This is a genomic window from Amycolatopsis sp. NPDC114484 (assembly GCF_055633755.1).
On record NZ_JBVKDQ010000029.1, the window covers coordinates 29,129 to 85,576 of the forward strand.

The window sequence follows — 56,448 nt, forward strand, 5'->3', positions numbered from 1 at the left end:
GCTTCTCGCCGCCAGATCAGGACAAATGCGCAGCAATCGAGCGCAGTCGTCCGCGCCGAGACCGACGAGCGGCCCCGGTCACGACGTCCGAAACCGCGCCGTGCCGCCGAAATCTCCCCGCCGTTGCCGGACCGAGCGGCGAGTTTCGCTTCTCGCCGCCAGATCAGGACAAATGCGCAGCAATCGAGCGCAGTCGTCCGCGCCGAGACCGACGAGCGGCCCCGGTCACGACGTCCGAAACCACGCCGCGCCACCGAAACCACCCCGCCGCAGCCGGACCGAGCGGCGAGTTTCGCTTCTCGCCGCCAGATCAGGACGAATGCGCGGCGATCCAACGCAACGCGAGCGCGTAACCGTCCACTCCGAGACCGACGATCACCCCGGTCGCGATGTCCGAAAGCACGCTGTGGTGCCGGAATTCCTCGCGCTTGTGCACATTGCTGATGTGCAGCTCGATCAGCGGCGCGGTGAGCTGGGCGGCAGCGTCGCGGACGGCGATCGAGTAGTGCGTCCACGCCCCGGCGTTCAGCACGACCGGCGCGCCCGCGTCGGCGGCCTCGTGCAGCCAGCCGACCAGTTCGCCCTCGTGGTCGGTTTGCCGCACCTCAACGTCGAGACCCAGTTCCTGGCCGGTGGCCACGCACAGCTGCGCGAGGTCGTCGTACGTGGTGGAACCGTAGACAGCCGGTTCGCGTTTGCCCAGGCGGCCGAGGTTGGGGCCGTTGAAAACGAACGTCTTCACAGCAGCACGCTCCCGCCGGCTTCCGGGGCCTCGGCGGCGATCGCCGAGTACGCGGCGGCGAGCAGGGACGGGTCGGGGCCTTCCAGCCTGCCGGGTTTGCCGAGGCCGTCGAGGACGACGAACCGCAGTACGCCGGAGCGGGTTTTCTTGTCGCCCTTCATGGTTTCCATCAGCTGCCCCAGCGCGTCCGCGTCGTAGGTGGTGGGCAGGCCGATCAGCTTGAGCACGGAGGCGTGCCGGTCGGCGGTGGCGTCGTCGAGGCGTCCGGCCAGGCGCGCCAGTTCGGCGGCGAACACCAGGCCGACGCTGACCGCCGCGCCGTGGCGCCACCGGTAGCGCTCGCGGCGTTCGATGGCGTGGCCGAGGGTGTGGCCGTAGTTGAGGATTTCGCGCAGGTCGGACTCGCGCAGGTCGGCCGCGACGACGTCGGCCTTCACCTGGATCGAGCGGCGGACCAGCTCGGCGAGCACGTCGCCCGTCGGGTCGAGCGCCTGTGCCGGGTCGGCCTCGATCAGCTCGAGGATCCGCGGGTCGGCGATGAAGCCGGTCTTGACGATCTCGGCCATTCCGGCGACGAGTTCGTTGCGCGGCAAGGAATCCAGGGTCGCGAGGTCGACCAGGACGGCGGAGGGCTCGTGGAAGACGCCGACGAGGTTCTTGCCCGCTTCGGTGTTGATCCCGGTCTTCCCGCCGACCGCCGCGTCGACCATGCCGAGCAGCGTCGTCGGCACGTTCACCAGCCGGACGCCGCGCATCCAGGTGCCCGCGACGAATCCGGCGAGGTCGGTGACCGCCCCGCCGCCGAGCGCGACGACCACGCCGCGCCGGTCCAGCCCGATCCGGCCGAGGACTTCCCAGCAGAAACTGGCGACGGAGAACGCTTTGCCGTCCTCGGCGTCGGGAATCTCGACGCGGTGCGCGTCGAGCCCGGCCGCGGCCAGTTCGTCGCGGACGGCCTCGGCGGTGGCGGTGAGCGTCGGCGGGTGGATCAGCGCGACCTTCGACGCGTCGGCGAGCTGCTCGGTGAGTTCGCCGAGCAGGCCGCGCCCCACGAGCACGTCGTACGGCTGCGCGGTGGCGACCCGGATCCGGACGGGCTGGGTGGCGGACACGGTTCTCCTCACTGCTCCCGGACCCGGTGGTCCTGGGCTGGGTTGTGGCTCAGCGGTGCCAGCTGGTTCCGGCCGACGCGGATGGATCGGCTGGCGCTGACGGGGTCCTGGTTTCGCCCGCTGCGGCCGGGAGGTCTGACGGCGGGTTGCGGCTGGCGGAATTGTTCCCGGCCGGAGGCGGTCGATGGGCTGCCGGTCTCGCGGGGCCAGCCAACCTGGGGCAGTTCAGCAGACTGCCTACGGCTGGCGGCGGGCCGCCGAGCGGAGCCGTCGCAGCCTCGCTCGACAACTCCCGCCAGACCGGTCCGGTCCGGCCGACGGACTCGCTGCAGTTCCGCCGACCGCGTGCGACCCGGCCGAGCGGGGCCGTGCGGGCACCGCTGGCTGGTTCCGGGCCGGGTCACGGTTTGCGGACGTGTGCGACCCGGCAGGGCCAGCCAGGCAGGGCCGTGCGGGTGCAGCTGGCTGGTTCCGAGCCGGTCGCGGGTCACGGTTCGCGGACCCGGTCGGGTTCGAGGGCGGCGACGGCGGCCGCGACTACCTCTTCGGGCGTTCGCTTGTCGGTCTCGATCTCGACGGTCGCCACCTCGCGGTACACCGGCAGCCGCTGGTCGAGCAGGGCTTTGAAGGTCGCTCGCGGGTTGATGCCGGCGAGCAGCGGGCGCGCGCTGGACATCCCGGTGCGCTGGACGCCGGCGGCGAGCCCGACGTTCAGGAAAACCACCGTGTGGTCCTGAAGCCGCTCCCGGGTGCCCGGGGTGAGCGGGGCGCCGCCGCCGAGGGAGAGCACGCCGTCGTGTTCGGCGAGCGCGGTGGCTACGGCTTCCTCTTCGAGCGCGCGGAACGCGGGTTCGCCGTCGTCGGCGAAGATGTCCGAGATGGCGCGTCCGGCGCGGGCGACGATGTCGTCGTCGGTGTCGCGGAAGGTCACGCCGAGCGCGGCGGCCAGCAGCGGGCCGACCGTGCTCTTGCCGGAGCCCGGCGGTCCGATGACGACCGCGCGCGGACTCACCAGCGCTCCTCGAGCGCCTTCAGGTACGCCTGCGCGTTGCGCCGGGTCTCGGCCAGCGAGTCGCCGCCGAACTTCTCCAGCGCCGCGTCCGCGACGACCAGCGCCACGACCGACTCCAGCACCACGCCCGCGCGCGGCACCGCGCACACGTCGGAGCGCTGGTGGATCGCGACGGCGGGCTCGCCGGTCCGGACGTCCACTGTGGACAGTGCCTTGGGCACGGTCGAGATCGGCTTCATCGCGACGCGCACCCGCAGCGGTTCGCCGTTGGTGATGCCGCCTTCGAGCCCGCCCGCGCGGTTCGACCGGCGCGTGACGCCGACCGGTCCGGTGCCGCGGTCGATCTCGTCGTGCGCCTGGCTGCCCCAGCGGCGGGCGGTGGTGAAGCCGTCGCCGACCTCGACGCCCTTCATCGCCTGCACGCCCATCAGCGCGCCAGCGAGCCGCGCGTCCAGACGGCGGTCCCAGTGCACGTGCGAACCGAGGCCCGGCGGCAGGCCGTAGACGATCACCTCGATGACGCCGCCGACGGTGTCGCCGGCCTTCCGCACCGCGTCGACCTCGGCGACCATCGCTTCGGTCCCCTCGGCCGAGAACGCCCGCACCGGGCTCTCGTCGATCGCCGCGAAGTCACCTGGCTGCGGAAGCGGGCCGTCGGGCGCGTCGGCGCCGCCGATCGAGACGACGTGGCTCAGCACCTCGGCCCCGAGCAGCTGCCGCAGAAAATTCCGCGCGACAGTGCCGAGCGCGGTCCGCGAAGCCGTCTCGCGGGCGCTGGCGCGCTCCAGAACGGGACGGGCCTCGTCGAAGCCGTACTTCTGCATGCCGGGCAGGTCGGCGTGCCCCGGGCGGGGCCGGGTCAGCGGCTCGTTGCGGGCGAGCCCGGCGAGCTCGGCCTCGTCGACCGGGTCGGCCGCCATGACCTTCTCCCACTTGGGCCACTCGGCGTTCTCGATCTGGACGGCGATCGGGCCGCCCTGGCTGACCCCGTGCCGGACCCCGCCGAGGAACTGGACCTGGTCGGTCTCGAAGCCCATCCGCGGGCTGCGGCCGAACCCGAGCCGGCGCCGCGCGAGCTGCGCGGAGAGGTCCGAGGTCGTCACCTCCACCCCGGCAGGCAGCCCCTCGAGCACAGCGGCGAGGGCGGGTCCGTGCGATTCTCCAGCGGTGATCCAGCGCAGCACCGGACAATCCTGTCACGGCCGGTCCGGAGGCCTGGCAGAGCCCCTGGCCTCAGGTGATGCCCGTTCCAGCGGCTGGGAAGACCGCGCACGCCCAGGTGGCCAGAACCAGGCCGGGGCCGTAGGGGACGCGGATGGGGCCGGCGCGGATCCGGGAGTGCGCTGGGGCGGTCGGCGGCGCCGGGGCGGGGTCGGCTGACGCGGGAGCAGAGTCCGTCGACACGGGAGTCGGGCGGGTCGGCGGTGAAGGTGCGGGGGCAGGGTCGGGGTCGGTCGACGCGGGAGCTGAGCGGGTCGACAGTGAGGGTGCCGGGGCGGGGTCGGTCGACGCGGGGGCAACGGGCCTCGGCGCGGGAGCGAGGTCGGTCGGTGCAGGGGCAGCAGCAGTCGGCGCGGACGCGGGGTCGGTGGGCACCGGAGTAGCGGGGTCGGTTGGCGTGGAAGCAGCGGCCATCGGCATGGGAGCCGGGCCGGTCGGCGGTGCGGGGTCGATTGGCGCGGGGGCAGAGTCCGTCGACGCGGGAGCCGGGTCGGTTGGCAGGAGGGTGAAGTCGGTCGGCGCAGAGGCAGCGACTGTCGGCGTGGATGGCCAAACGGGACCAGTCGTCCGAAACGTGGAGTCGAGTTGGTTCGGGGTGGGTTCGTGGAGTTCTCCTAGGGATGGGTCGGCTACGAAGGCGAACGACTCCCGGCCGGATTGACGGGACGGCGGGCGGGCGGAAGCCCGAGACTCGCGGGATTGGCGGATGCGGCGCATCAGCCACATCGGCACCACGGCCGCCAAGCTCACCATCGCTGCCAGGACTGCCGCCACGGCAGGGGCCAGTCCGCCGACCGCGCCGAGTACGGCGCCGAAAGATCCGGCCAGTTTCACGTCTCCGGGGCCGAGACCGCCCGCCGACAATCGGTGGACGATCAGGTGTGTGCCGCCGAACAGCAGGCAGCCCAGGGCGGCTCCGGCGGCCAGTCGCCATCCTCCGCCGCTGAGGGCGGCGAGCGTGATTGTCAAGGCCACAGCGGGGTACGCGGGCAGGGTGAGGATGTCCGGCAGGCGGCGGTGTCGGGCGTCGGCTAGTGCGAGGGGTACGCCGAGTACCGAAACCAGCCACGGCACTGGCAGCCACCAAGCCGGGAGCACGCCCGCGTCGGCACGCGCCGCGGCCACTGCGGCTGCTGCGGCGGCGACCGTCAGGCCGATCACGGCCGATATCGGGACGTTGGCTTTCTTCATCATCACCAGCAGCACGGGGACCACCGCCCCGGCTGCGAGCACTGCTGTCAGGACCATGCGGCCAAGCCTGCCGCCAGGGCTTGGACCAGGGCAAACAGATCGGGGTGCGAGGGGACCCCTCGTGCGCGACACGCCGGAAGGTTCACTCGACAGAGGCGAAAACGGCGCGGTACTCGGGTCGTCGCCAACGCTTCGGCCCCCCGGATGACGGGCCCCTTCGGCACCCGGCTGAAGGGCTACAGCAGCAGAAGTCAGCGGCGGGAAGAAGCCAGAATCCCTTCCTCAGCAAGAAAAGCCCGGCGGTGCTCAGTCGGATTGACCCCGCGCACCCGCTTGAAAGCCGAACTGAATCCGAACGCGTCCGAGTACCCCACCACGCGGGCCACCTCCGTGATCGGCGTCGACGGCTGTTCCGTCAGGAGGTCCGCGGCGAGGGTCATCCGCCACCGGGTCAGGTACGTCATCGGCGGCTCCCCCACCAAATCCGCGAAGCGCTTGGCCAAAGTGGACCGCGAAACCCCGGTCCGGGCGGCCAGCGTGACGACCGTCCACGGGGCTGCCGGATCCTCGTGCAGCAACCGGAGAGCAGCGCCCACCACCGCGTCCCGTTGCGCCGCCCACCACCGCGGCGGCGAGCCGCCCGGACGGTCGAACCAGTCGCGCAGGATGCAAACCAGCATCCAGTCCAGCAGGCGGTCCAGGACGACCTGCTGACCCGGCGCGTCGACGGCGACCTCGGCTGCCAGATGGCGCAGCACCGGATCTTCCTCGGCAGAGGATGGCGGCCGGACGATCACCGGCAGCGCGTCCAGCAACGCAGCCATCCGGCCGCGGCTGCGCACGGGATACGCGCCGACGATCAGGTTGGTTTCGCCATGGAACGGATCGTTCCAGCCCAGGTGGTGCTGGGTACCGCCCTGGTCGGGAGTGGCGCAGAACTCGCCGCATTCGACGGGGGCGGCAGGGGTGTCCAGGCTGTCCACGAAGGAGAACGGCCCGCGCACCAGGATGGTCTCGCGGGCGCGCAACAGCTCCGGCGGGTGGTCTTCCGGCACGACCCAGCCCTCGCCGCTCAGCAGCGTGCACAGGGTCAGCGGGGGCCCCTCCACGAAGCGCAGCGACCACGGCGCCGACAGGGCCGTGCAGCCGAACAGCGAACCGTGCGCCCGGACCCCACGGATCAAATCGCTGAATGCGTCCACTCACCCGAGGTTAGACGAATAGACAGGCAATCCGGCTTCTCACCTATGGGATCGTCCAAGCGGGCCCGGTTAAATCCCAGCCATGAGCACCCTCACCGACCACGATCTCGAGTTCCTCCGCCGTCCCCTGCACGGCTTCCTGACCGTCGCCGCCGGGCCGCGGCCGCCGCAGCCTCGGCCGGTGTGGTTCGAGGCCACCGACGAACGCACGATCCAGCTGTTCACCGCCCCGGACTCGGCCAAGGTCCGCCGGTTGCGCGAGGATCCGCGCGCGTCGATCGTCGTCGCGGCGCCGGTCGGGGAAACCGAGCGCTGGGTGTCGGTCGGCGGGCACGTCACGATCGAGGCCGACGGCGGGCACGACCTGGCCCACCGGCTCGCCGACCGGTATTGGGACCTCAGCACCCCGGAGGGCGCGGCCGGGCTGAAGATCCTGCAGGAGCTCCCCCAGGTCCGGCTCGTGATCCACCCGGACAAGGTGCACCGCTACGCGTTCTGAACCGTCCGCCGCGCGCGGATCGCCTGCACCAGCAGCACCAGGCCGCAGATCACGCAGACCGCTTCGGTGAGCACGCCCCAGTACTCGTACTGGCTGTTGAACTGGTCGTGCACGCCGTAGAAGCCCACCGTCACCGACAGCAGGTAGGCCAGCAGCGTCACGCCGCCGAAGCCGAGCGTGAAGAACGCCGGCAGCCAGTGCCGCCAGGCGAGCAGCGCGACCGCGATCGCCAGACCGGCGATGCCGTTCACCAGAAAGAGCGGCCCGACCACCGGGATGCCCGCGTAGCCGCTGCCCCAGTACAGGTAGAAGTGGATCGCCGCCGAGCCGGCCAGGCCCGCCGCGCCCAGCACTCGCATCCAGGTGGTCAGCATGCGCGTCTCCTTCCGTGCGTAATGCCGGATACGGACTACACGCACGGGCGACCGCGACGGTTCACCGGCAACCCGGGCCGTCCCGACTCGTTGCACAGGGCATGACTGCCGAACTTCACTCCCGCCGCTCCGTACTCGCCTCCGGGGCGGCCGTCGCAGGGACCGCCGCCGTCGCTCTCACCGCTTGCGGGAGCGGCGGCAGCGGGTCCGTACAGGCCGCGCCGAAGGCGGACGGAAAGGTGCTCGCGCTGGCGGAAGTGCCGGTGGGCCAAGCGAAATCCGCAAAAACCCCGGACGGGCAAGAAGTGCTCGTGGCACAGCCGGAGAAGGGGACGGTCGCCTGTTTCAGCGCCGTCTGCACGCACCAGGGCTGCACGGTGGACCCGCCGCGGAACGGTCAGGCGAGCTGTCCGTGCCACGGATCGGTGTTCGACGCGCTGACCGGCGCGGTGAAGCAGGGACCGGCGAGCCGGCCGCTGTCCAAAGTGGCTGTGAAGATCGAGAACGGAAACATCGTCACGGCGTGACCGGGATCGCCCTTTGCGGACATTCACTGTCCACAAAGGGCACCGGTGATCAATCGTTCCAGGTGAACAACTCGTCGCCGGCGGCGACCGTACGGCCGCCTTCGAGACCGGCGAGCACGTCGGCGGACGCGTCGAGCCCGACGACCGGGACGATCGGCGAGTAGCCCTTGGCGGCGACCGCCTCCGGGTCCCAGCCCACGATCGGCTGGCCCGCCCGCACCTTCTCGCCCTTGACGACGTGCAGGGTGAACCCCTCGCCCTTTTCCTTGACCGTGTCGATGCCGAGGTGCACGAGCACCGCGCGGCCGTCCTCAGTGGCCACGACGTACGCGTGCGGATGCAGCGTCACCACGGTCCCGTCCACCGGCGCGACCGCGTCGGCGCGGCCGCCGGACGGCCGGACCGCGATGCCGGGACCCACCATCGCCTCGGCGAACACCGGGTCGGGCACCTCGGTGATCGCGACGACCTCGCCCGCGACCGGGCTCAGGATCGGCAGGCTCACATCAAGTCCTCGATGTCGCTGGCGATGGTGTCCGCCTCCGGCCCGACGATGACCTGGACCGCCGAGCCCATCTTCACGACGCCCATCGCGCCGGCCGACTTCAGCGCGGGTTCGTCCACGAGGGACATGTCCTCGAGCTCGCACCGCAGCCGCGTGATGCAGCCCTCGATCTCGATGACGTTGTCCGCGCCGCCGAGCGCCGCGAGAATCTTTTCCGGCCTGTCATCCGCCATCGCGGCCTCCTCGTATCCCGTTGGTTTTCCACCTGGAACAGGTGCGCTCCGCCACCATTACTACGCCGTTTGCCGCCTTGCCCGGCGAGCCCGGCCACGAACGGATAACGGTGGTTGACACCTGCTCGCGCTGCGGAGCATCCTGCCCCATCAGATCATTGGTCTAGACCGGAACGTACCAATCTTCCGGCGCGGACGCGAGCACCGGCCCCCGGTGCGCGAAAGGCGAGGGAGGGTGACACCGAGATGAGTGCGGCCGCGCACATTCCGCCGTCCGACCCCGCCGACCGCGTGGTCAACGGGCCGACCCCGAAGCACGCCCAGCTGCGGGAGATCCTGCGCCGCCTGGTGGAGCGCGAGCTCCCGCCGGGCTCGCCGATCCCGTCCGAGCGGGAGCTCGCGCAGCACTACGGCGTCTCGAGGCTCACCGTCCGCTCGGCGATCGGGAAGCTCGTCGAGGAAGGACTGCTGGCCCGGGTCAGGGGCAAGGGCACCTTCACCGCCGCCCGGCGGATGGAACTGCAGGTGTACCTGATGTCGTTCACCGACGACATGCGCCGGCGCGGGCTCACCCCGACCACCGAAGTGATCTCGACCTCGACCGAGGTCCCGCCGGTGACCTCGGCGCACGCGCTCGGCCTGTCCGAGGGCGTGGCAGCGCACCGGCTCGTGCGGCTGCGGCGCGCCGACGGCGTCCCGCTGGCCGTGGAACGCGGCTGGTACCACGCGGGCCGGACCCCCGGCCTGCTCGACCTCGACCTGACCCGTTCGCTGTACGCCCAGCTGGCCGACGCCTTCTCGCGCCGTCCGGACCAGGCGTACCAGACGGTGTGGGCCGAATCCGCGGACCGCGAAACGGCGCGCTTGCTCGGCATGCGCACCGGCAGTCCGCTCCTGGTGTTCCGCCGGGTCTCCAGCTCGGGCGGCGAACCGGTGGAGGACATGACGTCCTGGTACCGGGGCGACCACTACCAGGTGACCATGCAGCTGGACCGGAACACCCCGAGTTCCGGCGACCAACCCCACAATGGAGGTATCCGATGAGCGCCACCACCGCGGCTGGGGCTAGCGGGAAGAAGGGCGGCAGCGGCCTCGCCGGACTGCAGCGCTTCGGCCGCAGTCTCATGCTGCCGATCGCGACCCTGCCCGCAGCGGGCATCCTGAACCGGCTGGGCCAGGACGACGTCCTCGGCAAGGACGGCCTGAACTGGGGCACAGCGGCCGACGTGATCGGCGCGGCGGGCGGTGGCATCTTCGACTGGCTGCCGCTGATCTTCGCGATCGGCATCGCGGTCGGCTTCGCCCGCAAGGGCGACGGCTCGACCGCCGTCGCGGCCGTCATCGGCTGGGTCGTGTTCAACAAGGTGATCCAGGCGATCGCCCCGATCAAGAGCCAGCAGGGCTACAAGCCCGGCTGGGACCTCGCGCCGGTCCACTGGCCCTACAGCGTCCTGACCGGCATCGTGTCCGGCATCGTGGCGGCCCTGCTGTGGCAGCGCTACCACCGGATCAAGCTGCCGTCCTGGCTGGCCTTCTTCGGCGGCCGCCGGTTCGTGCCGATCATCACCTCGCTCGCGATGATCATCCTCGGCGTCATTTTCGGCCTGCTGTTCAAGTACGTCGACCAGGGCATCACCTCGGCGGGCGAAGCGGTCATGGGCTCGCCGGTCCTCGGCGGCGGCATCTACGGCCTGCTCAACCGCCTGCTCATCCCGGTCGGCCTGCACCAGCTGCTGAACGTCCCGGTGTGGTTCATCTTCGGCGGCGGCGACCTGAACAACTTCTTCCACCACGTGCAGGGCTCCGGCGCCTTCATGACCGGGTTCTTCCCGATCATGATGTTCGCCCTCCCCGCCGCGGCGTTCGCCATCGTGCACACCGCCCGCCCCGCGCAGCGCAAGCTCGTCGCCAGCATCATGATCTCGGCCGCGCTGACCGCCTTCATCACCGGCGTCACCGAGCCGATCGAGTTCGCGTTCATGTTCGTCGCGTGGCCGCTGTACATCTTCCACGCGATCATGACCGGCGTCTCGCTCGCGGTCTGCAACGCGCTGAACATCCACCTCGGCTTCTCGTTCTCCGGCGGCGCGATCGACTTCGCGCTGAACTCGTCGCTGGACACCGCGCACAAGGCGTGGCTGCTGATCCCGATCGGGCTCGTGTTCGCCGTGATCTACTACGTCGTGTTCCGCGTCGTGATCACCAAGTTCAACCTGCGCACGCCGGGCCGCGAGGACGACTCGATCGAGGGCGACCTCGAGCGCACGGCAGCGAAGTAACACCGAGAAAAGCAAGAGAGGTACACCATGCCGGAGAAACGCGTCACCGTGGCCAGCAAGGTGGGGCTGCACGCCCGGCCGGCCGCTCTGGTCGCCAAGGCGGCCGCTGCCCAGCCCGTGGCGGTGCAGATCGCCAAGAACGGCGGCGACCCGGTGGCCGCCGGCAGCGTCCTCAACCTGATGACCCTCGCCGCCGCGTACGGCGACGAGGTGGTCATCAGCGCTGAGGGCGACGGTGCCGAGGCGGCGGTCGAGGCCGTCGCCGAGCTGGTCGCCACCGACCTCGACGCTCAGTAGCGATACCGCTCCACGGGGAAACCACGAACCGTGCGGGGCGCCGGAACTTCCGGGGCCCCGCACGGTTCGCTTGTGTCCGGGCACTGCGAAACAGCGGCTGGGCGGGCCCCATTACGCTGGCGGGCATGGAGAGTCTGCGCCTGATCGACGAATGGCCAGTGGACAACGCGGCGGCCGGGGTGGTCTCCGCTTCCGGCGAGGTGCGCGGACGCCACGGCGACCCGGCCCGTCCGTTCCGGCTCGCGTCGGTGACCAAGCTGCTCACCGCCTACACCGCGCACATCGCGATCGAAGAGGGCGTCGTCGAGCTGGACACGCCCGCCGGGCCGGAGGGCTCGACCGTCGCGCATCTGCTCGCGCACACCTCCGGGCTCGCCTTCGACGCGCACAAGGCGATGGCCGAACCCGGCACGCGCCGGCTGTACTCCAACGCCGGGTTCGAGGAACTCGCCGACGCGCTGGCCGAGCACTCCGGCATCGAGTTCGCCGAGTATCAGCGGGAAGCCCTGTTCGCACCGCTCGGCATGACGGCGACCCGGCTGGAGGGCTCCCCCGCCGCGGGCGCGGTGTCCACATTGGACGACCTGCTGCGGTTCGCCGCGGAGCTGCAGGCTCCCAAGCTGCTCGCGCCGGAAACCCTGAACGCGGCCACCGAGATCGCGTTCCCCGGCCTGAACGGCGTCCTGCCCGGCTTCGGGCACCAGAAGCCGAACGACTGGGGTCTCGGCTTCGAACTGCGCGACCACAAGAGTCCGCATTGGACGGGTGCGAACAGTTCGCCGCGCACGTTCGGCCACTTCGGGCAGTCCGGGACTTTCCTGTGGGTGGACCCGGAAGCGGGGCAAGCCTGCGTCGGGCTCGCCGACCGGTCGTTCGGGCCGTGGGCCGCGCAAGTGTGGCCGCCCTTCACTGACGCCGTGCTGGCGGAACTCTCCGCGTGAGACTCCGGTCCGCGCTGGCCGCGGCGGCCCTGCTGCTCGTCGCGAGTTGTTCCGCACCGGCCGCGCAAACCCAAGCGCCACCAGCGTTGCCCGCGCCGGACGCTCCGCTTCCGTTGGGCACCAACGGTGCCGCGGTGCCCAAGCTCGACTGGGCACCGTGCCACGGCGGTTTCCAGTGCGCGACCGCGCCGGTTCCGTTGAGCTACCGTGAGTCTGGCGGCGCGAAGCTGAATCTCTCGGTGATTCGCATGCCGGCCACCGATCCCGCGCACCGCGTGGGGGCCTTGGTGATCAATTTCGGCGGCCCGGGCACCGACGGCGTCGGCGAGCTGATGCGGTTCAGCCCGCGATACCCGGAGGAGCTGCGGGCCAAGTTCGACCTGGTGAGCTTCGATCCGCGCGGGATCGGCGGCAGCGCCCCGGTGCAGTGCCCGGGAACGCCGCCGGCGACCGGTTCGCCGTTGCGGGACAGCGCGGCGTTCTGGGCTGCGAGCGCGACCGTCGGCAAGTCGTGCGCGGCTGGCAGCGGTGCCGAGCTGTCGCATCTGTCCACCGCGAATGTCGCGCGGGACATGGATTTGCTCCGGCAGGCGCTGGGCGAGCAGCAGCTGAACTTCTACGGCTATTCGTACGGCACGTATCTCGGCGGCACGTACGCGAACCTGTTCCCCGGCAAGCTGCGCGCGATGGTCCTCGACGGGACGCTCGACCTCGTCGCGAACTCCACCGGACAGCCTGGCCAGCAGCACAAACCGGTCGACGTGCGGGCCGACGTCGCGACGGCTCAGCAGCAGGAACTCGAAGCGTTCTTCGCCGCCTGCGACGCGGCCGGGCCGGGCAAATGCGCGTTCGCCGGCGGTGACCTGAAACAGAAATTCGCCTCGGTCTTCGCCCGGCTGACGCACGGTCCGGTCGGCGGCATGACGGTGTCGTCATTGATGGAGACGATCGATCGGGCGCTGTATCAATCGTCCCGGTGGCCACGGCTGGCGAAGACGCTCGCCGGGCTCGTGCCGTCGTCGGCGGTCTCCCCCGCGCCGGTGCTCGACCCGCGCGTGCCGACGCATTCGCCCGGCTTCCTCGCCGTGCAGTGCCTGGACAGCGAACTCCCGCAGGACACTGCCGGATATGCCGAACTCGCTGCGGCTGAAGCGAAACGCCAACCGTACTTCGGGGTTGCGCCGGTGTTTTCGATGGCGCAGTGCGTGGGCTGGCCCGCGCGGGACGAGGACCGCTACCTCGGGCCGTGGAACCGGCAGCGGCAGCATCCGATCCTGATCCTGGCCAACCGGAACGACCCGGTCACCCCGCTCGCCAATGCCCAGGCCACCGCACGGGAACTCGGCGACGGCCACGTCGTCGTGGTGGACGGTGCCGGGCACACGACGCTCGACGTGCCGAGCACGGCCGCTTCCTCAGCGATGGCACGGTATTTCGCGGATCTGACCGTGCCTCCGGACGGGACTGTTTACCCGCCGGAGGTCCATCCGTTCCCCTAGCCGTTCAGCACGTTGATCGGCTCGCCGGCCTGGAACGCGGCGATGTCCTCCACCGCGCCGCCGTAGAAGATCTCGTACGTTTCCCGGCTCACGTAACCGATGTGCGGCGTCAGGATCGCGTTGTCCAGCGTCCGCAGCGGATGGTCGGCGGGCAACGGCTCGACGTCGTAGACATCCAGCGCGGCCGCCGCGATCTGCTTGCCGCGCAATGCATCCACCAGTGCCGATTCGTCGACAATCGGCCCGCGCGAGGTGTTCACCAGCAGCGCGGTCGGCTTCATCGCGGCGAACTCGGCAGCACCGACCAATCCGCGAGTGCGCTCGGACAGAACCAAGTGGACGGACAACACGTCCGCCTGAGCGAACAAGTCCTCTTTGGACACCGCTGTGACGCCATGCTCTGCCGCCCGCTCCGGGGTGAGATTCTGGCTCCAAGCAATCGGTTTCATCCCGAACGCCTGGCCGATCCGGGCGACCTCGGCACCCAGCCTGCCGAGCCCGAGCAGGCCGAGCGTCTTGTCCCGCAACGCCATCCCGAGACCGACCTGCCAGCCGCCCCCGCGCATCGACCGGAACTCCACGGGCAGATTGCGCGCGCCGGCCAGGATGAGCGCCCACGCGTGTTCCACCGTCGGCGCGACGAGCGCACCGGTGGCGGACACGACCACACCGCACCGCTTCGCCGCGTCCAGATCGATCGCCGCGTTCCGCCGACCGGTGCTGACCAGCAGTTTCAATGCGGGCAGCCGGTCGAACACGGCGGCCGGGAACGGCGTGCGCTCGCGCATCGCGACCACGACGTCGAACCCGGCCAGCCGCGTCACCACCTCGTCCGGTCCGGCGAACGGCTCGCTGAACACCTCGATCTCCGCCCCGAGCGGCTCCCAATCCGCACACTGGAGAGCCACGTTCTGGTAGTCGTCGAGGATCGCGATCTTCATGCCGCCCACCGTAACCCGCGGGTCAGGCGTTCCGCGCCCGCTCGATGATCTCGTTGATCACCTCGCTCTTCGCGTCGGCGTAGTACTGGACGTATTCCCAGGTCCGCGCGGCGAGCTCGCGCTTCTTCGCCAGGTACAGCGCCAGTTCCTCCGGATGGTCGCGAAGCCGGTCGCGGAACAGCCGGTAGCGCTCGGTCTCGCCGTTGCCCGGCGAATGGACGTGCAGGTTGATGTTCGTGTCCGGACCTTTGAACAACCGGTGTTTCTCCCAGTCCGGCTCGCGGATCACCAGCCGGTATCCCGCCGCTTCGAGATCGGGAACAAACGCCGCTTCGTCGTCCGAATCGGGCACTTCGAGCAGAATGTCGATGACGGGCTTGGCGGCGAGACCGGGCACCGACGTCGACCCGACGTGTTCGAGCACCACCACGCGTTCCCCGAGCACGTCGCGAATCCGCGCCGCCTCGCGCTCATACAGCCGCGGCCATTCCGGGTCGTACTCGGCGAGAGTGACGGGTTTGCCGTGCTTCGGCGCTGTGCCGACAAACGCCGCTTGGATCGACGCCTCGTCGTTCTGTTGACTGGCCACAGTGATTCCCCCTGGTCGACTGAAAGCAGCCGACCAGGATATCAGGAAATCGGCAACGGCAGAATGTTTCCGCTCGCCTCGCGCAGCGCCGCCCGCATTTCCTCGCGCGGCGCCGGTTGCCCGGTGAACTGCTCCGCTTGCCCGAATGCTTGGTGCAGCAGCATGTCGAGCCCGGTCGCGAGCCGTCCGCCGCGCCGCTCGACCGCTTCGGCCAGCGGCGTCGGCCACGGGTGGTAGATGACGTCGAGCACGCTGCCGATCCGCGACAGCTCCGCGGCGTGCGGCACGACCGCGTCCGGCGGCACCGTGCTGACCAGCACCGCCGTGGTGTCCGCCAGCTCCGCGAAGTCCACTTCGGACCATCGCAGCACGTCCGCGTCCAGGCCCGCGCGCTTGGCCGCGTCCACAGTTTCCGACGCCCGCGCCGGTTCACGCACCACCAGCCGCACCGTTGTGACGCCCAGCGCGGCCAATCCGACCACTGCGGCCGCGGCCGTCCCACCCGCGCCGAGCACTACCGCCTGGTCGCTCGCGGAAGGCGAGTAGCCGCCGGCGTACCGCAAGGCTCCGGTCACGCCGTCGACATCGGTGCAATCGGCGAGCCAGCCGTCCGGACGGCGCACGAGCGTGTTCGCCGCACCGACCGCCGCCGCGCGCGGGGTGGCCTCGGCGGCGTGGTCGAGCGCGGCCCGTTTGCCGGGCATGGTGACCGAAAGCCCGACCCACTCCGGACCGAGGCCGTCGACGAACCCGGGCAGCTCGTCAGCGTCTGTCTCGACCCGGTCGTAGGTCCAGCCGTCCAGCCCCAGCGCCGCGAACGCCGCGCGGTGCAGCACCGGCGACAGCGAATGCGCCACCGGTTTGCCCAGCACCGCCGCGCGGCGCGGCCGGTCATTTGATGACGCCACGCTGCTCTGCCAGGGTCCTGTTCGCGTTGTGCTGGTCGTTCGTGACCGCGAAGCAGGAATGCCCGTCCTTCTCGCACTTCACGAAGTACGCCCAGTCGCCAGGGGTCGGGCTGACCGCGGCCTTGATCGCGTCCATGCTGGGCACCGCGATCGGCGTCGGCGGGAGACCGTAGTTGGCGTAGGTGTTGTACGGTCCCGCTTTCGCCCGGTCCTCGGGTTTGGTGAGCAGCGTCGGGCGGTCCAGCACGTAGTTGACAGTGGAGTCCAGCTGCAGCCTGATCTTCTGCGAGAGCCGGTTGTAGATCACTCGCGAAATCTTGCCGAAGTCCGGCTTGATCGCCTCGCGTTCGATGAGCGACGCGATGATCAGCGTCTCGTACGGCGATTTCCCCGGCCCGGTGTTCTGCGCGGTGAGCCCGGCCGCCTGGATCGTGTCGGCCGACTGCTTCACCAGATCGGTGATCAGCTCGGTCGCGCTCCAGCCGGGTTTCACGTCGTACACGCCGGGCGCGATCAGGCCTTCCAGGCGTTTGTCCTTGCTCAGCGCCTTGCCCGCGTCGGCCAGCGCCCACTCCGGCGCGCCGAGCGCCTTGAGGTCGGCGTCGGCGACGGTCTTGCGCAACTGATCGACCGGAATGCAGGTGCTCTTGCCGTTCAAGGTCGCGCACGACGCCTTCGACATCAGGCTGAACACGCCCGGCGTGACCTTGCCGTCGGGCTGGGTGATGTCGTCGAACTGCGTGTACGGCCGGATTTCCAGCCTCCCGACCCGCGCCGCGGGCGAGGTGATCAGGTCGACCGCGCCATCGCCCGACATGTGCTGGCGCAGCAGGTAGTAGCCCTGCTGGATCTTGCTGAGCGCGGTGTTCTCCGCGCCCGCCTTCACGAACGCCCGGGAACTCGCGACCACGCCCGCGTCGGTGAGCTTCGCGCCGATCGCGGACGTCGTGTCGCCCTGTTCGACCTGCACGAGCGCGTCGCCTTCGCCGGGGCCGTCGAAGTCCGCGTAGCCGAAGATCTTCTGGTACCCGAAATAGGCGCCGCCGCTGAGCAGCACGAGCACGAGCACCGCGGCGATCCAGCCGATCGCGCGCTTGCGCTTCTTGCGCGGCTTCTTCGCGGGCGGCTCCTCGACCGGCGGCTCGGCCGCGTCTTCGGCGTAGCCGTCCTCGTCGTAGCCGTCGTACTCGTCGTCGTAGTCCTCGTACTCGCCGTATTCGTCGTACTCGTCCTCGAAGAGGTCGTCGATCGGCTGCTGGTCCGGGTGCTCCGGTTCGTGCGCGGCGGGCACGGTCGGGATCACTTCGGTGGGCTGCTCGACCGGCTGCCGGCGCGGCGGTTGGCTGCGCGGATCGCGCGGCATCGACGCGTCGGCGAGGCGCGGGTCGCGCGGCATGGAAGCGTCGGCGAACCTGGGATCGCGCGGCATCGACGTATCGGCGAACCTGGGATCGCGCGGCATCGAAGCATCGGCGAAACGCGGGTCCGGCGGCATCGACGCGTCCGCGAACCTGGGGTCGCGCGGCATCGAGGCCTCGGCGAACCGGGGATCCGGCGGCATGGAGCCGTCCGGCGGCGGAGCGGGCGCGCGCCGAGCCAGAGGGGGCGGCGGCAGGTCCGGCGCCCGGCGACGGCCAGGCGCGGCGGCTTCCGCCGGAGCGTCGACGTCGTCCCGGCGACGACGGCCGGACGGCGGTTCGACGTCGACCGGAGGCGGAACGACCTCGCGCCGACGACGACGCCCAGCGGGCGGCTCGCCCGGCGGCGGCGCGTCTTCGAGACGGCGGCGGCCTGCCGGAGGCTCAGCGTCGACCGGAGGCGGAACGTCCTCGCGGCGACGGCGCCGACCGGCTGGCGGCTCGACGTCCACGGGCGGAACTTCGTTCCCGGCCACCGGTGCATCGCCGGGAGTTATGCGGCGGGGACGGGCGCGCGGGAGGTCGTCGGCCGCGTGCGGCGGCAGGTCCCAGTTCTCCGTCGACCGCTTCGGCCGGTCCGGCGCCGGGGCCGGACGGCGACGCCGGGCCGGCGGCGCGTCGGCGGCCGGGCGGCGCGGCGGTTCGGCCGGAGGCATCGCGTCCGGCGCTGCCCGACGGGGCGCTTCGCCAGCCGGAGCCGGGCGAGGTGCGCCCTCGGGTGCGCGACGGCGTCCTTCCGCGGCGGGAGGACGCTGGGGCACGTCTTCGCCACGCGGACGGCGTCGTGCGCCGGACGGTGGCATCTCCTCCGGCGCCGCACGGCGCGGAGGAGGTTCGTCTTCAGGCTCGCGCCGCCTGCGCCGCCCGCCCGGAGCGCCGGAACCCGCTGCGGGGTCCGGGAAATCCGGGGTGTCTGGGTTGCGCAGCCGACGGCGGCCGCCCGGATCGCCGGGGCCGCGAGGGTCGGTCATGAGTCGCCTTTCCGGGCGCGGTGCGCGGCGACGGCGTCGAGCCAGGCTTGCAGGATCTCGACTGCCGCTGCCTGGTCGACCACGGCGCGCTGCTTGCGTCCCTTGACCCCCCGCTGGGACAGCATTCGCGACGCGGTGACCGTCGTCAACCGCTCGTCTGCCAGCCGCACGGGCACGTCCCCCACGCGCCCGGCGAGCTTCTCCGCATACGCGAGCGCGATGTCCGCGGCCGCGCCCTGCCGGTTCGCCAGCGTCCTCGGCAAGCCCACGATCACCTCGACCACCTCGTGTTCGGTGACGAGGTCGGCAAGCCGGTCCAGATCGCTGTCGTCCTTCGCATCACGGGAGAGGGTAACGAGCGGGCTCGCGAGCACGGGGGCGGGATCGCTCAGCGCGACCCCCACCCGGACAGACCCGACATCGACCGCGAGCCGCCTGCCCCGCCCCGGATCGGACTCGCCGGGCCGATCCGGGCCTCTCCGGGGATTAGCGGCCAAGGTTCGCGACCGCCGCGCGAAGGGCCGTCACAGCCTGCTCCGCGCCCGCCGGGTTGCTGCCGCCGCCTTGGGCCATGTCCGGCTTGCCGCCGCCGCGTCCGCCGATCGCCTCGGCGAACGACGGCACGAGCTTGCCCGCCGCGATTCCCTTGTCGCGCGCCGCCGAGGTCGTGGCGACCACGAAGGCCACCTTCTCCCCCGAGGGCGCGAACAGCGCGACCACGCCGGCGCGTTCGCCGAGGCGGCCGCGGATGTCCGACGCGAGCGCGCGCAGGCCGTTGCCGTCGACGTCCGGCACGACCTCGGCGACCACCGAAACGCCGGAGACGTCCTGCGCCTTGTCCGCCAGCGCGCCCGCCGAGCCGAGCACCTGCTGCGTGCGCAGCTGCTCGATCTCCTTCTCCGCGTTCTTCAGCCGGGACAGCACGTCCTCGATCCGCCCGGGCAGTTCGTCGGACGGCACCTTGAACGTGTTCGCCAGCTGCGACACGAGCAGCTGCTCCTTGCGGACGTGCTTGAGCGCGTCCGGGCCGACCAGCGCCTCGACGCGGTGCACGCCGGAGCCGACCGACGCGTCCGACACCAGCTTGACCAGGCCCAGCTGGCCGATCCGGCCGACGTGCGTGCCGCCGCACAGCTCGCGCGAGTACTCGCCCATGTCGACGACGCGGACGTCGTTGCCGTACTTCTCGCCGAACAGCGCGACCGCGCCCAGCTCGAGGGCCTTGTCCTTGGTCGTGGTGTAGCTCCGCACCTCGACGTCGGTCTGCAGGTAGTCGTTCACTTCCTGCTCGACCTCGGTGAGGATGTCGGTCGACACCGCGCCCGGCGTGGTGAAGTCGAAGCGCATCCGGCCCGGCGCGTTGAGCGAACCGGCCTGCGCCGCGCGCTTGCCGTACGCGCCGCGGACCGCCGCGTGCACGAGGTGCGTGGCCGAGTGCGAGCGCTCGATCGAGAGCCGTCGGTTCGCGTCGACCGATCCGGTGAGCCGGGTGTCGAGCGCGACCTCGCCCTCGGTGACCTCGACGCGGTGCACGAACAGGCCCGGCACGATCTTCTGCACGTCGAGCACCTTCAGCTCGACGCCGTCGCCGACCAGCACGCCGGTGTCGGCGATCTGCCCGCCGCTCTCGGCGTAGAACGGGGTGCGGTCGAGCACCAGCTCGGCCTTGTGCCCCGCGGCGACGCTGCGCACCGGCAGGCCGTCTTCGAGCAGGCCGACGACCTTCGCGTCCGCCTGCAGCTCGGTGTAGCCGAGGAACTGGGTTTCGCCGTGCTGCTCCAGAACCTTGCGGTACTCGGACAGGTCGCCGTGGCCGCTCTTGCGCGACGCCGCGTCCGCCTTGGCGCGCTTGCGCTGCTCCTCCATGAGCGTGCGGAAGCCGTCCTCGTCCACGGTCAGGCCCTGTTCGGCCGCCATTTCGAGGGTGAGGTCGATCGGGAAGCCGTAGGTGTCGTGCAGCTGGAACGCCTTGTCGCCGGCGAGCACGTCGCCGCCGTCCTTCTTCGTCTCGGCCGCGGCCAGGTCGAAGATCCGCGAACCGCTGGTGAGGGTGGCGAGGAACGCCTCCTCCTCGACGCGCACGACCTCGGAGATCCGGTCGAAACCGCTGACCAGCTCGGGGTAGGTCGGGCCCATGGTCTTGCTGACGACCTTCGCGAACTCCTGCAGCACCGGCTCCTGCACGCCCAGCAGGCGCGTGGAGCGCACGATGCGGCGCAGCAGCCGGCGCAGCACGTAGCCGCGGCCGTCGTTGCCCGGGGTGACGCCGTCGCCGATCAGCAGCACGCCGGTGCGCGCGTGGTCGGCGATGACGCGGAAGCGCACGTCGTCGGCGTGGTTGGCGCCGTAGCGGCGGCCGGAGAACTCCTCGGCGCGGCCGATCACCGGGCGCACCAGGTCGGTCTCGTACACGTTCTCGACGCCCTGCAGGATCGTCGCGACGCGCTCGACGCCCATGCCGGTGTCGATGTTCTTCTTGGGCAGTTCGCCGATCGGCGGGTGGCCCAGCTTCGGGCTCTTCTCGCCGCGGACGTCCTGCATGAAGACGAGATTCCAGATCTCGATGTAGCGGTCCTCGTCGGCCACCGGGCCGCCCTCACGGCCGTAGCCGGGGCCGCGGTCGTAGTAGATCTCCGAGCACGGGCCGCCGGGACCGGGCACGCCCATGTCCCAGTAGTTGTCCTTGCCGTCGCGGACCTGGATGCGTTCGCTGGGCAGGCCGGTGAGCTTGCGCCACAGCCCGGCCGCCTCGCTGTCCTTCTCGTAGACGGTCGCCCAGATCCGGTCCGGGTCGAGGCCGAAGCCGCCGTCGTCCTGGGATTTGGTGATCAGCTCCCAGGCGTTCTCGATCGCGCCTTCCTTGAAGTAGTCGCCGAACGAGAAGTTGCCCGCCATCTGGAAGAACGTGTTGTGCCGGGTGGTCTTGCCGACCTCGTCGATGTCCGGCGTGCGCACGCACTTCTGCACCGAGGTCGCGCGCGGGTACGGCGGCGGGGCCTCGCCGAGGAAGTACGGCTTGAACTGGACCATGCCCGCGTTGACGAACAGCAGGTTCGGGTCGTCGAGGATCAGCGGGGCGCTCGGCACGCGCGTGTGGCCCCGGCTCTCGAAATGGCGCAGGAAACGGTCGGTGATCTCGTGTGTGTCCACGGGTACGTCCTGGTTCTGAAAGACCCGGCTTCGGCCGGGGAAGGAAACGGGGGTCGGAGGCGGCGGAAGGCGCGCGGAGATCAGCCCTCCGCCCGGCGAGCTCGCCGGGCGGGGCGACGTGCGGCGTGCCTGCCCGCGCCCGAAGGCGGGGCGAGCACGGCGGTCCGCTCCTCGACCATGTCGTGCAGCTCCTGTTCCCGTTCGTTCATCCCGGCGCGCACCTCGGCGCCGAAAGAACCGACGGCGCCCGCGAGTTCCCGCACGGCGTCGCCCAAGTTCGATGCTAACCCGGCCGGCGTGGCCTGACGAGCCGTTTCGCTCGCCTTGCGGCTCAGCGCGACCCCGGCGACGACTCCGACCCCGAGCCAGAACAGCCGCTTCACTTCTTCCCCCGGCGGGCCGGGCGCTGCGCCTTCGCGGCCTTCGCTTCCTGCTTCTTCCGGCGCGCGCGGAGGGCCTTGCTGATCCCGTACGACAGCGCGGCGGTCTTCACCAGCGGGCCGCCGAGGGTCGCGGTGAACACCGACGAGAGCGCGGACACGTTGCCGCTCACCGCCTGTGCGTTCGCGGTGATCCCGTCGACGCGCTCGAGCTGGGTGTTGACGTGCGTGATCGTCTCGTTGGCCCCGATCAGGATCGGGTCGCTGTTCTCGTGCGCCTTGCGGATCGCGATCGTCGCCTCGTCCAGCGTGCGGCCGAGCTTGAGCAGCGGGATCGCCAGCAGCAAGACCAGCAGTACGAAAGCTCCTGCGGCGATCAGCGCGGCGATCTGCCCTGCCGACACGGGCCCTCCTCGGGTGGTGCGGGGTCTTAGGTGGTGTGAGGTTACCGCCTGCGGCGCTTCTCGGCGGGGACCCCCCGCCGCTGCGGTCACCCAGCGCAGTCGCCGTCGCGGAAAACCGTTCGCGGAGACGCGTCCGGCCTGGTCTCCTCGGCCGATGGACTCTTCGAACGGACCCGGCCCGCTCCCCCGCGTGCTGGCCGGACCTGGCGGCCCCGCCGCCGACGTGCTCGCCGGGCTTCCCGGCGCGGACCTGACCACGCTGCAACTGGAAGTGGCCCGGCGCCGCGCCGCGAAACTGCGCGGACCAGACGTCCTGCGCCGCTACCGTTCAGACCGCTTCACCACTCCCGCGCCGCTCGCGTTCGAGGTGCTCCGCCGGGTCGAAGACGCCCTGCTTTCCGCTGCCCCGCCGGAATTCGACCGGGTCACGCTCTCCCCGGTGACCCCGCTCGGCACACATTCCACAGTGGCCGGACTCGCCCAGCACCGCGTCGTACCGACCGGCCGTGGCACCGAGGTCGCCGCGGACCCGACGAACGGACTGGCGCTGGAAGCCGCGGTCCGGCGCACCGGCTCGGAACCGGTCCGGCTCACCACTCTGCAACGCGTCGTCCGAGCTCAACCTCCGGTCCCCGGGCTGTTCGCGCACTTCTCCCTGTTCGCCGCCGTCACCGCCGGTCGCGACCGCGGCAGCCTGGCCTTCGAACGCGAACACCTGGTGGAGCACGCCCGGTTCCTCACCACCGCAGTACGCGCCGCCGGTGCCCATTCCGCAGGCTTCCAAGTGACCACATTGGACGACCGCTTCGCCGATTTCGCCGCTTCAGTGCAAGACGCGTTGCCCGACGTAGCCGTCTCCGACGCCCCAGACCGCGACGTCGGCCGCGATTACTACTCCGGCCTCTGCTTCACCGTCACCGCCGACTTCGGCACCGGACCAGCCGCCGTCGGCGATGGCGGCTTCACCCCGTGGACCGCGCGACTGCTCGGCAACGCGAAGGAACGCCTGCTCATCTCCGGCATCGGCGTGGACCGCGTCGCGTCCCTGCTCAATGCCCGTTCTTGACGATCCCCTCGTACACCGCAGCCATGTCGTCCTCGCCATGCCCCGCTTCGACCGCAGTCTCGAGATGCGCCAACGCAGCCGCCGCCCCGCCGACGTCGATCGCGTGCCCAGCAGCCTCCACGACGAGCCGCGCGTCCTTCGCCGCGAGCGATGCCGGGAAGCTGGCCGGATACTCGCCGGACAGCATCATCGGCCCCTTCGCTCGCGCGTAAGGCACGTCGAACCCAGTGCCGCTCATGACGTCGAAGAACAACTGCGGGTCCACGCCGAGCACACGCGCGAGGGCAAGACTCTCGCCGGTACCGTTGGTGAGCGCGAGAATCCAAGCGTTCATCACCAGCTTGAGCCGCGTCGCCGTGCCAGGCTCAGTACCGAGCCAGCGAGTCGTCGAGCCAATCGCGTCAAACACCTCCGCAGCCCCGTCGTGCACGTTGTCCGGCCCAGCAGCTAGGACTTGAAGCTGCCCCTTCTCGGCAGGCCCCTTCGTCCCCATCACTGGACAATCGACGAACGGAACCCCAGCCGCGACGGACGCCTCAGCAAGCCGATCAGCCCACTCGACCCCGACGGTGCTGGTCTGCAGCCAAATCGTCCCCGGTTCGAGCGAGAGCCCCCGAAACACCTCGGCAACCGCAGGCCCGTCAGCGAGCATGGTGACCAGGAAATCCGCGCCCCGCACCGCTTCGGAGGGAGTCTCGACAACAGTGACGCCCTCCGCAGCAAGCGGCTCAGCCTTGGCTAACGTGCGATTCCAGGCCCGCACGGTCAACCCAGCACGAGCAAGATTGGCGGCCATCGGACGGCCCATGATTCCGGTACCAAGGAACGCGACTGTGGTCATCCGGCCATCGTGCCGCCAGCCACACAGATCGGCAGATCAGCGCTCAGCACAGCTCCCTAGATTGCCGCAATCGGTCACCCCTCCACGAACAGGACCGCCCGCCCCCACCTTCCGTGAGAAAACCCTGACCCTCAGTTCCCCTCGCGTCCCTAAACCGCCACCCACGCACCCAACCAACCATGCACCCACACCACCCCCGCACCCCGATACGAAGCCAAAAATGCGGACGGCGGGTGCTTGTCAAGGCATCTTTCCCGCCTTGACAAGCACCCGCCGTCCGTCATCACAATCAGCTTCGGGGTGCCCCCACTAAAACCAGGGCGCAATGTCGCCCCCAGGCGACGAGCCGCCCCGCAACCAACTCCGCAAACCCAGAAAACTCCCCCGCGAGAACATCCACCGAGCAACCCGCACCAGCCCGGGACTCGACAACCCCCGATACCGCGCCAGCACCTCAACCTCAGCACCTGCAAGGCCACCCTCAAAAACAGGCCACCGACCAAACCCGCCCCAGTTCGGCGACGATCGCCCCAGTGCCCTCAGTCCGCAAAAGCACATGCCCAGGCTGATCATCAGGCCACACGGTCAACAGCGTCATCGCCGCCCCTCTCCTCGAAGAGGATCAACCGGCCGCCCACCCGGATGTTCCCGCCCCCGGCGGAGCGGAAAGCGGCGACCTTCACTCAGCCGCCAGGACACTCACCCCTGCCGCTCTCCCCGGGTAGTCCGCCGCAACCGAGGCACCCGCTCCGCCAACGTCCGCTCGCCGCCCCGCTGCGTCGGCTCGTAGTAATCCCGCCCGACCAGCTCGTCCGGCGGATACTGCTGCGCCAGCACGCCCTCCGGCACGTTGTGCGGATACCGATACCCCTGCGCATTGCCCAGCTGCTTCGCCCCCGCGTAGTGCCCGTCCCGCAGATGCGGCGGCACAGTCCCGATCGCGCCCTTGCGAACGTCGCTCAACGCGGTATCGATCGCAGTGACCACCGCATTCGACTTCGGCGCGGTAGCGAGATGGATCGTCGCCTGCGCCAACGCGAGCCGCCCCTCCGGCATCCCGATGAACTGCACCGCGTGCGCCGCCGCCACCGCCGCCTGCAACGCGGTCGGATCCGCCAGCCCGACGTCCTCGCTCGCGTGCACCACCAACCGTCGCGCGAGGAACCGCGGGTCCTCCCCCGCCTCGATCATCCGCGCCAGGTAATGCAGCGCCGCGTCGACATCCGACCCGCGGATCGACTTGATGAACGCGCTGATCACGTCGTAGTGCTGATCGCCGTCGCGGTCGTAACGCACCGCCGCCTTGTCCACAGTGGACTCGACGACGGCAAGATCGATCGTCTTGTTCTCCGTGGCAGACGCGGCATCCGCGGCGGCCTCCAGCGCGGTGAGCGCACGACGCGCGTCCCCGCCGGCGAGCCGCACGAGATGCGCTCGCGCCTCATCGGTGAGCGTGAGTTCCCCGCCGAGCCCGCGCTCGTCGGCCAGCGCGCGCTCCAGCACAGCGACGATGTCGTCGTCCGTGAGCGGCCGCAGCTGCAGCACCAAGGACCGCGACAACAGCGGCGACACCACCGAGAACGACGGGTTTTCCGTGGTCGCCGCCACCAGCAGCACTGTCCGGTCCTCGACCGCGCCGAGCAGCGCGTCCTGCTGGGTCTTGGAGAACCGGTGCACCTCGTCGATGAACAGGACGGTGTTCTCGGTGTTGTACTGCCGGCGCCGCCGCGCCTCCTCGATGACGCCGCGCACCTCCTTGACGCCCGCCGACAGCGCGGACATCGCGACGAACCGGCGTCCGGTGGCGATCGACACCAGGTTCGCCAGCGTCGTCTTGCCGGTGCCGGGCGGGCCGTAAAGCAGCACGGACGCCGGGGCGGCCCCCTCGACCAGCCTGCGCAGCGGAGCCCCTTCCCGCAGCAGGTGCTGCTGGCCGACCACCTCGTCGAGCGTGCGCGGCCGCATCCGGACCGCGAGCGGCGACGTCGCCGGGTCGGCCTGCGGTTCGACCGGGTTCGCTCCGGAGGGTTCCGGCGGCGGCCCCGCGTCGGGGTTCACCGTGAAGAGTTCGTCCTGTGCCACACCGACGACGGTAACCGACCACCCCGACAATCCCGCTCGCCCGGCCCCGCAGCGCCGCCGGAGGGGCAGACTGGGGCGATGGTCTCCTCGGTCGCGGTGTTGTCCGATATCCACGGTGTGCTGCCCGCGCTCGACGCGGTCCTCGCCGAACCCGACGTACAGGCCGCCGATCTGGTGGTCCTGTGCGGCGACCTCGCCGCCGGTCCGCTGCCCCGGCAGACGCTCGACCGGCTGGTTTCGCTCGGCGAGCACGCGGTGTGGGTGCGCGGCAACGCTGACCGCGAACTCGTCACGCTCGCGGGCGGCGGCCCCACGAAGATCCCGGATCCGATCGGCCCGTGGGCGGCGTCGCAGCTGCGACCGGATCAGGTGGCGCTGCTCGACGGATTGCCGTTGACGGTCACGCTGGAGATCGACGGGCTCGGCGAAGTGCTGTTCTGCCACGCGACTCCGCGCGACGACGAAGAGGTCGCGCTCGTGGACAGCCCGTTGTCACGGTGGGCCGAAGTCCTGGACGGCGTCACGGCGGAAACGGTGGTGTGCGGGCATACCCACATGCCATTTCTCCGTCTGGCCGACCGGTGCCGGATCGTGAACCCGGGCAGCGTCGGAATGCCTTACGGCACAACGGGTGCGCACTGGGCGCGGCTCGGCCCCGGCGTCGAGTTGCGGCGTACTGCCTACGACGTGGAGGCCGTGTGCCAGGATCTGGCGGAAACGTCGGAGTATCCCGAAATTCAGGGCTGGAACGATTACTTCGTACGGAATCCGGCGTCGGACGCGGAGGCACTGCGAGTATTCAGCCCACGCGCTCGCGGAACGAGCGCCACATGATGACCGCTGCGTAAGGCAGGAACTCGCGTCCGCGCCGCCAGAGCCAGGGCACGCCCTTCGCGACTAGCCAGCCGAAGTGCCCGGCCGCGCTTGGCTCCACTCCGCCGGAGCAGGTGAGGCTTACCGGCTCTGGGATCGCGTAACCGGCTGCTGCGGCTAGGTTTGTGAAGCCCTGGGCGAGCAGGCGGTGGCCCAGTTCGGACGGGTGCAGGCGGTCGACGCTCCAGACGGTGAGGTCGTAGGCGCCGGGCAGGGTGTCCAGGTTGAGGCAGGTGATGCCTTCTGTTTCCACTACGCGGTCTATTGCCTCGTTCAGTTCTGTTACGCGGGCGCTTAGGGCTCGCTTCAGCGACGGCGGGAGGCGGAAGACCTTGCTGTGGTCGTGGAAACGTACTGGGAGGACTGTGGTTCCGACTGCGGTCAGCTCGCGGACGATCGCGGTTAAGTCGGCTGCGATGTTGTCTGGGTTGAAGTCTGGGCGGAGGGTGTCGTTCATGCCTACTACGACCAGGGCTACGTCTGGGCGGTGGGCTAGGGCTATGGGGAGTTGGTCGGCGCGTACGCAGGACATGCGGGCACCGGTGAAGGACGGGTTCAGGTAGCCGGATTCGTCGATGCCCAGTGCTTCCGCGACCAAGGGGCCTACTCCGCGCCAGCCGCCGCGGTTGGGGAGGGGGTCGCCTAGTCCTACGGCGGTGGAGTCGCCGAGGATCGCCAGGCGTTGGGCTTGGCGGGGGGTCTGTTGCAGGGTCTGCTGGGGGTGGGCTGGGGCTTGGGCTGGGGTGACTCCGACGCTGATCACGGTCACGACCAAGACCATCCGGTATTGAGACTCACCGCTGGTGATGGGGAGGTAACGCGGTATGGACGGAGGTGGGAACTTCCGGTACTCGGCGGGGGCGGGGTCTGGTTTGGGTGGGTTTGGGCTCGTCGCCTGGCGGCGACATTGCGCCTCGGTTGCTTGCGTGGGGCACCCCGAAGCTTGATTGTGATGACGGTCTGAGGGTGCTTGTCAAGGCGGGAAAGATGCCTTGACAAGCACCCTCAGACCGCATTTTGGCTTCGCATCGGGGTGCGGGGGTGGGGTGGGTGCCTCGCTGGGTGGGTGCGTTGGTGCGGGTTTTGTGGGTGGTCCGTGAAGGGGGGCCTTGAGGGAATCTAAGTCCGTGAAGGGGGCCCTCACGTCCGGTTGCGTCGGTCGTTAGGGGAATGTCGGTCGTGAGGGGAATCCTGGGGGAATCGTCGTCCCTCGGGGTGGGGTGAGGTCAGCGGAAGGCTGGGTAGAAGGCCAGGTCGGCGTGTGGGCCCAGGCGGGCGGCCAGGGCGGCGGCGACTCTCGTGGAGTGTTCGGCTACCTCGGTCAGGCGTGAGTAGCCTGCGTGCCTCGCCAGTTCGCGCCACCAGGTCACCAGGGCGGCCTCGCGGCTGACGGGGGTGGCGTGCCTGGTCAGGTTGAGGTGCGGGAGCAGGTCGCGGGTGATTTGCCAGACTTGCAGCATTTCGCTGATGGTGAGCTGCTTCGCCAGTTCGACGTCGTCGGCGAAGGACGGCCACACATCGACGATTTCGGCTCGCCAGGCGGCGATCATCGCCTCGCTCATGCCTGCGGGAAGCGCCATCGCGCGTGGGTCGGAGACGAACGGCAGGCGCAGGCAGGAGGCGTCTACCAGCGCGGTGCGGACCCGGCCGCGTTCGAAGTCCAGGAAGCGGACTCCGGAGCCGGTGACCAGGTTGTTCTCCGGGGTCAGCTCGACGGGGCTGAACGCGCGGAAGGCTGCCGATCGGGCTTGGGCGATGGCTTCGGCGACGCGTTCGCGCACTGCTTCGGGAACGGGCACGTCGAGCAGTTCGGAAAGGAGTCCTTCGACGTCTTCGGCCAGGCCCGACAAGCCGTCGTTGTCGGTTCGTACTGGGCCGCCCAGGCGGCGCAGCAGGGCGTTGAAATCGGCTTCGCGGCTGGCGGTGCTGGCGTGCAGGCGGCCAAGCGACCGGGCCCAGGACAGCAGGGCACGCTCGGCCGCGCGGGAGTCGCGGGCGGCCAATTTGTCCTGCAGGGTGGGCGCGCGGCCCAGGTCTTCGATCACCAGCACGCGGTGGCCGCCGTCGTGGGCCAGCAGTTCGGGGCACATTCGCTCGTCCGGAGCCAATGCGGTGAACAGCTGGTAGCTGACGGCTTCCTGGGCGAACGGATCGACCCGGCCGGGTTCTGGCGGGTCCGGGTAGTGCTTGACCACCAAGGTCCGCGGCAGCGCGAACGAGGACGACACGACCCGCGCTCGCACGACTGTCGCCGGTCCGCTTCCGGAGAGGTGCTCCGGCGAGACCAGCGTGATCGCGCTCCCGAACCGGCGCGTGAGCACCGCCTCGCCCGCCGCGACGGCCGCGGCGACTGCGAGTTCCCCGGCTTCCGCCCGGACTCCAGCGTCGCCGGCGGAGGAGGTGTCGACTGTCATTGTCACCGACCCTACTCGTGACTGAGCAACCATGACCACAACGTTCCGGGCGCCGGGACGCGCCCGGATTCACCCACGGGAAAGCGGACGCAGCAATGCCTCGGAACGTTGCTTGCGTCGGCGAACTATCAGCACAATGGCCGCAGCAAGAACGATTCCGAAGAGGTTGACCAGCAGCTGCAGCACTGAAAAACCGGCCCGGTCCCACCGCCCGGCGACCGCCGCGACCATCGCGTAACCGGCGGCGGGAACCGTCGTCACCGAAATGAACACGCCGACGAGCGCGGCCGATTTCGCCGACGTCATCGCGAGCATTCCGGCCGCCCCGGCGAGCAATGCCACCACGAACGAGGCGGGCCCGACCTGGTACACGAAATCGACCTGGTGGTTGTTGACGATCGCGTGCGGGTCGAAGAGCCCGGCCGTGCTGCCGAGCAGGACGCCGGCCAGCGTGATCGCCATCGAGACCGGGAATCCGACCGCCAGCGCGAGCCCGGCCCGGCGGACCAGGTCCCAGCGGCTCAGCACCACCCCGACCGCGATCGCGGCGAGCGGGCCGAACTCGGGACCGACCACCATCGCGCCGACGATCGTGACCGACGAGTCGGTCAGCACGCCGACTGCGGCGAGCAGGCACGCGATGGCGAGGAACGCCTGGAACGTGGCGTTCCACCGCGATTCCTCGCCGGTGCGGCCGAGCAGCTCCTGCCACACGACCGCGTCCGCGCCTTCGCCGGGAGCGGCTTCCTCGGCCGCGTCGGCGGCATCGGAGAGCGCGGTGTCCAGCGATTCCATGGTGATGCCGCCGCTGCGGTCGAGACCGAGCGCGCACAGTGCGTCGACGATGTCGTCGGCCGCTTCCCGCGCGACGTCCGCCTCGATGAGGTCGCCCTCGGGCGAGACGGACGCCCCGCGGTGCACGATCAGGTGCGCCGCGCCCGGGTGGGTGCGCAGCAGCTCCAGCGTCTCGTCAGTGCGCTCCGGCGGGCAGATCGCCCTGAGGTGCAGCACTAGTCCACCCCGCCCCGCCAGCCACTCTTCACGGACCCGCCGCGCGTGGCCACTACTTCTCCTGTGCGGCAGCCGATTTGCTCTGCGGGACCGCCGGTTTCGCGTCGATCCCGGCTTCCTTGCGCTGCTGCGCGGTGATCGGCGCGGGCGCGGCGGTGAGCGGGTCGTAGCCGCCGCCGGTCTTCGGGAACGCGATCACGTCGCGCAGCGAGTCGGCCTTGGCCAGCAGCATCACGATGCGGTCCCAGCCGAACGCGATGCCGCCGTGCGGGGGCGCGCCGAACTGGAACGCCTCGAGCAGGAAGCCGAACTTCTCCTGCGCTTCCTCCTCGCCGAGGCCCATCAGCGCGAACACGCGCTTCTGGACGTCCTCGCGGTGGATACGGATCGAGCCGCCGCCGATCTCGTTGCCGTTGCAGACGAGGTCGTAGGCGTAGGCGAGCGCGTTGCCCGGGTCCTGCTCGAACTTGTCGATCCACTCCGGGGTCGGCGAGGTGAACGCGTGGTGCACGGCGGTCCACTTGCCGGAGCCGACCGCGACGTCGTCGCCGATGTCCTCGACCGGCGCGAACAGCGGCGCGTCCACGACCCACACGAACGACCAGGCGTCCTCGTCGATCAGGCCGAGCTTGCGGCCGATCTCGTCGCGCGCGGCGCCGAGCAGCGGCTGCGCGGCGGAAACCTTGCCCGCGGCGAAGAAGATGCAGTCTCCGGGCTTCGCGCCCGCGGCCTCCGCGACGTTCGCGCGCTCGGTCTCGGACAGGTTCTTGGCGACCGGGCCGCCGAGCGTGCCGTCCTCGTTGACCAGGACGTACGCCAGGCCCTTCGCGCCGCGCTGCTTCGCCCACTCCTGCCAGGCGTCGAGCTGACGACGCGGCTGCGAGGCGCCGCCCGCCATGACGACCGCGCCGACGTACGGGGCCTGGAACACGCGGAACGGCGTGTCGGAGAAGAAGTCGGTGAGTTCGGTGATCTCGAGGTCGAAGCGCAGGTCCGGCTTGTCGGAGCCGTACTTGGCCATCGACTCGCGGTAGGTGATCCGCGGGATCGGGGTGGCGATCTCGTGGCCGATCAGCTTCCAGAGCGACTTCACGATGGCCTCGCCGACCGCGATGACGTCGTCCTGCTCGACGAAGCTCATCTCGATGTCGAGCTGGGTGAACTCGGGCTGCCGGTCGGCACGGAAGTCCTCGTCGCGGTAGCAGCGGGCGATCTGGAAGTAGCGTTCCATGCCGCCGACCATGAGCAGCTGCTTGAACAGCTGCGGCGACTGCGGGAGCGCGTACCAGGAGCCGGGCTTGAGCCGCGCGGGCACGAGGAAGTCGCGGGCGCCTTCCGGGGTGGAGCGGGTCATCGTCGGCGTCTCGATCTCGACGAAGTCCTGCCCGTGCAGCACCTCGCGCGCGACGCGGCTGACCTCGCTGCGCAGGCGGATGGCAGCCGCCGGACCGCTGCGGCGCAGGTCGAGGTAGCGGTATTTGAGCCGGACCTCCTCGCCGACGTCGACCCGGTCGTCGATCGGGAACGGCAGCGGAGCGGCCTCGGACAGCACGACGAGCTCGGTGGCGAGCACCTCGATGTCGCCGGTGGGGATGTCGGGGTTCGCGTTGCCCTCGGGCCGCCGCGACACCTCGCCGACGACCTTCACGCAGAACTCGGAGCGCAGCGCGTGCGCGCGCTCGGCCATCTCGCCCTCGCGGAACACGACCTGAGCGACGCCGCTGGCGTCCCGGAGATCGATGAAGATGACTCCGCCGTGATCGCGCCGCCGCGCCACCCAGCCGGTGAGGGTGACGGTCTGACCGGCCTGCCCGGCACGCAGAGTGCCGGCTTGATGAGTGCGGAGCACTGCGACTGCTCTCCCTAGGTCCACGAGGTTCGGGTGCGGCGTGGTGGTCGGTTGTTCGCCGAGCACGCATTTCGCCGGATACGAGGCTAACGAACCCGGTGCTGGGGGGTGCGGGCAGGTTTGGGTCGGGGTGGCGGGGCGGTGGGGGTCGGGTGGTGAGGGGCGGAGGGTCCGGGTGGTGGACGGGTTTGGCGGGGTGGCTCGGGCTAGTGGGAGCGGCGGGGCTGGAGCGGCGGACAGGAGCGGTGTGGCCGGAGCGGCGGATGGGTGCGTGTGGTGACACGTCGGCTCGGGCCGCGAGGCCGGGACGGCGGCCGGGTCAGGCGGCGGGTCGAGCTAGGCGAGACGGTTCGGGCTAGCGGGAGTCGTGTGGCCGGAGCGGCGGATGGGTGCGTGTGGTGACACGTCGGCTCGGGCCGCGAGGCCGGGACGGCGGCCGGGTCAGACGGCGGGTCAGGCTAGGCGAGGCCCCGGGCTAGCGGGAGCGGTGTGGCCGGAGCGGCGGGCGGGCGGAGGCGCGCCGCGCGGTTCGCCGCGATCCGCGGGCGGGCGGCCCCCGGGCCCGCCCGCCCGCGCCGAAGCAGGGTTCGTCTGATCGGCTGCCTCGCCGCATGGATCGGACGGCGGGCCGCCTGCGCCACGGGATTGCCGTCGTCCCGTGCAGCGAGGTGGACTCTCGGCCGCACCAGGCAATGACCGCCCGGCTCCCGATGCCCGGCTCGTCCGTTCCCCGTTCCCCGTTCCCCGTTCCCCGCTCCACGTGCCCGGCTCGCCCGTTCCCGGTGCCCGGCTCCCGGTGCACGCTCCGGATGCAAGAGCCCGGCTCCCGGGCTCAGTCTGGCCTGTTCCGGGTCACCAGGACAGGAAAATCACAAGAGCCGCAACTGCTCCGCCTCCCCCGCGCGTTGTTCCGGGACTGCGGCCCCGCCCTCCCCCGGCGGGACCGGTTCCGCCCGGGTTTCCGAATGCGCCCGAGGCGCCCGCGGATCCAACCCGTGCCGTCGCAGCAACGGGCCCACTACCGTCGCCAGGCGTTCTCGGTAGCCGCGGTCGGCGTAGCTTCCTCGGGCGTACAGGCGGCGGTATCGCGGGGCCAGTTCCGGGTACTCCCGCTTCAGCCACTCCGCGAACCACTCCCGCGCACCCGGCCGGAGGTGCAGCGGCAGCACCGTCACCCTCGTCGCGCCGGCTTCGGCGAGTTGGGCGAAAAGCGGGTCGAGAGCCTCGGGCGAATCCGTCAGGTACGGCAGCACCGGCGCGACCATGACTGAGCACGGCAGTCCGGCCGCCGCGGCCTTGCGGATCAGGTCCAGCCGGGCTCGCGGCGTCGGGGTGCCGGGTTCCAGCCGGCGTTGCAGGTCGCCGTCCAGCAGGGCCAGCGACACTGCCAGGTGGACCGGGACGTCCTTGCCCACCGCCTCCAGCAGGGGCAGGTCCCGGCTCAGCACGGTGCCCTTGGTGAGGATCGACAGCGGCGTCCCGGAGTCGGCGAGTGCGCGGATGATCCCGGGCATCAACCGGTACCGGCCCTCGACCCGCTGGTACGGGTCGGTGTTCGTGCCCATCGCGACCGGTTCTCGTTGCCAGCTCGGCCGTTTCAGTTGCGCGGCCAGCACTTCCGGGGCGTTGACCTTGACCACGACCTGGGTGTCGAAGTCCCGGCCGGCGTCGAAGTCCAGGTACGTGTGGGTGTTCCGGGCGAAGCAGTTGTGCGACACCATCCCGTCGGCGATGAAATCGCCAGTACCCGTCGTGATGTCGAACAGCGGCAGCTCCAGCCCCATCGACGCGACGCTCGTGACCGTGCGCCGGACGCCGCCGATGCCGGTGCCGTCCAGGGAGCGTTTCCATTCGACCGCTGGGTCGACCAGGTGCAGGAACCGCAGCACCTCACCGGTTCCGCCGGTGAGCCGGGCCTGCCTGCGGCCGGGGTGCTGGCGGTGGCCGACGGTGTCGTAGCTGAACGAGAACCGGTCCAGCGCGGCGAACAGCATGTCCACCACTTCGTTCTCGTCGTGCGCGATGGAAAGCGTGCCGCGCCGGTAGCCGCCGGCCAGGTCGAACAGTCCGGCGAGGAATCCGCGTGCCCAGTGGGCGTCCGGTTCGCGCGGGATCCGCATGAAGCCCACCGACGAGCCGAAATCCGGCAGGTATGCCAGCGCTCGCGCGGCCGCGTCCGATTCCGCGGCGAAACCGCCTGAGCGCAGCATTCCGCACAAGTACCCGGCGCGGTAGCCGAGCGTGTCGTCCAGCGTGCGGGCGAACCGGCCGGTGCCGACGAGTTCTGTGCCGGGTTCCAGGTGCGGCCGTTGCGCGGTGCCGAGTTTGCTGCCGGTGACGTACTTCCAGCCGCGCGCGCTGAGGAACCGGTGGTCCGGCCCGGCGACGATCCGCGTGCCGTCGTCGAGCGTGACCCGGTACGCCGGGCGCACCGTGGTCCAGTGCGCGAGCACCTCGGTGGGCACGAGCCTGCGCGCGACGCCGTGCCCGCGCGTGCCCATGATCCGGTCGCCCACGCGCAGGTCGGCGATCGGCTTCGCGCGGCCGTCGGCCATCAGGACCGGCGTGTCGCCTTCGAGGCAGTACGTGCACGCGTGCGAACACCCGCGATAGGGATTGACCGACCACCGGAACGGCACCGCGGACGACTCGGGCACCCGGTTCAGCACGGACCGGGCGCGCACCTCGTGAAAGGTGACGCCGCCGAACTCCGGCGCCCGCACCGAGCGCACCACATCTCCGAAGGCACCGAGACCGGGGAGCGCCGGCTCCTCCTTCCCCGCTCGCAACTGTTCCCAACGCACCTCCACAGTCGAACACATGTTCTAAAGCGCTGTCAAACATATGTTCGAACACCCCTCGAACGAGCGAGGCCCGGCTCAGCCGGCGAACCGCTCCAAGGCGCGGATCTTGTTCGTCGCGTCGAGCGCCGCCACCTTGTACGCCTCGGACAGCGTCGGATAGTTGAACACCGCGTCCACCAGGTAATCCACCGTCCCGCCGCAGCCCATCACCGCCTGGCCGATGTGCACGAGGTCGGTCGCGCCGGTGCCGAATACGTGTACTCCCAGCAACTTCCGGTCCGAAGTCGACACCAGAAGCTTCAACATCCCATAGCTGTCCCCGGAAATCTGGCCGCGCGCGAGTTCCCGGTAGCGCGCGATACCGACTTCATACGGCACCGAGGACGACGTCAGCTGCGCCTCGGTCGCGCCGACATACGAGATCTCCGGGATCGTGTAGATCCCGATCGGCTGCAACGCGCCGATGTCGTTCGCCGGCTCGCCGAACGCGTGGTACGCGGCGAGGCGGCCCTGGTCCATCGACGTCGCCGCCAGCGCCGGGAATCCGATCACGTCGCCGACCGCGTACACGTGCTCGACCGGCGTCCGATAGTGCTCGTCGACCTCCAGCCTGCCGCGCCGGTCCGCGCCGAGGCCCGCGTTCTCCAGCGCCAGCGCGCTGGTCATGCCCTGGCGGCCGGCCGAGTACATCACCGCGTCCGCCGGGATCCGCTTGCCGCTGACGAGGGTCGTCACCGTGGAGTCGTCGGAGACCGCGACGTTCGCGACCTTCTCCCCGAACCGGAACGTGACGCCGAGGTCGCGCAGCTGGAACTTCAGCGATTCCACGATCTCCGGATCGCAGAAGTCGAGCATCTGGTCGCGCTGCTCGACCACGGTCACCCGCGAGCCCAGCGCGGCGAACATCGACGCGTACTCGATCCCGATCACCCCCGCGCCCACCACGACCAGCGAAGACGGGATCTCCTCCATCGCCAGGATCTCGTCCGAGTCGAGCACGCGCGCGGCGTCGAAGTCGACGTGGTCCGGGCGGGCGGGGCGGGTGCCGGTCGCGATCACGACGTAAGCGCCGGTGATCGTGCGCCGGTCGCCGCGGTGCTTGCCGTCGACCAGGACGGTGTGCGGATCGGCGAACGAGCCGATGCCGCCGATGAGATCGACGTGGTTGCGCAGCAGCTGGGCGCGCACCACCTGGACCTCGCGCCCGATCACGTGCTGCGTGCGCGCCATCAGATCCGCGATGGTGATGTCCTGTTTCACCCGGTAACTCGCGCCGTACAGCTCGCGCTGGTTCATCCCGGTCAGGTACAGCACCGCTTCGCGCAGCGTCTTCGACGGGATGGTGCCCGTGTTGACGCACACGCCGCCGACCATGTCGTGCCGGTCGACGACGGCGACTTTCTTCCCCAGTTTCGCCGCCGCGATGGCGGCTTTCTGCCCTCCCGGGCCCGAGCCGATGACGATGAGGTCGTACTCGTATTCGCTCACGGCCCTGAGCCTGCGCATGTGCGCCGGTCAGCGCAAGTCCTCACGAACGCAAGGCGCCCCGGCGACGGTGCAGATCGGTGACCGACCCGAACGCGGCGTCGAGTTCCTCGCGCAGCAAGGCGGCCTGTTGCGCGGCGACGTCCTCCCCCAGCAACGCGGCGGCCCGTCCCTCCTCCAGCAGCGCCAACGCCTCCCACGGCGACGACGCCAGCTGTCCGTTCAGAGCACCCGCGTCCGGCGGCGACAGCTGTTCGGCCAGGCCGGCCGTACCCGCGGCGATCAGCGCGGCGACGACGAGGTGCGGCTGGGCGTCCGCGCCCGCGAAGCGGAACTCCAGCCGCGGCTCGGACGACGTCCCGCACAACCGGATCGAGGACGTCCGATCGTCCGGTCCCCAGCGCAGTTCACGCGGTGAGAACGGAGCCGTGCGCAGCCGGACGTAACTGTTCCACGTCGGAGCCCACACCGCGGACAACGCTCGCGCGTCACGCAACACTCCGGCGAGAAAAGCCCCCAGCGCGAACGGAAACCCGACCGGTCCGTCTGAAGTGGACAGTGAGAGATGGACGTGGCACGAATTCCCCTGACCGGGTTCCGGCGCGGCGAGATAGTCGGCTTGCGCATGATGCGCAGCGGCCACCCGCCGGGTCAGCATCTGCAGCAGCAACGCGTCATCGCAGGCCGCGAGCGCGTCACGATGCCGCAGGACGACCTCGTACTGCCCCGGATGGCACTCCGCCCGCGCCGATTCCACGCCCAGACCAGCCGACGCGGAACGCAGGTCCGCCAGCAGCGGCGCGAGGCGTTCGGTGCCGCCGACGGCGTAGTCCACGCCGTGCCCGGTGAGCGGATCCCCTTCCGAGGTCCGGAAAACCACCTCGTGCTCGATCCCGATCGACGGAACCAGCCCGTGCTCCTCCAGCCTCGCGAGCTGCGTCCGCAACACCGTCCGCGGCGCGAGCCCGGCCGGTTCTCCGGACGGGAACTCCGCGTCCCCGACCACCGCCCAGGTCTGGTCGCCGAGCGGGAACGCCGTCGCCGCGTCGAGCCGCACGCGCAGGTCGCCGAACCCGCCGAGATACGGCTTCAGCGAGCCGGTCTCCGGCAGCGGTTCCCGCTCTGGCGTCCAGGCGAAAACGTAGCTGCAGATGCCGTATCCGCTGTCCAGCACCTCGGCGGCGAACGGCGCGGCCAGCTCGACCGCCGCGAACCGCGCGTGCGGATCGGGCACCAGAAGCACCAGCCGAGCGCCGTCCTCGGCAAGCACCCGACGCAGCACCTCAGCCGCCGCCGAGCCCGCTTCGGCGCGCACAGCCAGCGACCGCGGCCCGACCGGACGGTCGAACGGGCTCACCAGGCACCGTCCGGATCGGGCGCGTGCAACGGGTTCGGCACGCGGCCCCAGCGGACGTCGAACTCGTCGTCGCGTTCGACCTTGTCGAAACCCTGTCCGGCGAGATGCTCGCGGTTGAGCGTGACCCGCTCGACGTCCGGCGCGAACAGGCGACAAGCGTCGAATCGCTGCGCCACCTCAGGATTTTCGGCGCGATAGCGGCCGACCACTTCACGCACCAACGCCCAGAAGTCGCCGCGCGCAAGGTCGAGATCGTCCAGCAGCAGCTCCGCCCAAAACCGCAGCTGACCGGAGAAAACCGAGCTGAACAGGGACTGAGCAAGCAGGTGCGCGGGCCAGCGCAGCATGTCGGCATCGGCGTCCGGCGGAAGGTCCGCGTAGCAGGGCAGTTCCTCGTCCAGCAGGTCGACTCCCTGGGCGAAGTCCTTGATCGCGACGCGCAGCGGGCGGCCGTCCGCGTCCACCACCAGCACCAGATTCTGGCCGTGCGGGCAGAATCCGACGCCGTACTGGAGCAGCCAATGCAGCAACGGCGTGAGCAGCAGGTCGAACAGCCGCGACAGCCACGCCTCCGCGCCGTCGCCGGACTGCGTGATCAGCCTGGTCAGCACGGTTTCCCCTGCGACGTCGCGGTACGGCAGGGCGGCGAACGAGATCGCCTGTTCGCCATCGGCGAGCCGGGCGACGAGCGGCTCGCGCCACAGCGCACCGAGCGTCTCGTGGAACCGGTACGGAAGCTCCTCCAGCGAGCCGAACAGCGGATGCCGCACCGAAACGCTCGCGACCTCGCCGAGCAGTTCGAAGCGGTACTTCTCGGACAGCAGCGGGTCGGCCGCGTCGATCCCGCGCAGCCATTCGGTGACCGACGGCCCGGCGAGCGTCGCCGCGGAGTTCAGACCGCGGTAGACGAGCGTATTTCGCACGGAGACCGCGGTTTTCACATCGTGACGGTCGGACCGGGAGCGGTTGGCCAGGGTCCGGACAGTCTGATGTGGACGGTAGACGTCGCCGCTCTCCCCCAGTTCGGCCATCCGGCCGGTCGCCAGTTCGGCGGCGTAAAGCGTGCCGATGATTTCGTCGGCCTGCCAAGGATGCACCGGCACCCAGACATAGTCGGCGAGAGCGCCGAGGCGTGCCGTGCGGGCAGTGAACTCGGCGCGGGTCGACTCGTCGAGTTCGTCGCGCAGCAGGGTTTCCGCGTCGAGCCCGGCGACGCTGCGGAACTGCGCGAGATCGCGGTGCACGGCGTACCAGCGCAGCCGGATGTCGGCACCGGACTCGGGCGCGTACCGCGCGCGGTCGCGGGCGGAAAACCCGACGCGGCCCTTGTTGAGCACCAGCCGGGGGTGGCCGGCGAGATGACCGTCGGCGAGGTTGTAGTCCATCGTGGACAGTTCGGCGGCGGTCGGTGCGCGGAGCAGCCGGGTCGCCTCGTTGGCGACCGTCGAGGTCAGCTCGGCGAGGACGTCGGCCAGCCGGAGGCCGGTGAGCCCGAGCCGTTCCCGCGCGTCGACGATCAACGTGCGCGGGTCATCCGCCGGAGCTTCCGCACCGCGCGCGACCCGGATTGCACTGCCGGGCAACACTGTCCACGATTCAAACGCGCCTCGCCGTGCCTCGAAGCGGTACGAAACGTCGTCGGGGAGGTCGAGTCGCCAGCTGCGGTGCCCGGCCCGCGTCGGTTCGCCGGGCATCGGCGCCAGCATCGCTTCATAGGACAACTCGCCGAGCATTTTGTGCGTGACGAGCGAGCCCGCCGCCCGCCAAGCGCCGTCGTCGTTCAGGGTCACAGGTCCTCCGTCTGGTCGAGGCCGAACGTGGTGAACGCGGTCCGCTCGGGCAGTTCGTACACCGTTTTTCCGCATACCGCATTGAGAATCGCCGCGGCTCGCCACGCACCGAGGCCGAGATCCGGCGCGCCGGGGCCGTGCGTGTGCCGTTCCGCGTTCTGCACGAACAACGACCCCGGCACGTCGAGTTCGACGCGATAGTCGGCACCGATCAGGAGACGTCCTCGCGCGTCACGGCGCACCGCTTCACCGAGCCCCTGCAGCAACGGCCCAGTCGACGTTTCCCGGTAGCCGGTGGCAGCTACCACGGCGGACGTCCGATGCGTCGCGGTTGTTCCTTGCTGGGCATGCAGCAGGCCCAACTCGATCTGGTCGCCGACGGTCGCGGACACCACCTCGACGCCCGGCGTCAGCACCGCTCCGGGCCAGCCGCCGCCGATGCTCCTGCGGTACAGCTCGTCGTGGATCTCCGACATCGTCTCGGCGTCGATCCCTTGGTACAGCTGCCATTGCGCCGGGAGAAGCTTGTCGCGGACCGCTTCGGGAAGGCTGTGGAAATACGCCGTGTAGTCCGGGGTGAAATGCTCTAGGCCGAGTTTGGAGTACTCCATCGGCGCGAAAGCAGTCGTGCGCGTGAGCCAGCGCAGACCGTCCACAGTGGACTTCGAACGAAGCAGATCGAGAAACACCTCCGCGCCCGATTGCCCCGAACCGACGACCGTCACCGAATCCGCGGCGATCAACTCGGACCGCCATGGGAGGTAGTCAGCGGAATGCAGCGCGAGCACATCCGGCGCGGACACCAAGGGACGCAACGGTTCCGGAACGCTCGGCTGCGTGCCGACGCCGAGTACGACGGCTGCCGCCAGCACCGGATCCGCACCAGTGGCAGTCAGCTCGAACGCCTCTTCGCGGTCGATCCAGCGCAGCCCGGTGACCTCGTGCCCGAACCGGCACGACGGCAGCCGGGACGCTGCCCAGCGCCCGTAATCGTCATACTCCGCGCGCGGCAGATGGAACCGCTCGGCGAAGTAGAACGGCAGCAACCGGCCGCGTTCGCGCAGATAGTTCAGAAACGAATGCCGGCTCGTCGGGTCGACGAGCGTCACCAGGTCGGCGAGGAACGGCACCTGCAGCGTCGCGCCGTCCACGAGGAGCCCGGGGTGCCAGCGGAACTCGGGACGCGCGTCGAACAGCACGGCCTCCAACTGGTCGAGCGGATCCGCCAGCGCGGCCAGCGACAGGTTGAACGGCCCTATCCCGACCCCGGCGACGTCGTAGCGCCTCACGACGCGACCGGGCTTTCCCGCGCGACAGCCGCGCGCAGGTCGGCCGCGACCGAGGCCACCGAGTCGAGCAGGGTGCGGTAGTCGGCGGGTTTGGCGTGCGGGTGCAGGAGAGTGAGTTTGAGCCACAGCTGCGACGCACCGTCCGGACCAGTCGGCAACGCGCCGCGGCCGATCACCGCGAGGCCGTCTTCCAGCAACGTACGGCGGACCTGTGCGACCAAGTCGTCCCCAGCCGAACCCGGCAACTCGTCCGCCGCCACCGGCCGGAAGACCACTGTGGACAGTTCCGGCGCACCCCACGACCGCAGCGCCGGATGGTCCTCGACCATCGCGTGCACGCCGGAAGCGTTGGCACAGCAGCGTTCCACGAGCGCACCGATCCCGGATGTGCCGAGCGCGCGCAGCGTGACCGCCATCCGGAACGCGTCCGGACGCCGGGAGGTGCGCAGCGACCGGCCGAGCAAGTCGGGCAGTCCGGCTTCAGTGTCGTCGTCGGCGTTGAGGTACTCGGCGCGAATGGTGAGGGCTTGCAGATCAGCCTCGACGCGCGCGCAGAACACCCCGGCGGCGACCGGTTGCCAGCCGAATTTGTGCAGGTCAAGCGCGACCGAATCGGCTAGCTCCAGACCGGCGACGCGGGAGCGGAGGGTTTCGCTGCAGAGCGCGAGACCGCCGTACGCCGCATCGACGTGCAGCCGCGCCCCGGTCCGGCGGCAGATCTCGGCGATCTCCGGCAACGGGTCGATCCGGCCGGTGTTCGTGGTGCCGGCGGTGGCGACGACCACGGCCTGCGCGCCCAGCGGCGCCAACGCCTCGGCCAGCGCGGACGGGACCATCCGGTCGTCCGCGCACGGCACCACGACCGGCGCGGGCAGCCCGAGCAACCACGCCGCGCGGGCGACGCTGTGGTGCGAATTGGCCCCGCAAACCGGTCGCGTGACGCCGGACTCCCGAGCGAGCAGCAGGCCGAGGTGGTTGGATTCGGTGCCGCCGGAGGTGATGACGGCGTCCGGGCGGGCGGCGTCCGGATAGCAGAGCCGGGCGAGGCCGGTGGTGAACTCGCGCTCGATCTCGCTCGCGACCGGGGCCTGGTCCCAGGAGTCCATGGACGGGTTCAGCGCGGAAGCAACGACGTCAGCGGCGACGGAAACCGCCAGCGGCGGGCAGTGCAGGTGCGCGGCGCACGCCGGATCGGCTGGATCGGCGGATCCGGCGGCGAGCAGGGCGGAAAGCTCTTCCAGCGCTTGCTCGGCGCCCACTCCGTGCCGCGCGAGCCCGGAGGACTGGCCGCGGGCGAGTGCCGCCGCCACCGCGGCCGGGCCGCCGGCCGGGACCGGACCGCCGCGTTCGGCCGTGCCCGCCGCCATTCCGCGCAGCGCCGCGGGGAGCAGCCGGGCCAGCCGGTCCGCGCCGCCGGCACCTCCGGCGAGCCACTCCGCTGAAGCGACGCCGACCCCGGAGGCCGTCGGCGCTGAGGGCGCATCCGCCATGGAACCGCCTTTCTTAGGGTAACCTTGCCTTACCCTGCGCAACAATACGGATACCCACCGACAGCCCGCGACCGGGGCCGCCCCTGAGCCCAGCATGCTGGGCGAACCGCGTCTGACGCGTCGGCCATTTCGGGAGACCGCGCCTCACCCGAACGCCGCAGCACAACAGCCGCTCAGCCCAGCACCGCGCAAAAAACGGCCGGTGCCCCCACCAAGGGAGCACCGGCCGTTTGCCATGAAGGTCAGCGCACCGAAGCCAACCCGCGCACCTGCTCGAAAACATCGCCACCGGTCGGCAGCACCGCGAGCACCGGCGCCGTCAGCCCGTTGTCCACATAGGACTCAACCTGCTCAAGGCAGGACTCGACACTGCCGTGGATCACGAACGAGTCCACGACGTCGTCCGGGATCACCTCGCTGACTCAAGTCAACGGTAGCTCCAACTGAACCGAACCGCGGGATCGCGTCGGCGTGTCGAGGAGCAGCGTGCACGGCCCCCCGGGCCGGGCTCGCTGCTCCTCGACACGCCGACTTAAAGGCGATCCCGCCGCGACGGCGAAGCCGGCGCCATCAAACACCGCGATCCCGCCGCGACGGCGAAGCCGGCGCCATCAAACACCGCTGGATCCACTCGACCTGGGTGCGCATGAGGTTCTCCGCGACCTCCTCGGCCTGCGGAGTCATGTGCGTCGCGCCCGCGAGCGGCAGGAAGCTGTGCGCGCAGCCCTTCGCCAGCAGCGCGGAGGAAAGCCGGAGCGCGTGCGCCGGGAAGACGTTGTCGTCGGCCAGACCGTGCACGATCAGCAGCGCCCGCTCGAGCGAACCGGCGCCCGCGATGAGCGAGTTGTGCTCGTAGCTTTCCGGTTCGTCGTCCGGCTTTCCGAGATAACGCTCGGTGTAGTGGGTGTCATACAGCGACCAGTCCGTGACCGGTGCGCCCGCGACCGCCGCGTGGAACACATCCGGCCGCCGCAGCACCGCCAGCGCGGACAGGTAGCCGCCGTAGGACCAGCCGCGGATCGCGACCCGCTCCAGGTCCAGCTCGGGGTACGCCGCCGCGGCCGCGTGCAGGGCGTCGACCTGATCGGCCAGAGTGACGTCGGCGAGCTTGCCAGCGATCTCCTTCTCCCACGCCGGTCCGCGGCCGGGCGACCCGCGACCGTCCACGACCAGCACGGCGAAGCCCTGGTCGGCGAGCCACTGCGGGGTCAGGAAAGCGTTGCGGCTCTGGAGAACCCGCTGCGCGTGCGGGCCGCCGTACGGGTCGAGCAGCACCGGCAGCTTGCCCTCGTCGGGCTCGTATCCGCGCGGCAGCACCAAAGCCGCGCGCAGCTGGCGTTCGCCGAGGGTGAGCCAGGTCAGGTTCGGCACGATCTCCGGGTCCACAGTGGACGACTCGATCGAACTGACCTCGATGCCGTCCCGCAGCACGGTCACCTTCGGTCCGCTGTGGTCGAGACTCCACGAGGAAAGCACCGTGAGAGCAGCACTTCCCGAACCGACGTGCACGCCGTCCGTTGCGGACAGCCGGCGCACCGTGCCGCCTTCGGTGCGGTACAGGTGGATCTGCGTCGGGTCGTTTTCCGAAGCGGTGAAAAGGATTTCCTCGCCGACATGCAGCACCATCCGCAGCTGCATCCCCGGCGGCGTGACCGGCTCGCCGTCCACCAGGAGCCGGTGATCGCCGTCAGCCGCGCTTTCCACCACCAGCTTGCCGTCCGCGGTCCACGCGGGCACGCCCTGGAAAATCTCGACCCAGTGCTCGTCGGTCTCGGTGTGCACCTCGGCGACCGAGCCGTCGGCCGGGTTCAGCGCGAGCACGGTGAGCTTCTTCTGGTCTCGCGGCTGCACAGCCAGCAGCGGCTGCCCGCCCGCCGACCAGTGCACGGTGACCAGGTACTCCCAGTCGCCTTGTGCCACGTCGACGCGGCTGCCGTCCAGGCCCAGCACAGCCAGCGACACCTCGGCGTTCGGCGAGCCGGCCGACGGGTACGCCACGACATTCGCCGGCTGCTGCGGGTTCGCCGGGTCGCCGATCGTCCAGCGCGGCACCGGCCCGCGGTCCGCGCGCTCCACGATCACGCTGCGCCCGTCCGGCGCCCACCAGTAGCCGCGCGTGCGGTCCATCTCCTCGCCCGCGATGAACTCCGCCAGACCCCAGGTGACGTCCTCGTCGTCCTCGCCGACGAGCACGCGGTCCTCGCCGGTCGCCAGCTCGATCACGTGCAGCCGGCGCTCGCGCACATACGCGACGTGCGTGCCGGTCGGGTTCGGCCGCGGGTCGATCACGGACTTGTCGACCAGGACGCGCGTCTCGCCGCTCGCGAGGTCGAGCGTGTAGAGCTTCCCCGACAGCGTGAAGGTGACGACGGCGAACGCGTCGTCGACGCCGAAGGCGACCACGCCGCCGCCGGTCTCCCGGGCCCGTTCGCGGCGCGCCCGCTCCTCCGGCGGCAGGTCCTCGTCGCCGGACACCAGCTCGGCGGCGTCGATCAGCTTCGTCTCCTCGCCGGTGGCGAGGTCGAACGACCACAGGCTGTGCCGCGGATCGGTGCCGGTGGCGCTGCGCAGGAACAGCACCCGCGAACCGTCCGGGGCGACCCGGAACTGCTTGGGCGCGCCGAGAGTGAACCGCTGGGTGCGGGCCTGCTGGCGGAGGAACGGAACGTCGTCGAGTGCGAAATCGGTCACGACCAGCACTCTTTCAGATCCTCAGCCGGGCACGCCAACACCCTGCAGCGCGGCTCGCTGCTCGTCGACGTCGTAGGCCGGCTCCGGGAACCGCGGGTCCATCTCGGTCAGCGTCTCGACCAGCAGTTCGGCGACCGCCCAGTTCCGGTACCACTTGCGGTCGGCGGGCACCACGTACCACGGAGCGTGCTCGGTCGACGTGCGCTTCAACACGTCGGCGTACGCCTTCTGGTAGGCGGGCCACTGCCGGCGGGCCTCGATGTCCGACGGGTCGAACTTCCACCGCTTCTCCGGACGGTCCAGCCGCGCGGTGAGCCGATTGAGCTGCTCCTCCGGCGAGATGTGCAGGAACACCTTCACCACGGCGGTGCCGCTGTCGGTCAGCTCCTTTTCGAACGCGTTGATCTGCGCGTAGCGCTGCCGTCGCTCAGTCGCGGGAAGCTGGCCGAGGACGCGCGGCACGAGAACGTCCTCGTAGTGCGAGCGGTCGAACACGCCGAGGTGACCCGGCGACGGGAGCTTCTTGCGGATCCGCCACAGGAAATCGTGCTTGAGTTCGGCGGCCGTCGGCTTCTTGAACCCGGCGTACTGCACGCCCATCGGGTTCACCAGGCCGAGCACGTGGCCGACGGTGCCGCCCTTGCCCGAGGTGTCCATGCCCTGCAACACCAAAAGCACGCTGCGGGTGCCGCCGCCGATGCCCTCCGCGTACAGCGCTTCCTGCAACCCGGCGAGCTGTTCCCCGGCGGACTCGAGTTTCTTGCCGCCTTTCGCCTTCTTTTCCGGCCCCACGGGCGACGAAGCCGGGTCCGGCAGCTCGTCGCCCGCCCGGAGCGCGTCGCGGACCCGGTTTCCGTTCTGCTGCTTCTTCGCCATCCCGGGACGATAACCGCGGGGACCGACAAACCCGGGGACTTATCCGCCGGTCCGGCCGACTGTCATCCGGTCGAGCGAGCGGCGCAGCGAATCGCCGGAAGAACCCCTCGATTGCGCAACGAACGACGGGGGAAAGCAACGTTTCCCGGCTGAACTCCCCGCGAACGGCCTCTAGCCTGAACGCATGACAGCGTCCGTCCAGCCTGCCGGCACCGCGCGTCCCACCTCCTCCGACGGCTTCATCGCGCTCGACGAGCGATGGAGCACGCACAACTACCATCCGCTGCCGGTCGTGATCGCCGAAGCCGAGGGCGCTTCGGTGACCGACGTGGCGGGCAAGTCCTATCTGGACTTCCTGTCCGGCTACTCCGCGCTCAACTTCGGCCACCGCAATCCCGAGCTGATCGCCGCCGCGACCGAGCAGCTGGGCCGCGTCACGCTCACCTCCCGCGCGTTCCACCACGACCAGCTCGGCCTGTTCTGCCGCGAGCTGGCCGAGCTGACCGGCACCGAGATGGTGCTGCCGATGAACTCCGGGGCCGAGGCCGTCGAGTCCGCGGTGAAGGTCGCGCGCAAGTGGGCGTACCAGCTCAAGGGCGTTCCGGCGGGCACGGCGGAGATCGTGGTCGCCGCGTCGAACTTCCACGGCCGCACCACCACGATCGTCTCGTTCTCCGACGACGAAACCGCGCGCGCCGACTACGGGCCTTTCACGCCGGGCTTCGTCCAGGTGCCGTACGGCGACGCGGAAGCGTTGAAGGCAGCCATCACGCCGCGCACTGCGGCCGTGCTCATGGAGCCGATCCAGGGAGAAGCTGGCGTCGTCGTGCCGCCTGCGGGGTTCTTCGCCGCAGTGCGGCGGCTGTGCGACGAGAACAACGTGCTGATGGTCGCCGACGAAATCCAGTCCGGTCTCGCGCGCACCGGCACTGTGTTGGCGTTGGAGCACGAAGGCGTCCGCGCGGACCTGTACACGCTGGGCAAGGCCCTCGGCGGCGGCATCGTCCCGGTGTCCGCAGTGGTCGGCAGCCGTGCCGTGCTGGGCGTGCTGAAGCCGGGCGAGCACGGCTCGACCTTCGGCGGCAACCCGCTGGCTTGTGCCGTCGGCCGCGCCGTCGTGCGGATGCTGCAGACCGGCGAGTACCAGAAGCGGTCCACCGAGCTTGGCGCACATCTGCACGAGCGGCTGGCGAAGCTGGTTGGCGACGGGGTTTCGGAGGTGCGCGGACGGGGTCTGTGGGCAGGCGTCGACATCGCGCCGGACGGTCCGACCGGACGGGCGGCGTCCGAGGCGTTGGCCGGGTTGGGCGTGCTGTGCAAGGAAACGCACGACCGCACACTGCGCGTCGCGCCGCCGCTGGTGATCACCGAAGCCGAACTTGACCGCGGCATCGACGCGATCGCTCAGGTCGTGCGCGGCTGAGCTGCTCGGTGACCGCCGTTTTCCGGGCGGCGGTCACCGAGTCGGCATCACCGCGACTGTCGACCCGTCCGGCGAAGCGGTCACGTCGATGCCGCGGCCGTACTCGTCTTCGACGGACGTGGTCAGGCTCCACGTTCCGTCGTTTTCCCGCAGCGCCACCGAAACCTTGTCGCGGGGGAAGCCGGGCATGCGCTCGTTCACCTTCGCGAGAATCGCGGGGAGCGCTTTCGGCGAGAGCTCCGACAACGCGAACAGCGGCGCGCCCGGATCCGGCTGGATCGGCGAGGGCCGGTGTTCGACGAGACGTCCGCGATGCCAGTCGTAGTCGTCCGAAGTGCCCGGGCCGGGGCCGGGCACCTGAAACTCCACGTGGTCGGCGCGGATGATCGCTTCGTGCGCTTCCTGACGGCCGCTCGACTTGGTCAGCAGCGCGGCGACCTGCTGAAATCCTTGCTCGGTGAACGCGTCCGTCGTGAGCGCCGGAACGCCCTTCGCGTCCGCGATCAGCTCGCGGTCGCTGTCCTTGCCGGACCGGACGGTCATCGTGATGCCGACGTTCTCGCGGCGGATGACCACGCGCGCGTCCGCCGGGTCTCCGCCGAAACTCGCGACGAGTCCGGGTATCGCGGCGAAATTGACCTCGCTCGCGGCGAATTGCTTCTCCGGCACGCCGGTACTGGTCGAGTCGCGTTTGACTGAGCCGCCGTGATAGCTGAGGTACGCGCCGGGAATCGTGGCGCGCAACTGGTCCGATTCCACTGTCAGGTCTTCGAAGCGCTCGCTCTCGGCGGACAGTTTCGCCACGGCAGTACGCAGATCGTCCGCAGTGAACAGGTTCGGCGGGGAGAGAAGCTGCCCGAGGACGTCGTCGCGGATCGGCACCAGCAACGCCGCCGCGATGGCGAGCGTACTGACTATCGTCATCGCCAGCCGCCCGGCAGCATTCCCTTGCCGCGCCTCGGGTTCCGGCGTCCGCTCCTCGCCGACGGCCCCGACCTGCCACGGCCGGTCAATCCATTCCCGAGGCGGATCGGCCTCCACCGCGACCACGCCCGGATACCGCGGACTGTGCTTGACCACGACGATCGTGCCCGGCTGATACGCCGCGGAGCGCACCGGATGGATCAGTTCCCGGGCGGTCGCCCGGTACGCGGTCTCGTTCGGCGGCGCGACGACGAGCTTCAGTTCGGTGACGTAGGCGTCGTTGATCTGCGTCCCGGTCGTTTTGAGGCGCTCGATCTTGGCGAGTGTGCGGTCGCCGTGCTGCTGGACGAAACGCATGCCCTGCGGGGAGGCGGTCCCGCGCAGCGAGCGGGCGGCGCTGCCGAGTGTCAGCACCATGATGGCGAGACCGAGGCCGACTGACCCGGCCGCGACGTACCAGCCGTAATCGAGGACGAAACCGCCGACGACACCGGCGATCGCGAGCCCGAACGGCAGCGCGTACACCAGCCGCAGGAACCGGATCAGCCGGATCGCCGGAGACCGCCGCGGTTCTGGTGAATTGAGCACAATTGGTGTGTCTACTGCACTCCGTGTCAAGCCACCACATGGGGGCCGTCACACAGAGTGCCCATTCAGGCCGACGTCACCTCGACGCCGCTCAGCGCGGTGTTGTCCTGCTGCTGCCCGTCGCCGCCCGGCACGGTGGGAATGTCGGCGGTGCTGAGGCCGGACAGGTAAAGCCCGGCCTCGGCACCGGCTTCCGCGGACTGCCGCTTGCGGCGCGCCGTCTCGATCCTCGTCACCACGACCTCGCGGGCCCCGCCGGGCAGCTGCACCACCGCGTTCGCGCCGACCTGGACTGTGCCGTCGGTGACCGTGCCGGTGACCACGACTCCGCGCGTCGGGATCTGGTAGATCTCGGAGATCCGGAAGCGGAACGGGCCGGACGGGGCTTCAGCCGGACGGCGCGAGAACAGCGACATGGGACAAGCATCGCATCACGGCGGTTACCCGGCTTTCCCCGCCTGCCGCTCCGCCGCCGCGTGTACTGCGGCAGCCAACCGGTCGTGTTCCGGATAGGACCAGGTGGCGGAGAACTGCCGTCGCGTGTATCCGAAAGCGAGGCCGCTGCGCGGGTCCACGAAGGACTCGGAACCCGCGGATCCGTTGTGCCCGAACGCATTCGCGCTGAGGAACGGATAACGCAGCCCCTTCGCCTGAAACCCCAGCGCGTACTGGCCCGCATCGCCGGTCACCAAGTCGCGGCCGGTCGAATGGAGCATGGCGAACTCGCCGAGCGTGCCGGGTTCGAGCAGCGGCGGCCGTCCGTCCAAACCGGACACAGCTGCCGCGTACAACCCGGCCAGCCCGCGCGCGCTGCCGACCCCACCAGCGGAAACCTGGCCGAGCGCGCGTACCCGCCGGGTGTTGGCGAACGCCACCTGATCGAGCGGCGGCGTCGAGTCGAGCCCGTAGCCGATGCCGCCCAGGCTGTGCGGTCCCGGAACGTACGCCTGGAACGCCGCCAGTTCCTCCGCGCTCGCCTCCCCCGCCAGCACCTCGCGGTACCGGTGCTCTTCCTGCTCAGGCAGCCCGAGGTACAGATCGAGGTCGTACGGCTCGCGCACTTTCTCCTCGAAGTGCTCCTGCACTGTCTGCCCGGTGACCCGCCGGACGACCTCCGCGACGACCGAGAACCCGGCGAATCCGCTGTAGCCGTAAGCAGATCCCGGCCGCCAGAACGGCCGCTGCCCGGCCAGCCTCCGAGCGATCACCCGGTCGTCCGCGTGCTCCTCGGCGGACAGACCGCCGTCCGCTCCGATCACGCCGGAACGATGGCTCAGCACGTCTCGCACCGTGATTCCGCCCTTGCCCGCGGCAGCGAACTCCGGCCAGTGGTGCGCGACCGGCTCGTCCAACTCCAGAACGCCGTCCTGTACGAGCAGCGCCACCACCAGCGTCGTCGCGCCCTTGGTCGAGGAATAGACACCGGTCAACGTCTCGCCCGTGACGTCGCCAGCCCAAAGATCGACCACCAGCCGCCCGCGCACGCGGACCGCCAACTGCACGCCCACGCTCGCTTCGGCCGCTGCGGTGAACTCGTCGCGGACGGTCTCGAAGCCGTCCGCGACAGTCCCCTGGATTGCGATGTCCCCCATTGGTTCTTGTCCCTCCGATCGTCAGTGTCGAAAGTCAGTGTCGAAAGGAGGACCCGCGCGCCGCCGTGAATGTGACTAGGCTTCGATCCGTGACCGCCAGGCGGACTCTCGCCCTCTTCGCCGCGCTCTGCGCGCTCGCCGTTGTTGTGCTGGGGCTGCTCGTCGCGCCCTACGCACCGGGCACTGTGGACCAATGGGCCGACAGGTCCGCCTCGACGCTGAGCCCGGGTCTGCTCAACGCGCTCGTGCTGCCCACCGAGCCGTACGTGCTCATTCCCGCCGTCGCCGTCATCGCCGGAATCTGCCTCTATCGGCGCGCGCGACGCGACGCATTACTCGCCGTGGCAGGCCCGTTCATCGCCATCGCGCTCAACAGTTGGGCGCTGAAACCCGTCTTCGACCGCTGGAAAGGCGGCACGCTCGTCTATCCGAGCGGCCACACCGTCAGCCTGGTAGCCGTGCTCACCGTCGTAGTGCTGCTGGTCCGCTTCAAAGCGACCGCCGTCGCAGTAGGCGCGGTGCTGGTCGCTTGCGCGGCCGTCGGCATGATCGGCCTCGGCTACCACTACCTCACGGACATTGTCGGCGGCGTTTGCTTCGCCCCCGCCGTGGTCACCGCGCTGCGGGCGGCGCTGTCACCGCGTCGCGCGCCAGAGCCGTCAACCGGCTGATCGCGCGCAGGTACTTCTTGCGGTAGCCGCCGTTCAGCATCTCCTCGCCGAACAGTTCGGGCAGCGGCACACCGGACACGACCACCGGGATCGCCCGGTCGTACAACCGGTCCGCCAACGCGACCAGCCGAAGCCCGACCATCTGGTCCGGCACCGGCGTGACGTGCTTGAGGTGCACCCGCCGCACCCCGTCGAGAAGCTTCCCGTACCGCGAGGGGTGCAGCCGCTCGAGATGCGTCATCAACGCGCTGAATTCGTCCACAGTGGACCCTTCGTGCGCGGCCGCGGAGGCGTCGATCTCGTCGTCGCCGACCGGCGGCGGCGCGTCCGGCAGCCCGCGGTGGCGGTAGTCCGGCCCGTCGACCCGCACGACGCCGAACCGCCGCGACAACGCCTGGATCTCGCGCAGGAAGTCCTCCGCCGCGAACCGCCCCTCGCCGAGTTTGTCCGGCAACGTGTTGGAGGTCGCCGCGACATAGACGCCCGCGTCGGTGAGCTCCTGCAGCAACCGGCTGACCAACGTGGTGTCGCCAGGATCGTCGAGTTCGAACTCGTCGATCGCCAGCAGCCGGTGCTCGGACAGCCGCGCGACCGCGTTGGCGAACCCCAGCGCGCCGACGAGGTGGGTCAGCTCGACGAAGGTCCCGTACGCCTTGGGCCCCGGGGTCTCGTGCCAGGTCGAGGCGAGCAGGTGGGTTTTGCCGACGCCGAACCCGCCGTCGAGGTAAAGCCCCATCGGCCCGTCGGGAATCGCCGCCCCGCCGCCGAACAGCGATCGCAACCGCGACTTCTTGGCCTTGGCCGCGCCGATCCGCGAAGCGAACGCCGAACACGCCTCGACCGCGGCCGCTTGGCTGGGCTCGTCCGGGTTGGGAAGGTAAGTGGAAAACCGAGCCTCGCCGAACCGCGGCGGCGGCACGAGGGACGCGATCAGCTCGTCGGCCCCTAGCTCGGGAAACCGGTCGGTCAGCGCAGCTGCGGGCATGGTCGGAGAGCCTATCGGGACTGTGCCGGCGGCTTCGGCTCGCCTCAGCGTGGCCGGACGCGGCAAATCCCCCGGTCGGAGCCGCCTTCGACCGCGGGCGGGGCGGGCGAGGCGGGGTGCGTGTGGTGACTGTCACCGGGCTGCGGCGCTGGTCCGTCGCTGCGGGGCTGGGTCGAGGCTGTGGCAGTGGTCCGGCGCTGCGATGCCGAATCGAGACTGCCGCACCGGCGCGGGATGAGCGGCGAGATAGCTGGCCTGGCTTCGCGGCGCAGGTCCGGCGCTGCGGTGCCGGATAGAGACCGCAGCACCGGTGCGGGATGAGCGGCAAGGTGGGGCTGGCCCGGGCTCGCGGCGCTGGGCCGAGGCTCGTCACCAGCCCCGCACGAGCGACGAACTGGGGCGAGCGAGGTCGACCATCGGCGTGTGGACCGGCAACACTGGCATCAGGCAGCCACCGCATGGCGGCTCGGATCCGCTGACCACCGGTCGAGTCCGCCGCTTAGCCGCACGGACCGCCAGCGGCGCGTACCGTCGACCTGCCGTCAGCGACGGCTCCTTGCCGAAGCGCATTCGCGCCATGCCGAGCCGATCTGGCCCGGCGAGTCGATCTGGCCCGGTGAGTCGATCTGGCCCGGTGAGTCGATCTGGCCCGGCGAGTCGATCTGGCCCGGCGAGTCGATCTGGCCCGGCGAGTCGATCTGGCCCGGCGAGTCGATCTGGCCCGGCGAGTCGTCGCGCAGCGGCGCTCCATCCGCACGGCAAGAGTCATCTCCCGGCCGCCGCGTCCGCCCCACCGCCGTCTCCAGTCCGCCCGACTGCATTGACGGCTCGGGTGACGCCGTGGGGGGCCTGGGGAGCCAGATGCGCGCCCGCGATCGCTGTCAAAGGTCCGGCTGCCACTTCGCTGACCGCTTGCCAACTCACCCATTCGAGGGATGCCGCGTGCGTTTTCGCCCGGTCGGGAGGTCCTTCGGGCTAGCACGTCTCCGGCGCCGCGGGCCGCTCGCGGTGACACTGGACGCGCCATGTCCGCATACAGGGAGCGAGGAACCATGCCGACCCCGAACCGGCCCGATGTCCCGGCTGCTGTTTCGTCTGCCGCGCTGACGTCGGTCGAGCAGACGGACACCGGTGGGCGCACCACGATTTCGTCGCTGGTCGTGCAGAAGATCGCGGCGCTTTCGACGCGCGAGGTCGCCGGCGTGCACGCGCTCGGCGGCGGGGTCTCGCGGGCGATCGGGGCGATCAGGGACCGGATCCCGGGCTCGGGCGCGACCTCCACCGCGGGCGTCTCCGTGGAGGTCGGCGAGAAGCAGGCCGCGATCGACCTCGACGTCGTCGTCGAATACGGCGCGCGGATCGCGGAGGTCGCCCGCGACGTGCGGCGCAACGTCATCACCGCGGTCGAGCAGATCACCGCGCTCGAGGTGATCGAGGTCAACATCTCGGTCAACGACGTCCACCTGCCCGGCGAGGAGGACGAACCCGAGTCGAGCCGGGTCGAGTGACCCGGTGACCGCCAGTGCCTCGGCCGCAGCCTGGTCGTCTCGGGCTCGGCACGGCGTCGGCCCCGGAGACCCGGGCACACCAAGCGCTGCGGCGCTGGAGCCGAAACCCTCCGGCCGCAGGGCACCGACGTCAGCCAGGCCGGGCGAACGGCCCAGCGCCAGCTCCGGAATTCCGAAGCATCGCGCAAGCCGCGCCCGCCGCGAACGCACTCGCCGCGCCGGTCACCGGCTCGATAGCCGCAGCAGGCCGCACCAGCGGCGAACCCAAGCACCGCAGCACGTCAGATCAGGCAGCAACCCAACGCACCGCAGCACGCAATCCCAGGAGGGCGCACGTTGAACGCTACGCAGACCGGGATCATCGCCGGGCTGATTCTCGGCCTGGCCGCCACTCAGGGGTTCACCGCGTTTCTGGTGACCTTCGCGGTCGGCATCATCGGGCTCGTGGTCGGCCGGGTCCTTGACGGCGAACTCGACCTCGGCGACCTGTTCGGGAAGGGCCGGGACAAGTGACCAGGGCGGTCGAGGCGGGGCTGTCCCGCAGCGACCTTCCGGAGCCCGCCGAGCGCGGTTCGCTGACCATCGCCCAGGCCGTGGTGCGCAAGGTCGCGCAGCACGCCGCCGACCAGGTGCCCGGGACGATGTTCACCGAGCGCCGCGTCGCCGGCGTCAGCGCCGGGACTTCCGGTGCGTCCGCGAAGGTCGGCGGATCGGACAACGACGTCGACCTGTCGCTCGATCTCGCGCTGCGCTATCCGGCTCCGGTGCGGGAAGTGACCGGGCAGGTGCGCGCCAAGGTCGTCGAAGAGGTCGAACGCATCACCTCCTATCACGTGCGTTCGGTCGCGGTGACGGTCACCGCGCTGCTGCCGGACGTGCCGCCGAGGGTGCGATGATGCGCGTCCTCGTCCGTCTTCTGTCCACCCTGCTCGGTCTGGCCGTCGCGGCCGGCGGCGCGTTGCTGGCGCTCGAGGTCGGGTGGGCTTGGTGGCAACCCGGCAAGGCGCCGCTTCTCGTGCCGTGGCCGCGGTGGAAGACCGAAATCGCCGAGCTGGACTGGACCAGCACGCCGGTGCGGATCGCCGCTGGGATCGCCGTGCTCGCCGGGCTCGTGCTCCTGTTGCTGGCGCTCGGTGCGGGCGACCGCGCGGTGCGGATGACCGATCCCGCCGACGGCATCACGGTGAGCACCTCGCCGCGAGCGCTCGCGCGGTTGGTCGGGCTGGCGGTGCGCGCGGAGGACAACGTGCGCGGCGCGTCCGTGACAGCCAGTTCCCGCAAGGTGCGCGTGCGCGCGACGAGCCGACTGGAAAACGAGGAACAGCTGCGGCCGCGGCTGTTGGAGACCGTTTCAGGGGTGCTGGACGATCTCCCGCTGCAGCACCGCCCGAAGGTGTCTGTGGTCGTCGACTCTCCGAAGGACCGGTGATGAGTGCTTCCGCGGCGCGTCGCGCGCAAGGTCGTTCGCACGGTGCCGAGCGCACGCTGACCTCCCTGGTCGGCGTGCTCGGTTTGCTGGCCGGTGCCGGTGCGCTGGTGGTCGGCATGGGGTGGCTCGGGCAGTTCCGGGGGCACCGGCCGGTGCTCGACCCGATCGCGGTCGGCTGGCTCGGCGACCACGCGCTGTACGCGCGGATCGGTGCGATCGTGCTCGGGGTGCTGCTGCTGGTGTTCGGGCTGTGGTGGTTTTTCCGTTCGCTGCGCCCGGAACGCCGCCCGGACCTGAAGCTCGACGAGACGATCGGCTCGGAACTGACCGTCACGGCCGGAGCGCTGGCCGGGGCCGTGCAAACGGACGTGGAGAGCGTTGACGGGGTTACCCGCGCTCGCGTCCGGTCGGTGGGCACGGTGGCTGAACCGGCGCTGCGGATCACGCTCTGGCTGGCCGAGGGCACGGAAGTCCGGCGGGTGTGGGAAGACCTCGACGCGTACGTGCTGACCCGGGCGAGGGAATCGCTCGGCGTCGAGACGCTGCCGACCGCGGTGCGGCTCGAACTCGACACGACCGGCTCGGCACGCGTGCGCTGATCCCGCGTTTCGCCCAGAATGCCCGCATGGCCCTCCCTGTGCAGGCACCGATCAAGCCCATGCTGGCGAAGCCGGCGAAAGCGATCCCCGATTCCGGCGGCCTGCTGTTCGAGCCGAAGTGGGACGGCTTCCGCTGCCTGGTTTTCCGCGACGGCGACGAGATCACCCTGCAGTCGCGCGCGGAAAAGCCGTTGAACCGGTACTTCCCGGAGGTTCTCGCCGCGCTGCGGGAGTCCTTGCCGGAGCGGGTCGTGCTCGACGGCGAACTGGTGGTGGCCCGCGACGGCAAGCTCGATTTCGACGCGCTGACCGAGCGCATCCACCCGGCGGAGAGCCGCGTGCGGCTGCTCGCCGAGCAGTCGCCCGCGCAGTTCGTGGCTTTCGACGTGCTCGCGCTGGGCGACGAGTCGTTTGTG

At 70.4% G+C, this 56,448-nt stretch carries 53 protein-coding genes and 1 pseudogene (1 of these 54 running past the window's edge); 17 read left to right on the plus strand and 37 right to left on the minus strand.

The features are described 5' to 3' along the window. Window positions 1-310: 310 nt before the first annotated feature. The 6 genes from aroQ to ACZ7SW_RS40035 all read right to left on the minus strand — a co-directional run bounded on the left by aroQ (window position 311) and on the right by ACZ7SW_RS40035 (window position 6,480). Window positions 311-742 carry a type II 3-dehydroquinate dehydratase gene (gene aroQ / locus ACZ7SW_RS40010; RefSeq protein ID WP_470235567.1) on the minus strand — a complete coding sequence of 144 codons (432 nt, stop codon included), beginning with the start codon at window positions 740-742 and terminating at the stop codon, window positions 311-313. Further along, complete coding sequence (gene aroB, locus ACZ7SW_RS40015; protein ID WP_470235568.1) at window positions 739-1,854, minus strand: 3-dehydroquinate synthase; 1,116 nt, start codon at window positions 1,852-1,854, stop codon at window positions 739-741. Before aroB ends, aroQ begins: the two co-directional genes overlap by 4 nt. A gap of 487 nt (window positions 1,855-2,341) precedes the next feature. Continuing rightward, complete coding sequence (locus tag ACZ7SW_RS40020; protein ID WP_470235569.1) at window positions 2,342-2,866, minus strand: shikimate kinase; 525 nt, start codon at window positions 2,864-2,866, stop codon at window positions 2,342-2,344. Beyond that, window positions 2,863-4,050, minus strand: a complete 1,188-nt coding sequence (gene aroC / locus ACZ7SW_RS40025) for a chorismate synthase (RefSeq protein WP_470235570.1) — start codon at window positions 4,048-4,050, stop codon at window positions 2,863-2,865. The genes ACZ7SW_RS40020 and aroC overlap by 4 nt, the downstream gene beginning before the upstream one ends. Before the next feature lie 49 nt (window positions 4,051-4,099). Beyond that, window positions 4,100-5,335 (minus strand): prepilin peptidase, encoded by a 1,236-nt coding sequence (locus tag ACZ7SW_RS40030; RefSeq protein ID WP_470235571.1) that lies wholly within the window; start codon window positions 5,333-5,335, stop codon window positions 4,100-4,102. Window positions 5,336-5,529: 194 nt separating this feature from the next. Then, window positions 5,530-6,480: an AraC family transcriptional regulator gene (locus ACZ7SW_RS40035; RefSeq protein WP_470235572.1), complete on the minus strand. Its 951-nt coding sequence runs from the start codon at window positions 6,478-6,480 to the stop codon at window positions 5,530-5,532. Between the two features lie 82 nt (window positions 6,481-6,562). Between ACZ7SW_RS40035 and ACZ7SW_RS40040 the strand changes: the two genes are divergently transcribed. Further along, on the plus strand, window positions 6,563-6,979 hold the full coding sequence (locus ACZ7SW_RS40040; protein ID WP_470235573.1) for a pyridoxamine 5'-phosphate oxidase family protein: 417 nt from the start codon (window positions 6,563-6,565) through the stop codon (window positions 6,977-6,979). Here the strand turns inward: ACZ7SW_RS40040 and ACZ7SW_RS40045 are convergent. Next, the gene (locus ACZ7SW_RS40045; protein WP_470235574.1) at window positions 6,967-7,353 is read right to left on the minus strand and encodes a hypothetical protein; all 387 of its coding nucleotides are present in this window, start codon (window positions 7,351-7,353) and stop codon (window positions 6,967-6,969) included. The two genes, ACZ7SW_RS40040 and ACZ7SW_RS40045, sit on opposite strands and share 13 nt — an antisense overlap. Before the next feature lie 101 nt (window positions 7,354-7,454). Between ACZ7SW_RS40045 and ACZ7SW_RS40050 the strand changes: the two genes are divergently transcribed. Next, a complete protein-coding gene (locus tag ACZ7SW_RS40050) occupies window positions 7,455-7,880 on the plus strand; it encodes a Rieske (2Fe-2S) protein (protein WP_470235575.1) in 426 nt (141 codons plus the stop codon). Between the two features lie 49 nt (window positions 7,881-7,929). Here ACZ7SW_RS40050 and ACZ7SW_RS40055 read toward each other — a convergent pair whose 3' ends face one another. Beyond that, window positions 7,930-8,385: a PTS sugar transporter subunit IIA gene (locus ACZ7SW_RS40055; RefSeq protein WP_470235576.1), complete on the minus strand. Its 456-nt coding sequence runs from the start codon at window positions 8,383-8,385 to the stop codon at window positions 7,930-7,932. After that, the gene (locus ACZ7SW_RS40060; protein ID WP_344267364.1) at window positions 8,382-8,618 is read right to left on the minus strand and encodes a PTS sugar transporter subunit IIB; all 237 of its coding nucleotides are present in this window, start codon (window positions 8,616-8,618) and stop codon (window positions 8,382-8,384) included. Before ACZ7SW_RS40060 ends, ACZ7SW_RS40055 begins: the two co-directional genes overlap by 4 nt. 246 nt (window positions 8,619-8,864) lie before the next feature. On the opposite strand from ACZ7SW_RS40060, the gene ACZ7SW_RS40065 reads away from it, so the two are divergent. The 5 genes from ACZ7SW_RS40065 (at window position 8,865) to ACZ7SW_RS40085 (ending at window position 13,634) form a co-directional block, all read left to right on the plus strand. Continuing rightward, window positions 8,865-9,662, plus strand: coding sequence for a GntR family transcriptional regulator (locus ACZ7SW_RS40065; protein WP_470235577.1), 798 nt, complete (start codon window positions 8,865-8,867; stop codon window positions 9,660-9,662). Then, window positions 9,659-10,897, plus strand: coding sequence for a PTS transporter subunit EIIC (locus ACZ7SW_RS40070; protein ID WP_470235578.1), 1,239 nt, complete (start codon window positions 9,659-9,661; stop codon window positions 10,895-10,897). Before ACZ7SW_RS40065 ends, ACZ7SW_RS40070 begins: the two co-directional genes overlap by 4 nt. Before the next feature lie 27 nt (window positions 10,898-10,924). Then, window positions 10,925-11,194: an HPr family phosphocarrier protein gene (locus ACZ7SW_RS40075; RefSeq protein WP_470235579.1), complete on the plus strand. Its 270-nt coding sequence runs from the start codon at window positions 10,925-10,927 to the stop codon at window positions 11,192-11,194. A gap of 125 nt (window positions 11,195-11,319) precedes the next feature. Next, entirely contained in the window at window positions 11,320-12,135 is an 816-nt protein-coding gene (locus tag ACZ7SW_RS40080; protein ID WP_470235580.1) for a serine hydrolase domain-containing protein, read from the plus strand. Continuing rightward, window positions 12,132-13,634 (plus strand): alpha/beta hydrolase, encoded by a 1,503-nt coding sequence (locus ACZ7SW_RS40085; RefSeq protein ID WP_470235581.1) that lies wholly within the window; start codon window positions 12,132-12,134, stop codon window positions 13,632-13,634. The genes ACZ7SW_RS40080 and ACZ7SW_RS40085 overlap by 4 nt, the downstream gene beginning before the upstream one ends. Here the strand turns inward: ACZ7SW_RS40085 and ACZ7SW_RS40090 are convergent. The 8 genes and pseudogenes from ACZ7SW_RS40090 to ACZ7SW_RS40125 form a co-directional block, all read right to left on the minus strand. Next, on the minus strand, window positions 13,631-14,575 hold the full coding sequence (locus tag ACZ7SW_RS40090) for a D-2-hydroxyacid dehydrogenase family protein (RefSeq protein ID WP_470235582.1): 945 nt from the start codon (window positions 14,573-14,575) through the stop codon (window positions 13,631-13,633). The two genes, ACZ7SW_RS40085 and ACZ7SW_RS40090, sit on opposite strands and share 4 nt — an antisense overlap. 25 nt (window positions 14,576-14,600) lie before the next feature. After that, window positions 14,601-15,134: pseudogene (locus ACZ7SW_RS40095) on the minus strand (GrpB family protein); the annotation flags it as partial. Between the two features lie 71 nt (window positions 15,135-15,205). Continuing rightward, window positions 15,206-16,072 carry a shikimate dehydrogenase gene (locus ACZ7SW_RS40100; RefSeq protein WP_470235583.1) on the minus strand — a complete coding sequence of 289 codons (867 nt, stop codon included), beginning with the start codon at window positions 16,070-16,072 and terminating at the stop codon, window positions 15,206-15,208. Then, window positions 16,056-18,146, minus strand: coding sequence for an endolytic transglycosylase MltG (gene mltG, locus ACZ7SW_RS40105; RefSeq protein WP_470235584.1), 2,091 nt, complete (start codon window positions 18,144-18,146; stop codon window positions 16,056-16,058). Before mltG ends, ACZ7SW_RS40100 begins: the two co-directional genes overlap by 17 nt. 311 nt (window positions 18,147-18,457) lie before the next feature. Next, window positions 18,458-18,958 carry a Holliday junction resolvase RuvX gene (ruvX, locus tag ACZ7SW_RS40110; protein WP_470235585.1) on the minus strand — a complete coding sequence of 167 codons (501 nt, stop codon included), beginning with the start codon at window positions 18,956-18,958 and terminating at the stop codon, window positions 18,458-18,460. Then, complete coding sequence (alaS, locus tag ACZ7SW_RS40115) at window positions 18,948-21,611, minus strand: alanine--tRNA ligase (RefSeq protein ID WP_470235586.1); 2,664 nt, start codon at window positions 21,609-21,611, stop codon at window positions 18,948-18,950. Before alaS ends, ruvX begins: the two co-directional genes overlap by 11 nt. An 80-nt stretch (window positions 21,612-21,691) precedes the next feature. After that, window positions 21,692-21,994: a hypothetical protein gene (locus tag ACZ7SW_RS40120; RefSeq protein ID WP_182890467.1), complete on the minus strand. Its 303-nt coding sequence runs from the start codon at window positions 21,992-21,994 to the stop codon at window positions 21,692-21,694. Then, on the minus strand, window positions 21,991-22,395 hold the full coding sequence (locus ACZ7SW_RS40125) for a DUF948 domain-containing protein (RefSeq protein ID WP_470235587.1): 405 nt from the start codon (window positions 22,393-22,395) through the stop codon (window positions 21,991-21,993). Before ACZ7SW_RS40125 ends, ACZ7SW_RS40120 begins: the two co-directional genes overlap by 4 nt. 154 nt (window positions 22,396-22,549) lie before the next feature. On the opposite strand from ACZ7SW_RS40125, the gene ACZ7SW_RS40130 reads away from it, so the two are divergent. Next, complete coding sequence (locus ACZ7SW_RS40130; protein WP_470235588.1) at window positions 22,550-23,461, plus strand: hypothetical protein; 912 nt, start codon at window positions 22,550-22,552, stop codon at window positions 23,459-23,461. Here ACZ7SW_RS40130 and ACZ7SW_RS40135 read toward each other — a convergent pair. Both ACZ7SW_RS40135 and ACZ7SW_RS40140 read right to left on the minus strand, forming a co-directional pair. After that, window positions 23,445-24,302 (minus strand): NAD(P)-dependent oxidoreductase, encoded by an 858-nt coding sequence (locus ACZ7SW_RS40135; RefSeq protein ID WP_470235589.1) that lies wholly within the window; start codon window positions 24,300-24,302, stop codon window positions 23,445-23,447. The genes ACZ7SW_RS40130 and ACZ7SW_RS40135 overlap by 17 nt on opposite strands. Window positions 24,303-25,001: 699 nt before the next feature. Next, the gene (locus ACZ7SW_RS40140; protein ID WP_470235590.1) at window positions 25,002-26,384 is read right to left on the minus strand and encodes a replication-associated recombination protein A; all 1,383 of its coding nucleotides are present in this window, start codon (window positions 26,382-26,384) and stop codon (window positions 25,002-25,004) included. Window positions 26,385-26,462: 78 nt separating this feature from the next. Between ACZ7SW_RS40140 and ACZ7SW_RS40145 the strand changes: the two genes are divergently transcribed. Continuing rightward, on the plus strand, window positions 26,463-27,218 hold the full coding sequence (locus tag ACZ7SW_RS40145) for a metallophosphoesterase family protein (RefSeq protein WP_470235591.1): 756 nt from the start codon (window positions 26,463-26,465) through the stop codon (window positions 27,216-27,218). Here ACZ7SW_RS40145 and ACZ7SW_RS40150 read toward each other — a convergent pair. The 13 genes from ACZ7SW_RS40150 to ACZ7SW_RS40210 all read right to left on the minus strand — a co-directional run bounded on the left by ACZ7SW_RS40150 (window position 27,184) and on the right by ACZ7SW_RS40210 (window position 46,313). Further along, a complete protein-coding gene (locus tag ACZ7SW_RS40150; protein WP_470235592.1) occupies window positions 27,184-28,038 on the minus strand; it encodes an SGNH/GDSL hydrolase family protein in 855 nt (284 codons plus the stop codon). The two genes, ACZ7SW_RS40145 and ACZ7SW_RS40150, sit on opposite strands and share 35 nt — an antisense overlap. A gap of 445 nt (window positions 28,039-28,483) precedes the next feature. Beyond that, a complete protein-coding gene (locus ACZ7SW_RS40155; RefSeq protein WP_470235593.1) occupies window positions 28,484-29,671 on the minus strand; it encodes a phosphotransferase in 1,188 nt (395 codons plus the stop codon). Window positions 29,672-29,740: 69 nt separating this feature from the next. Continuing rightward, on the minus strand, window positions 29,741-30,682 hold the full coding sequence (locus tag ACZ7SW_RS40160; RefSeq protein WP_470235594.1) for a DUF389 domain-containing protein: 942 nt from the start codon (window positions 30,680-30,682) through the stop codon (window positions 29,741-29,743). A gap of 52 nt (window positions 30,683-30,734) precedes the next feature. Beyond that, the gene (aspS, locus tag ACZ7SW_RS40165) at window positions 30,735-32,531 is read right to left on the minus strand and encodes an aspartate--tRNA ligase (protein ID WP_470235595.1); all 1,797 of its coding nucleotides are present in this window, start codon (window positions 32,529-32,531) and stop codon (window positions 30,735-30,737) included. A gap of 869 nt (window positions 32,532-33,400) precedes the next feature. After that, window positions 33,401-35,335, minus strand: a complete 1,935-nt coding sequence (locus tag ACZ7SW_RS40170) for an intein-containing Rv2578c family radical SAM protein (protein WP_470235596.1) — start codon at window positions 35,333-35,335, stop codon at window positions 33,401-33,403. A 75-nt stretch (window positions 35,336-35,410) separates the two neighbouring features. Continuing rightward, entirely contained in the window at window positions 35,411-36,841 is a 1,431-nt protein-coding gene (gene sthA / locus ACZ7SW_RS40175) for a Si-specific NAD(P)(+) transhydrogenase (RefSeq protein ID WP_470235597.1), read from the minus strand. A 22-nt stretch (window positions 36,842-36,863) separates the two neighbouring features. Further along, window positions 36,864-38,177, minus strand: coding sequence for a type I glutamate--ammonia ligase (locus ACZ7SW_RS40180; RefSeq protein ID WP_470235598.1), 1,314 nt, complete (start codon window positions 38,175-38,177; stop codon window positions 36,864-36,866). Further along, window positions 38,174-39,967, minus strand: coding sequence for an IucA/IucC family protein (locus tag ACZ7SW_RS40185; protein WP_470235599.1), 1,794 nt, complete (start codon window positions 39,965-39,967; stop codon window positions 38,174-38,176). Before ACZ7SW_RS40185 ends, ACZ7SW_RS40180 begins: the two co-directional genes overlap by 4 nt. Continuing rightward, window positions 39,964-41,256, minus strand: coding sequence for a lysine N(6)-hydroxylase/L-ornithine N(5)-oxygenase family protein (locus ACZ7SW_RS40190; protein WP_470235600.1), 1,293 nt, complete (start codon window positions 41,254-41,256; stop codon window positions 39,964-39,966). Before ACZ7SW_RS40190 ends, ACZ7SW_RS40185 begins: the two co-directional genes overlap by 4 nt. After that, the gene (locus ACZ7SW_RS40195; RefSeq protein ID WP_470235601.1) at window positions 41,253-42,746 is read right to left on the minus strand and encodes a pyridoxal phosphate-dependent decarboxylase family protein; all 1,494 of its coding nucleotides are present in this window, start codon (window positions 42,744-42,746) and stop codon (window positions 41,253-41,255) included. The genes ACZ7SW_RS40190 and ACZ7SW_RS40195 overlap by 4 nt, the downstream gene beginning before the upstream one ends. Window positions 42,747-42,988: 242 nt before the next feature. Further along, window positions 42,989-43,159, minus strand: a complete 171-nt coding sequence (locus ACZ7SW_RS40200) for a hypothetical protein (protein ID WP_470235602.1) — start codon at window positions 43,157-43,159, stop codon at window positions 42,989-42,991. Between the two features lie 157 nt (window positions 43,160-43,316). Continuing rightward, complete coding sequence (locus ACZ7SW_RS40205) at window positions 43,317-45,437, minus strand: S9 family peptidase (RefSeq protein WP_470235603.1); 2,121 nt, start codon at window positions 45,435-45,437, stop codon at window positions 43,317-43,319. Between the two features lie 21 nt (window positions 45,438-45,458). Further along, the gene (locus tag ACZ7SW_RS40210) at window positions 45,459-46,313 is read right to left on the minus strand and encodes a PPK2 family polyphosphate kinase (RefSeq protein WP_470235604.1); all 855 of its coding nucleotides are present in this window, start codon (window positions 46,311-46,313) and stop codon (window positions 45,459-45,461) included. A 184-nt stretch (window positions 46,314-46,497) separates the two neighbouring features. Here ACZ7SW_RS40210 and rocD point away from each other — a divergent pair, with 184 nt between their 5' ends. Then, window positions 46,498-47,736, plus strand: a complete 1,239-nt coding sequence (rocD, locus tag ACZ7SW_RS40215) for an ornithine--oxo-acid transaminase (protein ID WP_470235605.1) — start codon at window positions 46,498-46,500, stop codon at window positions 47,734-47,736. A gap of 33 nt (window positions 47,737-47,769) precedes the next feature. On the opposite strand, the gene ACZ7SW_RS40220 is transcribed toward rocD, so the two are convergent. From ACZ7SW_RS40220 to ACZ7SW_RS40230, 3 genes are all read right to left on the minus strand, one after another. Further along, on the minus strand, window positions 47,770-49,248 hold the full coding sequence (locus ACZ7SW_RS40220) for a hypothetical protein (RefSeq protein WP_470235606.1): 1,479 nt from the start codon (window positions 49,246-49,248) through the stop codon (window positions 47,770-47,772). A 65-nt stretch (window positions 49,249-49,313) separates the two neighbouring features. After that, on the minus strand, window positions 49,314-49,664 hold the full coding sequence (locus ACZ7SW_RS40225) for a hypothetical protein (RefSeq protein WP_470235607.1): 351 nt from the start codon (window positions 49,662-49,664) through the stop codon (window positions 49,314-49,316). A 24-nt stretch (window positions 49,665-49,688) separates the two neighbouring features. Further along, on the minus strand, window positions 49,689-50,840 hold the full coding sequence (locus ACZ7SW_RS40230) for a serine hydrolase domain-containing protein (RefSeq protein ID WP_470235608.1): 1,152 nt from the start codon (window positions 50,838-50,840) through the stop codon (window positions 49,689-49,691). A gap of 89 nt (window positions 50,841-50,929) precedes the next feature. Here ACZ7SW_RS40230 and ACZ7SW_RS40235 point away from each other — a divergent pair, with 89 nt between their 5' ends. Next, window positions 50,930-51,511 carry a phosphatase PAP2 family protein gene (locus ACZ7SW_RS40235; protein WP_470235609.1) on the plus strand — a complete coding sequence of 194 codons (582 nt, stop codon included), beginning with the start codon at window positions 50,930-50,932 and terminating at the stop codon, window positions 51,509-51,511. Here ACZ7SW_RS40235 and zapE read toward each other — a convergent pair. Both zapE and ACZ7SW_RS40245 read right to left on the minus strand, forming a co-directional pair. Next, window positions 51,453-52,496, minus strand: a complete 1,044-nt coding sequence (zapE, locus tag ACZ7SW_RS40240) for a cell division protein ZapE (RefSeq protein ID WP_043838301.1) — start codon at window positions 52,494-52,496, stop codon at window positions 51,453-51,455. The genes ACZ7SW_RS40235 and zapE overlap by 59 nt on opposite strands. A 542-nt stretch (window positions 52,497-53,038) precedes the next feature. Further along, on the minus strand, window positions 53,039-53,290 hold the full coding sequence (locus tag ACZ7SW_RS40245; protein WP_470235610.1) for a hypothetical protein: 252 nt from the start codon (window positions 53,288-53,290) through the stop codon (window positions 53,039-53,041). Between the two features lie 258 nt (window positions 53,291-53,548). Between ACZ7SW_RS40245 and ACZ7SW_RS40250 the strand changes: the two genes are divergently transcribed. From ACZ7SW_RS40250 to ACZ7SW_RS40275, 6 genes are all read left to right on the plus strand, one after another. Next, complete coding sequence (locus ACZ7SW_RS40250; protein WP_470235611.1) at window positions 53,549-54,004, plus strand: Asp23/Gls24 family envelope stress response protein; 456 nt, start codon at window positions 53,549-53,551, stop codon at window positions 54,002-54,004. A gap of 336 nt (window positions 54,005-54,340) precedes the next feature. After that, the gene (locus ACZ7SW_RS40255; RefSeq protein WP_470235612.1) at window positions 54,341-54,517 is read left to right on the plus strand and encodes a hypothetical protein; all 177 of its coding nucleotides are present in this window, start codon (window positions 54,341-54,343) and stop codon (window positions 54,515-54,517) included. Beyond that, complete coding sequence (locus ACZ7SW_RS40260) at window positions 54,514-54,900, plus strand: Asp23/Gls24 family envelope stress response protein (RefSeq protein ID WP_470235613.1); 387 nt, start codon at window positions 54,514-54,516, stop codon at window positions 54,898-54,900. Before ACZ7SW_RS40255 ends, ACZ7SW_RS40260 begins: the two co-directional genes overlap by 4 nt. Further along, a complete protein-coding gene (locus ACZ7SW_RS40265) occupies window positions 54,900-55,433 on the plus strand; it encodes a DUF6286 domain-containing protein (RefSeq protein WP_470235614.1) in 534 nt (177 codons plus the stop codon). Before ACZ7SW_RS40260 ends, ACZ7SW_RS40265 begins: the two co-directional genes overlap by 1 nt. Next, complete coding sequence (locus ACZ7SW_RS40270) at window positions 55,433-56,032, plus strand: Asp23/Gls24 family envelope stress response protein (RefSeq protein WP_470235615.1); 600 nt, start codon at window positions 55,433-55,435, stop codon at window positions 56,030-56,032. Before ACZ7SW_RS40265 ends, ACZ7SW_RS40270 begins: the two co-directional genes overlap by 1 nt. A 26-nt stretch (window positions 56,033-56,058) precedes the next feature. Further along, window positions 56,059-56,448, plus strand: the start of a protein-coding gene (locus tag ACZ7SW_RS40275) for an ATP-dependent DNA ligase (RefSeq protein WP_470235616.1). It continues 684 nt past the right edge of the window; only the first 390 of its 1,074 coding nucleotides appear in the window; the start codon lies at window positions 56,059-56,061; its stop codon lies off the right edge, out of view.

Excerpts from the sequence above, each read along its gene's own strand:
- ACZ7SW_RS40250 (WP_470235611.1), top strand. The coding sequence starts at position 53,549 with ATGCCGACCCCGAACCGGCCCGATGTCCCGGCTGCTGTTTCGTCTGCC.
- ACZ7SW_RS40030 (WP_470235571.1), bottom strand. The coding sequence starts at position 5,335 with ATGGTCCTGACAGCAGTGCTCGCAGCCGGGGCGGTGGTCCCCGTGCTG.
- ACZ7SW_RS40070 (WP_470235578.1), top strand. The coding sequence starts at position 9,659 with ATGAGCGCCACCACCGCGGCTGGGGCTAGCGGGAAGAAGGGCGGCAGC.
- ACZ7SW_RS40080 (WP_470235580.1), top strand. The coding sequence starts at position 11,320 with ATGGAGAGTCTGCGCCTGATCGACGAATGGCCAGTGGACAACGCGGCG.
- sthA (WP_470235597.1), bottom strand. The coding sequence starts at position 36,841 with ATGCGCAGGCTCAGGGCCGTGAGCGAATACGAGTACGACCTCATCGTC.
- ACZ7SW_RS40270 (WP_470235615.1), top strand. The coding sequence starts at position 55,433 with ATGAGTGCTTCCGCGGCGCGTCGCGCGCAAGGTCGTTCGCACGGTGCC.
- ACZ7SW_RS40075 (WP_470235579.1), top strand. The coding sequence starts at position 10,925 with ATGCCGGAGAAACGCGTCACCGTGGCCAGCAAGGTGGGGCTGCACGCC.
- ACZ7SW_RS40135 (WP_470235589.1), bottom strand. The coding sequence starts at position 24,302 with ATGACCACAGTCGCGTTCCTTGGTACCGGAATCATGGGCCGTCCGATG.
- ACZ7SW_RS40265 (WP_470235614.1), top strand. The coding sequence starts at position 54,900 with ATGCGCGTCCTCGTCCGTCTTCTGTCCACCCTGCTCGGTCTGGCCGTC.
- ACZ7SW_RS40210 (WP_470235604.1), bottom strand. The coding sequence starts at position 46,313 with ATGGCGAAGAAGCAGCAGAACGGAAACCGGGTCCGCGACGCGCTCCGG.
- ACZ7SW_RS40050 (WP_470235575.1), top strand. The coding sequence starts at position 7,455 with ATGACTGCCGAACTTCACTCCCGCCGCTCCGTACTCGCCTCCGGGGCG.
- ACZ7SW_RS40225 (WP_470235607.1), bottom strand. The coding sequence starts at position 49,664 with ATGTCGCTGTTCTCGCGCCGTCCGGCTGAAGCCCCGTCCGGCCCGTTC.
- rocD (WP_470235605.1), top strand. The coding sequence starts at position 46,498 with ATGACAGCGTCCGTCCAGCCTGCCGGCACCGCGCGTCCCACCTCCTCC.
- ACZ7SW_RS40090 (WP_470235582.1), bottom strand. The coding sequence starts at position 14,575 with ATGAAGATCGCGATCCTCGACGACTACCAGAACGTGGCTCTCCAGTGT.
- ACZ7SW_RS40065 (WP_470235577.1), top strand. The coding sequence starts at position 8,865 with ATGAGTGCGGCCGCGCACATTCCGCCGTCCGACCCCGCCGACCGCGTG.
- ACZ7SW_RS40060 (WP_344267364.1), bottom strand. The coding sequence starts at position 8,618 with ATGGCGGATGACAGGCCGGAAAAGATTCTCGCGGCGCTCGGCGGCGCG.
- ACZ7SW_RS40150 (WP_470235592.1), bottom strand. The coding sequence starts at position 28,038 with ATGGTCTTGGTCGTGACCGTGATCAGCGTCGGAGTCACCCCAGCCCAA.
- zapE (WP_043838301.1), bottom strand. The coding sequence starts at position 52,496 with ATGCCCGCAGCTGCGCTGACCGACCGGTTTCCCGAGCTAGGGGCCGAC.
- ACZ7SW_RS40045 (WP_470235574.1), bottom strand. The coding sequence starts at position 7,353 with ATGCTGACCACCTGGATGCGAGTGCTGGGCGCGGCGGGCCTGGCCGGC.
- ACZ7SW_RS40155 (WP_470235593.1), bottom strand. The coding sequence starts at position 29,671 with ATGACAGTCGACACCTCCTCCGCCGGCGACGCTGGAGTCCGGGCGGAA.
- ACZ7SW_RS40040 (WP_470235573.1), top strand. The coding sequence starts at position 6,563 with ATGAGCACCCTCACCGACCACGATCTCGAGTTCCTCCGCCGTCCCCTG.
- ACZ7SW_RS40130 (WP_470235588.1), top strand. The coding sequence starts at position 22,550 with ATGGACTCTTCGAACGGACCCGGCCCGCTCCCCCGCGTGCTGGCCGGA.
- ACZ7SW_RS40195 (WP_470235601.1), bottom strand. The coding sequence starts at position 42,746 with ATGGCGGATGCGCCCTCAGCGCCGACGGCCTCCGGGGTCGGCGTCGCT.
- mltG (WP_470235584.1), bottom strand. The coding sequence starts at position 18,146 with ATGCCTCCGGCCGAACCGCCGCGCCGCCCGGCCGCCGACGCGCCGCCG.
- ACZ7SW_RS40230 (WP_470235608.1), bottom strand. The coding sequence starts at position 50,840 with ATGGGGGACATCGCAATCCAGGGGACTGTCGCGGACGGCTTCGAGACC.
- ACZ7SW_RS40145 (WP_470235591.1), top strand. The coding sequence starts at position 26,463 with ATGGTCTCCTCGGTCGCGGTGTTGTCCGATATCCACGGTGTGCTGCCC.